Annotated in this window: 54 protein-coding genes (2 of these 54 running past the window's edge); 28 read left to right on the forward strand and 26 right to left on the reverse strand. The window is 68.5% G+C overall.

What is annotated here, in order from left to right; translation table 11 throughout:
• Positions 1-3014: the 5' portion of a cobaltochelatase subunit CobN gene (cobN, locus tag HALKA_RS0117010; RefSeq protein ID WP_018259131.1), read on the reverse strand. Its footprint begins 895 nt before the window's first position; 3014 of the gene's 3909 nt are visible here — the first part of the coding sequence; it begins with the start codon at positions 3012-3014; its stop codon lies off the left edge, out of view.
• Positions 3015-3048: 34 nt separating this feature from the next.
• On the opposite strand from cobN, the gene HALKA_RS0117015 reads away from it, so the two are divergent.
• From HALKA_RS0117015 to HALKA_RS0117030, 4 genes are read left to right on the forward strand one after another with little or no spacing between them, the layout of a single operon-like run.
• Positions 3049-5235: an ATP-binding protein gene (locus HALKA_RS0117015; protein ID WP_018259132.1), complete on the forward strand. Its 2187-nt coding sequence runs from the start codon at positions 3049-3051 to the stop codon at positions 5233-5235.
• Positions 5236-5286: 51 nt separating this feature from the next.
• Positions 5287-5475 (forward strand): CbtB domain-containing protein, encoded by a 189-nt coding sequence (locus HALKA_RS0117020; RefSeq protein WP_015762817.1) that lies wholly within the window; start codon positions 5287-5289, stop codon positions 5473-5475.
• A gap of 2 nt (positions 5476-5477) precedes the next feature.
• Positions 5478-6401, forward strand: coding sequence for a CbtA family protein (locus HALKA_RS0117025; RefSeq protein WP_018259133.1), 924 nt, complete (start codon positions 5478-5480; stop codon positions 6399-6401).
• Entirely contained in the window at positions 6401-6739 is a 339-nt protein-coding gene (locus tag HALKA_RS0117030; RefSeq protein WP_018259134.1) for a (2Fe-2S) ferredoxin domain-containing protein, read from the forward strand. Before HALKA_RS0117025 ends, HALKA_RS0117030 begins: the two co-directional genes overlap by 1 nt.
• Positions 6740-6917: 178 nt before the next feature.
• On the opposite strand, the gene HALKA_RS0117035 is transcribed toward HALKA_RS0117030, so the two are convergent.
• The 12 genes from HALKA_RS0117035 to HALKA_RS0117090 form a co-directional block, all read right to left on the reverse strand.
• Complete coding sequence (locus HALKA_RS0117035; protein WP_018259135.1) at positions 6918-8180, reverse strand: BamB-related PQQ repeat family beta-propellar protein; 1263 nt, start codon at positions 8178-8180, stop codon at positions 6918-6920.
• Complete coding sequence (locus tag HALKA_RS0117040; protein ID WP_018259136.1) at positions 8173-8544, reverse strand: DUF3209 family protein; 372 nt, start codon at positions 8542-8544, stop codon at positions 8173-8175. Before HALKA_RS0117040 ends, HALKA_RS0117035 begins: the two co-directional genes overlap by 8 nt.
• Positions 8541-9773, reverse strand: a complete 1233-nt coding sequence (locus tag HALKA_RS0117045) for a CbiX/SirB N-terminal domain-containing protein (protein ID WP_018259137.1) — start codon at positions 9771-9773, stop codon at positions 8541-8543. Before HALKA_RS0117045 ends, HALKA_RS0117040 begins: the two co-directional genes overlap by 4 nt.
• Positions 9770-10483, reverse strand: a complete 714-nt coding sequence (locus tag HALKA_RS0117050) for a hypothetical protein (RefSeq protein WP_018259138.1) — start codon at positions 10481-10483, stop codon at positions 9770-9772. The genes HALKA_RS0117045 and HALKA_RS0117050 overlap by 4 nt, the downstream gene beginning before the upstream one ends.
• Positions 10476-10718, reverse strand: a complete 243-nt coding sequence (locus tag HALKA_RS0117055; RefSeq protein ID WP_026190396.1) for a ferredoxin — start codon at positions 10716-10718, stop codon at positions 10476-10478. The genes HALKA_RS0117050 and HALKA_RS0117055 overlap by 8 nt, the downstream gene beginning before the upstream one ends.
• Complete coding sequence (gene cobJ / locus HALKA_RS0117060; RefSeq protein WP_018259140.1) at positions 10708-11670, reverse strand: precorrin-3B C(17)-methyltransferase; 963 nt, start codon at positions 11668-11670, stop codon at positions 10708-10710. The genes HALKA_RS0117055 and cobJ overlap by 11 nt, the downstream gene beginning before the upstream one ends.
• A 3-nt stretch (positions 11671-11673) precedes the next feature.
• Complete coding sequence (locus HALKA_RS0117065) at positions 11674-12594, reverse strand: precorrin-3B C(17)-methyltransferase (RefSeq protein ID WP_018259141.1); 921 nt, start codon at positions 12592-12594, stop codon at positions 11674-11676.
• Position 12595: 1 nt separating this feature from the next.
• A complete protein-coding gene (cbiG, locus tag HALKA_RS0117070) occupies positions 12596-13582 on the reverse strand; it encodes a cobalt-precorrin 5A hydrolase (protein ID WP_018259142.1) in 987 nt (328 codons plus the stop codon).
• Positions 13583-13585: 3 nt separating this feature from the next.
• Positions 13586-14449 (reverse strand): cobalt-precorrin-4/precorrin-4 C(11)-methyltransferase, encoded by an 864-nt coding sequence (locus HALKA_RS0117075; RefSeq protein ID WP_018259143.1) that lies wholly within the window; start codon positions 14447-14449, stop codon positions 13586-13588.
• Positions 14446-15216, reverse strand: coding sequence for a cobalt-factor II C(20)-methyltransferase (locus tag HALKA_RS0117080; RefSeq protein ID WP_018259144.1), 771 nt, complete (start codon positions 15214-15216; stop codon positions 14446-14448). The genes HALKA_RS0117075 and HALKA_RS0117080 overlap by 4 nt, the downstream gene beginning before the upstream one ends.
• Positions 15213-15773, reverse strand: coding sequence for a precorrin-6Y C5,15-methyltransferase (decarboxylating) subunit CbiT (gene cbiT, locus HALKA_RS0117085; protein WP_018259145.1), 561 nt, complete (start codon positions 15771-15773; stop codon positions 15213-15215). The genes HALKA_RS0117080 and cbiT overlap by 4 nt, the downstream gene beginning before the upstream one ends.
• Before the next feature lie 88 nt (positions 15774-15861).
• Entirely contained in the window at positions 15862-16419 is a 558-nt protein-coding gene (locus HALKA_RS0117090; RefSeq protein ID WP_018259146.1) for a response regulator, read from the reverse strand.
• A gap of 170 nt (positions 16420-16589) precedes the next feature.
• On the opposite strand from HALKA_RS0117090, the gene HALKA_RS0117095 reads away from it, so the two are divergent.
• On the forward strand, positions 16590-18152 hold the full coding sequence (locus HALKA_RS0117095; RefSeq protein WP_026190397.1) for a TrkH family potassium uptake protein: 1563 nt from the start codon (positions 16590-16592) through the stop codon (positions 18150-18152).
• Positions 18153-18216: 64 nt separating this feature from the next.
• Complete coding sequence (trkA, locus tag HALKA_RS0117100; RefSeq protein ID WP_018259148.1) at positions 18217-19554, forward strand: Trk system potassium transporter TrkA; 1338 nt, start codon at positions 18217-18219, stop codon at positions 19552-19554.
• A gap of 79 nt (positions 19555-19633) precedes the next feature.
• Here trkA and HALKA_RS0117105 read toward each other — a convergent pair whose 3' ends face one another.
• The 4 genes from HALKA_RS0117105 to HALKA_RS0117120 form a co-directional block, all read right to left on the reverse strand.
• Positions 19634-20479: a TatD family hydrolase gene (locus HALKA_RS0117105; protein ID WP_018259149.1), complete on the reverse strand. Its 846-nt coding sequence runs from the start codon at positions 20477-20479 to the stop codon at positions 19634-19636.
• A 34-nt stretch (positions 20480-20513) separates the two neighbouring features.
• Entirely contained in the window at positions 20514-20972 is a 459-nt protein-coding gene (locus HALKA_RS0117110; protein ID WP_018259150.1) for an NYN domain-containing protein, read from the reverse strand.
• A 61-nt stretch (positions 20973-21033) separates the two neighbouring features.
• Positions 21034-21321 (reverse strand): amphi-Trp domain-containing protein, encoded by a 288-nt coding sequence (locus HALKA_RS0117115; protein WP_018259151.1) that lies wholly within the window; start codon positions 21319-21321, stop codon positions 21034-21036.
• A 124-nt stretch (positions 21322-21445) separates the two neighbouring features.
• Positions 21446-22627: an MFS transporter gene (locus tag HALKA_RS0117120; protein WP_018259152.1), complete on the reverse strand. Its 1182-nt coding sequence runs from the start codon at positions 22625-22627 to the stop codon at positions 21446-21448.
• Positions 22628-22747: 120 nt separating this feature from the next.
• Here HALKA_RS0117120 and HALKA_RS0117125 point away from each other — a divergent pair, with 120 nt between their 5' ends.
• Positions 22748-23776: an LLM class flavin-dependent oxidoreductase gene (locus HALKA_RS0117125; RefSeq protein ID WP_018259153.1), complete on the forward strand. Its 1029-nt coding sequence runs from the start codon at positions 22748-22750 to the stop codon at positions 23774-23776.
• Positions 23777-23781: 5 nt separating this feature from the next.
• On the opposite strand, the gene HALKA_RS0117130 is transcribed toward HALKA_RS0117125, so the two are convergent.
• Entirely contained in the window at positions 23782-25167 is a 1386-nt protein-coding gene (locus HALKA_RS0117130; RefSeq protein ID WP_018259154.1) for an MFS transporter, read from the reverse strand.
• Between the two features lie 193 nt (positions 25168-25360).
• Here HALKA_RS0117130 and HALKA_RS0117135 point away from each other — a divergent pair, with 193 nt between their 5' ends.
• Complete coding sequence (locus tag HALKA_RS0117135) at positions 25361-27538, forward strand: beta-glucosidase (RefSeq protein WP_018259155.1); 2178 nt, start codon at positions 25361-25363, stop codon at positions 27536-27538.
• Positions 27539-27547: 9 nt separating this feature from the next.
• Here the strand turns inward: HALKA_RS0117135 and HALKA_RS0117140 are convergent, their stop codons facing one another.
• The gene (locus HALKA_RS0117140) at positions 27548-27955 is read right to left on the reverse strand and encodes a disulfide bond formation protein B (RefSeq protein WP_018259156.1); all 408 of its coding nucleotides are present in this window, start codon (positions 27953-27955) and stop codon (positions 27548-27550) included.
• A 229-nt stretch (positions 27956-28184) separates the two neighbouring features.
• On the opposite strand from HALKA_RS0117140, the gene HALKA_RS0117145 reads away from it, so the two are divergent.
• The 4 genes from HALKA_RS0117145 (at position 28185) to gcvH (ending at position 32212) form a co-directional block, all read left to right on the forward strand.
• Positions 28185-29639, forward strand: a complete 1455-nt coding sequence (locus tag HALKA_RS0117145; protein ID WP_018259157.1) for a cytochrome ubiquinol oxidase subunit I — start codon at positions 28185-28187, stop codon at positions 29637-29639.
• A complete protein-coding gene (locus HALKA_RS0117150) occupies positions 29632-30621 on the forward strand; it encodes a cytochrome d ubiquinol oxidase subunit II (protein WP_018259158.1) in 990 nt (329 codons plus the stop codon). The genes HALKA_RS0117145 and HALKA_RS0117150 overlap by 8 nt, the downstream gene beginning before the upstream one ends.
• Positions 30622-30740: 119 nt before the next feature.
• Entirely contained in the window at positions 30741-31832 is a 1092-nt protein-coding gene (gene gcvT / locus HALKA_RS0117155; RefSeq protein WP_018259159.1) for a glycine cleavage system aminomethyltransferase GcvT, read from the forward strand.
• Positions 31829-32212: a glycine cleavage system protein GcvH gene (gene gcvH, locus HALKA_RS0117160; protein WP_018259160.1), complete on the forward strand. Its 384-nt coding sequence runs from the start codon at positions 31829-31831 to the stop codon at positions 32210-32212. The genes gcvT and gcvH overlap by 4 nt, the downstream gene beginning before the upstream one ends.
• A 24-nt stretch (positions 32213-32236) precedes the next feature.
• On the opposite strand, the gene HALKA_RS0117165 is transcribed toward gcvH, so the two are convergent.
• Complete coding sequence (locus HALKA_RS0117165) at positions 32237-32791, reverse strand: hypothetical protein (protein ID WP_018259161.1); 555 nt, start codon at positions 32789-32791, stop codon at positions 32237-32239.
• A 549-nt stretch (positions 32792-33340) separates the two neighbouring features.
• On the opposite strand from HALKA_RS0117165, the gene gcvPA reads away from it, so the two are divergent.
• The 4 genes from gcvPA to HALKA_RS0117185 all read left to right on the forward strand — a co-directional run bounded on the left by gcvPA (position 33341) and on the right by HALKA_RS0117185 (position 39777).
• The gene (gene gcvPA, locus HALKA_RS0117170) at positions 33341-34678 is read left to right on the forward strand and encodes an aminomethyl-transferring glycine dehydrogenase subunit GcvPA (protein ID WP_018259162.1); all 1338 of its coding nucleotides are present in this window, start codon (positions 33341-33343) and stop codon (positions 34676-34678) included.
• Positions 34675-36090 (forward strand): aminomethyl-transferring glycine dehydrogenase subunit GcvPB, encoded by a 1416-nt coding sequence (gcvPB, locus tag HALKA_RS0117175; RefSeq protein ID WP_018259163.1) that lies wholly within the window; start codon positions 34675-34677, stop codon positions 36088-36090. The genes gcvPA and gcvPB overlap by 4 nt, the downstream gene beginning before the upstream one ends.
• Before the next feature lie 53 nt (positions 36091-36143).
• Positions 36144-36551, forward strand: coding sequence for a CopG family ribbon-helix-helix protein (locus HALKA_RS0117180; protein ID WP_018259164.1), 408 nt, complete (start codon positions 36144-36146; stop codon positions 36549-36551).
• A gap of 97 nt (positions 36552-36648) precedes the next feature.
• Positions 36649-39777, forward strand: a complete 3129-nt coding sequence (locus HALKA_RS0117185) for a PAS domain S-box protein (protein WP_018259165.1) — start codon at positions 36649-36651, stop codon at positions 39775-39777.
• 1 nt (position 39778) lies between these two features.
• Here the strand turns inward: HALKA_RS0117185 and HALKA_RS0117190 are convergent, their stop codons facing one another.
• The 3 genes from HALKA_RS0117190 to HALKA_RS21525 all read right to left on the reverse strand — a co-directional run bounded on the left by HALKA_RS0117190 (position 39779) and on the right by HALKA_RS21525 (position 40742).
• The gene (locus HALKA_RS0117190) at positions 39779-40144 is read right to left on the reverse strand and encodes a response regulator (protein WP_018259166.1); all 366 of its coding nucleotides are present in this window, start codon (positions 40142-40144) and stop codon (positions 39779-39781) included.
• A gap of 118 nt (positions 40145-40262) precedes the next feature.
• Entirely contained in the window at positions 40263-40454 is a 192-nt protein-coding gene (locus tag HALKA_RS0117195; RefSeq protein WP_018259167.1) for a DUF7511 domain-containing protein, read from the reverse strand.
• A 117-nt stretch (positions 40455-40571) separates the two neighbouring features.
• On the reverse strand, positions 40572-40742 hold the full coding sequence (locus HALKA_RS21525) for a DUF7838 family putative zinc beta-ribbon protein (RefSeq protein WP_015762856.1): 171 nt from the start codon (positions 40740-40742) through the stop codon (positions 40572-40574).
• Between the two features lie 132 nt (positions 40743-40874).
• On the opposite strand from HALKA_RS21525, the gene HALKA_RS0117205 reads away from it, so the two are divergent.
• The 3 genes from HALKA_RS0117205 to HALKA_RS0117215 all read left to right on the forward strand — a co-directional run bounded on the left by HALKA_RS0117205 (position 40875) and on the right by HALKA_RS0117215 (position 44400).
• Positions 40875-41408: a cob(I)yrinic acid a,c-diamide adenosyltransferase gene (locus HALKA_RS0117205; protein ID WP_018259168.1), complete on the forward strand. Its 534-nt coding sequence runs from the start codon at positions 40875-40877 to the stop codon at positions 41406-41408.
• 87 nt (positions 41409-41495) lie between these two features.
• Positions 41496-42743, forward strand: coding sequence for a HEAT repeat domain-containing protein (locus tag HALKA_RS0117210; protein WP_018259169.1), 1248 nt, complete (start codon positions 41496-41498; stop codon positions 42741-42743).
• A 46-nt stretch (positions 42744-42789) separates the two neighbouring features.
• Complete coding sequence (locus HALKA_RS0117215; protein ID WP_018259170.1) at positions 42790-44400, forward strand: phospholipase D-like domain-containing protein; 1611 nt, start codon at positions 42790-42792, stop codon at positions 44398-44400.
• Between the two features lies 1 nt (position 44401).
• Here the strand turns inward: HALKA_RS0117215 and HALKA_RS0117220 are convergent, their stop codons facing one another.
• A complete protein-coding gene (locus HALKA_RS0117220) occupies positions 44402-46312 on the reverse strand; it encodes a Hef-associated nuclease (protein ID WP_018259171.1) in 1911 nt (636 codons plus the stop codon).
• Between the two features lie 210 nt (positions 46313-46522).
• Here HALKA_RS0117220 and HALKA_RS0117225 point away from each other — a divergent pair, with 210 nt between their 5' ends.
• A complete protein-coding gene (locus HALKA_RS0117225; protein WP_015762863.1) occupies positions 46523-47014 on the forward strand; it encodes a JAB/MPN domain protein-containing protein in 492 nt (163 codons plus the stop codon).
• Positions 47011-47439 (forward strand): FAD synthase family protein, encoded by a 429-nt coding sequence (locus HALKA_RS0117230; protein ID WP_026190402.1) that lies wholly within the window; start codon positions 47011-47013, stop codon positions 47437-47439. The genes HALKA_RS0117225 and HALKA_RS0117230 overlap by 4 nt, the downstream gene beginning before the upstream one ends.
• A 143-nt stretch (positions 47440-47582) precedes the next feature.
• Here the strand turns inward: HALKA_RS0117230 and HALKA_RS0117235 are convergent, their stop codons facing one another.
• Both HALKA_RS0117235 and ribH read right to left on the reverse strand, forming a co-directional pair.
• Positions 47583-48743 carry a pyridoxal phosphate-dependent aminotransferase gene (locus HALKA_RS0117235; protein WP_018259173.1) on the reverse strand — a complete coding sequence of 387 codons (1161 nt, stop codon included), beginning with the start codon at positions 48741-48743 and terminating at the stop codon, positions 47583-47585.
• 34 nt (positions 48744-48777) lie between these two features.
• Positions 48778-49191: a 6,7-dimethyl-8-ribityllumazine synthase gene (ribH, locus tag HALKA_RS0117240; RefSeq protein WP_015762867.1), complete on the reverse strand. Its 414-nt coding sequence runs from the start codon at positions 49189-49191 to the stop codon at positions 48778-48780.
• A gap of 123 nt (positions 49192-49314) precedes the next feature.
• On the opposite strand from ribH, the gene HALKA_RS0117245 reads away from it, so the two are divergent.
• From HALKA_RS0117245 to HALKA_RS0117275, 7 genes are all read left to right on the forward strand, one after another.
• On the forward strand, positions 49315-51276 hold the full coding sequence (locus HALKA_RS0117245) for a flippase activity-associated protein Agl23 (RefSeq protein ID WP_018259174.1): 1962 nt from the start codon (positions 49315-49317) through the stop codon (positions 51274-51276).
• A 37-nt stretch (positions 51277-51313) separates the two neighbouring features.
• Positions 51314-52477, forward strand: coding sequence for a 5-(carboxyamino)imidazole ribonucleotide synthase (locus tag HALKA_RS0117250; RefSeq protein WP_018259175.1), 1164 nt, complete (start codon positions 51314-51316; stop codon positions 52475-52477).
• 197 nt (positions 52478-52674) lie between these two features.
• The gene (locus HALKA_RS0117255; RefSeq protein WP_018259176.1) at positions 52675-53103 is read left to right on the forward strand and encodes a hypothetical protein; all 429 of its coding nucleotides are present in this window, start codon (positions 52675-52677) and stop codon (positions 53101-53103) included.
• Between the two features lie 50 nt (positions 53104-53153).
• A complete protein-coding gene (gene purE, locus HALKA_RS0117260; RefSeq protein WP_026190403.1) occupies positions 53154-53810 on the forward strand; it encodes a 5-(carboxyamino)imidazole ribonucleotide mutase in 657 nt (218 codons plus the stop codon).
• Positions 53811-53951: 141 nt separating this feature from the next.
• Positions 53952-54368: an NADH-quinone oxidoreductase subunit A gene (locus HALKA_RS0117265; protein WP_015762872.1), complete on the forward strand. Its 417-nt coding sequence runs from the start codon at positions 53952-53954 to the stop codon at positions 54366-54368.
• A complete protein-coding gene (locus HALKA_RS0117270; protein WP_015762873.1) occupies positions 54361-55050 on the forward strand; it encodes an NADH-quinone oxidoreductase subunit B in 690 nt (229 codons plus the stop codon). Before HALKA_RS0117265 ends, HALKA_RS0117270 begins: the two co-directional genes overlap by 8 nt.
• Before the next feature lie 16 nt (positions 55051-55066).
• On the forward strand, positions 55067-56458 hold the 5' portion of the coding sequence (locus tag HALKA_RS0117275) for an NADH-quinone oxidoreductase subunit D (protein ID WP_018259178.1). 291 nt of this gene lie beyond the right edge of the window; the window shows 1392 of its 1683 coding nt (coding positions 1-1392); the start codon lies at positions 55067-55069; the stop codon falls past the right edge of the window.

A 56458-nucleotide genomic window follows, 5' to 3' on the forward strand; every position in this document is an offset into this window, starting at 1 on the left:
CTCGCGGCCTGCGGGAACGCGTCACGGAACAGTCCCGAGACGCGCGTCGTCACGTCGACGCGCGGTCGTCCGAGCTCGTCCAGCGGGATCGGTTCCACGTCGTCGATTCGACCGGCGTCGGTCCAGCGCGGTTCGACGCCCAGCAGCGCGAGCACCTGCGCGATCGTCTCGCCTCGGGTTCTGACGGTCGGCGTCCCCCACGCGACGACGCCGATCTCCTCGGGGTAGTCGTCGTGTTCGTCGTGGTGGCGCGCGAGCGTCTGCTCTGCGACCTCGCTGCCGACCTGCCAGGCGCTCTTTGCGGGCACTTTGCGCGGATCGAGCGTGTAGAAGTTCCGGCCCGTCGGCAGCAGGTCGACGCCGCCCCGAGTCGGCGCGCCACTGCCACCCGGCGGGACGTACTCGCCGGCCAGCGCGTCAGCGGTTCGGGGAATCTCCTCGGCGGCACCTTGCACGCGGGGCTGGACCTCTTCGCAGACGAACGCCAGTGCCGCCCGCAGCTCGTCGTGTGCGCCCGACTTCGCCCGGGCGTCGCCGAGCGGGTCGATGTCGACCACGAGGAGGTTCATGTTCAGTTCCTCGTCGGGACCCGCTTCGACGTTCGACTCCGGGAGGTCGAACTCGTGTTCGGCGAGGGTCTCCACGAGGTCGATGCTCGTCTCGTACACCTCGTCTGCCGCTTCCGACAGCGTCATTCCCAGCCGTTCGTCGTAGACGCCGGGCTCGTCGAGCATCCGCTGGTAGTCGACGCCCAGCACGCCCGCGACGCTCTCACGGAGGCTCGGGCCGCCGGGGTTCTCCAGCCGAGTGAGCGCGACGAGGTACTCGACGAGGCGGTCGTCGGTCGGGGGCTCGCCCATCGTGTGCAGCCCCATCCGGATCTGGGTCGTCTTCACGTCTGTGAGATACTCGTGGACCCGTTCGACCAGCTCGTCGATGTCGACGGCGTCCCCGTCGACCGCTCCTTCGGCGAGCGTGGTCCCTGCTTCGTCGGGACCCCGCACGTCGGCTTTCTCGTCAACTGTCCCCGTGATACCGAGTTCCACCGCCAGATCCAGCTCCGCCACTTTCTCGCGCAACAGCGATTCGAGGTGCTCGCCGTCGTCGGCGCGGGCGTCTTCCATGCCCGCCTCGCGGTACTGGTCGGCCAGTTCCTCCAGTTCCGCCAGTTCGTCGTAGGTGCCGGCGTTGCTCATGACCGGCGTGAGGTAGTCCACGACGGCGGCGTAGGAGCGGCGCTTTGCCTGTGTTCCCTCGCCGGGGTTGTTGACGATGTAGGGGTAGACGTTCGGGATGTCGTCGATCAGCTGGTCTGGGGCGCTCGCGCCGTTCAGGCCGACGGTCTTGCCCGGCAGCCACTCCAGGCTGCCGTGGGTGCCGAGGTGGACGACGGCGTCGGCCTCGAACGCCTCGCGCAGCCAGCTGTAGAAGGCCACGTAGTCGTGGGGCGGCTGGAGATCCGAGTCGTGGTACACCTTCGCGGGATCCATGCCGAAGCCACGCGGCGGCTGGACCGTCACGAGGACGTTTCCGAACTCGACGCCGGGGATGGCGAAGGGTCGGTCCGGTGGGTCGCCCCACTCCTCGCGAACGGCGTCCCGAAACCGCTCGTCGGTCTCGGCGAAGTAGTCGTCGTACTCGTCGGTCGACACCACGTCGACGCTCAGCTCTCGCACGTCTTCGGGCGCGACCCAGCGGTCGTCGAGCGTGAGTTGCCGTGTGAGCCGCTCGACGAGCGCCTGGCCGCTGTCGGGCATCGTCGTCCCCGTGTCGTACCCGCGCTCGTCGAGCTCGTCGAGCAGATTGACCGTGCTCTCGGGGCTGTCGAGGCCGAACGCGGTGCCGATGCCGTCGTCGCTGGGCGGGTAGTTGTGGAGGACGACGGCGACTCGCTTGTCCTCGTTCGGCGCGTGTCGCAGGCGCGCCCAGTTGACCGCCAGCCGCGCGACGTGGTCGACCCGGTCGTCGATCGGGAAGTGCTGCTTGGGCGCGGTGCCGATGCCGGCCTCGTCGTCGGTGCGTTCCTTGCCGCTGATCGGGTGCGTGACGACGTTGCCGTCGAACTCCGGCAGCGCGACCGAGAGGGCGAGTTCGAAGCCCATCACGCCGGTGTCGCTGCTCTCGTACCGGGATCGGGAGCGCATCGTCGTCACGGTCTGGAGCACCGGAACGCCCAGCCTGTCGAGGAACACGGCCTGGGCGTCGTCGCCCTCGTCGTCGGCGTCCCGGCCCCGCTCGTCCATCGACAGCGAGAACATGAACGACGAGCAGACGGCGTCGACGACCGGATCGCCTGCGGGCCGGGCGCTGGGACCGTCCTCGCTGGCGAGGAGCCACTCCTCGGTCACGCGCTCTGCGTCCCACTGTTCGTCGGTGTCGGTCGCCGGGTTGCAGAAGATCGGCAGGGCGTCGGCCCCCTGTGCCTCGATCGCCCTGACCTGTGCGTCGACGTAGCGGGTGTTCTCGTGTGTCCAGTGGGACTCGTAGAACCACACGGCGACGGTCGGGCGGTCGGCGTCGAACGTCGCGACGAGTTCGGCGTACGACGCGCCCGGATGGTCCGGGTGGTAGACGCCCTCCGTCGGGAGGTCCACCGGGTCGTCGTACGGGCGGTCGACGCCGCCGTACTCGTCGACGAGAAAGCGGATGCAGTTGGCGACGTTGCTGGTGCCGCCCCGTTCGAGGTAGTCGTACACTCGGTCGCGGTCCGTCGCGGCGACGGACGTGTCCTCGATCGCGTAGGCGTCGCCGGTCGACTTGACGACCAGGGGCACGCCAGCGTCTTCCAGTTGGGCGACCGCGTGGTCGTAGCCCGGCATGCTGTCTTCGGCACCGTGGAGCCAGAAAACGGCCGCGGTCGCGTCCGATATCTCGTCGAGGAACTCGTCGACATCGCTCTGGTCCTCCAGGTCGCTCTCCGAGCGGACCACCAGCTCCGCGTCGACTCGCGACGCGGCTCGCTGGACTGCCCCGAGCTCGTTCTCCGTCGCCGTGTACAGGGCGATCGTTGGCATAATATTGTTAAACCTCCATTGTCCTAATACAAGCATGATTGATTTCGGTGGCGGCAAAAAAGCTTCGCCCGGGCGGGCGGGCGAACTCGGGTTCGCCGACATCGTGGGTCAGGCGGAACTCAAAGAGGCGCTGTTGACCGTCGCGGCCAACGACGACCTCGACGGACTGCTGATTCAGGGCGAGAAGGGGACCGGCAAGTCGACGGCGGTGCGGGCGCTCGCGGCGTTGCTCCCCGACCAGACCGCCGTCGCCGACTGCCCGTACGGCTGTCCGCCCGACGAGCCCGACCGCCAGTGTGAGGACTGTCGCGAGCGGACCGACCCGCCGACCGAGCAGCGCCCGGTCCCGCTCGTGACCCTCCCGCTCGGCGCGACCCGCGAGCGCGTCGTCGGCACGCTCTCGGTCGCCGACGCGCTCGCTGGCGACTACGAGTTCGACCCCGGACTGCTGGCGCGAGCGAACCGTGGCATCCTCTACGTCGACGAGGTGAATCTGCTGGACGACCACCTCGTCGACGTGTTGCTCGACGCCGCAGCCAGCGGGACCAACCGCGTCGAGCGCGACGGCGTGAGCGTCGCCCACCCCGCCGACTTCACGCTCGTCGGGACGATGAACCCCGAAGAGGGCGAACTACGCCCGCAGCTACGGGACCGCTTCGCGCTCCAGGCGACCGTCACGGGTGCCGACGACCTCGACGACCGGGTCGCGATCATCGAGCAGGCGCTTGCAGACGGCGACGACGGCGACCGGCGGGCCGACGTTCCAGACGACGAGCGACGGACACGGCTCCGCGAGGCCCGAGCGGGGCTGTCGGCAGTGACGCTGCCCCCAGAGTTCACCACCGAGATCGCCGAACTGTGCCGCGACGCGGGCGTCGACGGCCACCGCGCGGACATCGCGACGGCCCGCGCCGCCCGCACCCTCGCGGCACTCGACGACCGCGCGAAGGTCCTCGAATCCGACGTACGGCGGGCGGCCGCTATGGCCCTGCCCCACCGACTCCGCTCGCGTCCCTTCGAAGACGAGCCAGACGCCTCGGAGCTGCTGGACGACCACTTCGACGACGAGAGCGGCGGCGACGGCGAGTCCGAGCGAGACGAGACCGAAGCCGACGCGGAGGGCGACGGCGACCAGAGTGAGGCCGATGGGGAGGGCGGTGACGACGCCGACGGCGACACCGCCGACGAGGAGAGCGGGGACGACACCGCGGACGAAGAGAGTGCAGGAGACACGCCGGACGGCGACGACGAGGGGCAGACACGGCAGCCGGCGGCCGACGACGGCGGAGACGACGCCCCGTCACCGCCGCCCGACTCCGAAGCCGTCGACGCCGGGGAGGACTCTGGCGAGGCCGAGCGCGGCGAGGACGAGTCCGACGGCGGCGAGAGCGACGAACGGACCGAGGGGACGCCGCTGGTGCCCGGCCAGTCCCCCACGCCCGTCGGCGAGAGCGACGCGCCCGACCTCAGTGCGCCCGAGGTCGTCGCCGAGGGTCGGGCCGCCAGCGGACGCGGGTCGGTCGCTCCCGCCGTCGACGGGGAGGGTGCGCGGGTCAGAACCCAGCGCGCGAACTCGGACCGCCAGATCGACGCCGCGGCCTCGGTCCGGGCCGCGACCGCACGAGGCGGCTCCGGCGTCGAGTCTCGCGACCTCCGCCAGTCGGTCCGGGAACGGGACAGCGCCGTGCTCGTGGTCTTCGCCGTCGACGCGAGCGCGTCGATGCGGCCGGCGATGCGGGCCGCGAAGGGGACGGTACTGGAACTCCTGAAAGACGCCTACCAGGAACGCGACGAGGTCGCGTTCGTGACCTTCGCCGGTGAGGGGGCCGACGTGCTCTTGCCGCCGACCGACAGCGTCACGCTCGCGGCCAGACACCTCAAAGACCTCCCGACGGGGGATCGAACGCCGCTGCCGGCGGGACTGCGCGCTGCCGGCGACGTGATCCGGCGAGCCGATCCGGCCGCCAGCGTCGTCGTCCTCGTGACCGACGGGCGCGCCAACGTCGCCGACGGGAGCCCGATCGAGGAGACGCGCGACGCGGCCCGCTGGATCGCCGCGCGCGGAAGTTCCGTCGTGGTCGTCGACGCCGGGGACGACGGCGACACCGGCCTCACGGGGCTGATCGCCGACGAGACCGACGGCCGGCGTGTGCCCCTGGACGCGCTCTCGGCCGAACGGATCGACGCCGCCGCCGGAGCCGCCAGAGCAAACGAGATTTAACAGAGACGAAAGCTTTACAATCTAGTTTGTACTTATCCACTCGTGGTTTCAATGACGACTGCTACCGACACCGTCTCGGGTCGCGTCGCACAGGCACAGACGGAACTGACTCCGACACAGTTACTCGCCGGCATCGCGCTCGTGGCCGCGCTGGGCTTCGCGCTGGTCTTCCTCCAGGCACCGATGGCCCACGACTCGATGCACAACTTCCGACACGCCGCCGGGGTCGTCTGTCACTGATCATGCTCGCCGACTACATTCTTCGCGGCGCGAAAGCGGGACTGGTCGCCGGCCTGCTGTTCGGGCTACTCGTGGCCCTGGTCGCCAATCCGCTCGTCGCCGCGGCCGACACGCACGGCCACGCCGATGCCGGAACGTCCGGTGAACACGCTGAGGAAGGGCATGCCGAGGAGGGCCATGCCGAGGAGGGTCACGCTGAGGAAGGGCATGCCGAGGAGGGTCACGCTGAGGAAGGCCACGCTGAGGAGGGCCACGCTGACGAAGACCACGCCGAGGAAGGCCACGCTGACGAAGACCACGCCGAGGAAGGCCACGCCGAGGCCGGTGGTCACCACGAGAGCGCCGTCTCGGCGACGGTGACGAACGTCGTGAGCGTCGGTGCCAGCGTGCTGTGGGGCCTGCTGCTCGGGACGGTCGTCTTCGGCGTCGCCGGCTACGTCCTCGAACCGATCGTTCCCGGCGAGGGTGCCGTCCAGAGCGCGCTGCTCGCGGTCGGTGGCTTCGTCACCGTCTCCGGCGCGCCGTGGCTCCTCCTCCCGCCGTCGCTTCCGGGCGTCGAACGCGCCATTCCGACGGACACCGGCATGGTGCTCTACGCCGGCATGATGGTCGCTGGCGCGGTCGTCTGCCTGCTGTCTGCGGTGTGCTACGACCGACTTCGCGACCGGTACGGTCGCCTCGCGGCAGGGACCGTAGCGATGGCACCGTTCGCGCTGCTCGTCGCAGTGGGCACGCTCACGCCCTTCGGACCGGCGACCGGCTCGCTCTCTCCGGCGCTGGCCGACGGGCTGCTCGGAACGGTCGTCTTCGGCCAGCTCCTCCTGTGGACGGCTCTCGCAGCGACACACGCGCGACTGGGCGGCGACGATGCGTCTCGATCGGCGACGCCGTCCGCACGGACAGACGCCGCCCTCAGTGCGGACTGATGGAGGAGCGCACGGCCGAGGTCCACGAGCGGGGCTTCTCCGATCACGTGCTCGTCTGTACGAACGGCCGAGAGAGCGAGCACGCCTGCTGTGGCGAGGCCGGCGGCGAGGCGGTCTTCGACGCCGTCGTCGAGTGGCTCCGCGAGCGCGACCTGCTGTGGTCGCGCGTCTACGTCGCCGAGACGGGCTGTCTCGGACTCTGTAGCGCCGACGGCGCGGCGATCGCGGTCCACCCTCGGAGCAGTTGGTACTCGGACGTGCGACCCGACGACGTGGCCGCGCTGCTGGCCGAGGAGTTCGGTCCCGACGGGTCCCGGCTCGGCGTCACTGTCGACTGACAGTCCGTGACCGATTTTGCCATCGCGAATAGCTTCACCCGACCGGTGTGACGAGACTTCTCATACTACCGGCTGTAAATCTGTACATCATTTCGCGACCCCGGGCTGGCGAATATCTGCACGAAGTTACAGCCGGCAGTATCACCGACCGCGTGTCGCGGAGAAACTGCCGAGCGGGCTACCGGCCCTGTGAACTCCTCGCCGACTGGCTTCTCGGCGCACGATCGACGAGAAGACGATACGCACCGTGCTCGGTGCCGTCGTCGTGGTAGACGACGGGCTCCTCGACGGCGACGACGCGGTCTCCGTCGGCCGCGACCGCCGTGACGATGCCGTCGGTCTTGCGGCTCGCTACCGGGCCGTCCCGGGCCGACAGCACCCGCAGGCCGTGACAGTCGGCATCGCGCGTCCGGAAGTGCTGTGCGCCCGGCACGACTACGTGGTGGTCCGCGACGGCGATCTCGCCGGCAAACCCGCCTACGTCGGCCGACCACCGACGTTGGCCCTCCGGTCCGTAGCCGAAGGCGGTGTGTTCCGCGGGGTGGAGGGCGTCGGTCTCGCGGCCGTCGACGGCGTAGGTGTTGCCGGTGACGAAGACGGACGCTCCGTTGCTGGCGGCGACGTGGTTCGGGTACGCGTACAGCGTCTCGTCGCCGACCGTCGTCCGTGTCGCCAGCTCGGCGCGCCACCGGACGGTGCCGCCGTCGTCGAGGCGGTAGCCACAGTAGTCGCCGTGACTCGCGACGAGGGCACCGTCCTCGACGAGCGCGACGTCACCGACCCGGCGCTGTCCGTCGCTGTCGGGGTCCCACTGCCAGTGGCTCGTCCCGCGTTCGGCGTCGAGCACGACGAGGCCCCGCTGGTGGCTGCCGGGACAGCGGTTGTACGCGACCGCGAGGCGGTCGTCTCGCCGATCGAGGCTGATCGGCGACGCGTCGGCCTCGAACTGCCAGCGTCGCGTCCCGTCGTCGGCGAACGCGGAGACGACGCTTCGAAACGAGCGGCGGTCGCCGTCGCGCTCGTAGCGGCGGGCGGCGACGTACGCGCGGTCCTCGTCGGTCACGATGTCTGCGACGAACGGCAAGAAGAACCGCGTCTCTCTCTGTGGCTCGCCGATCTCTGCCGCCGTCGCGTGCTGCCAGCGCCGTCGACCCGTCGCCGCCTCGTAGCACCGCACCCGCCCGTCCGGGCCTCGCTCACCGGCGAGGACCGCGTCGCCGAACGCCGCGAGCGCGACCACGGCGGCGTCCGCTCCCTCGCGGTCCGCGCGCCACTGCTCTGTCAGGGTGGCGTGATCGAACGCGATCACGTCGCCCGTCGCCGTCCCGACGACGACCAGTTCACCCGTCAGCGCGACTGCCGAGCGCCGGCCCGCGTGGCGCGACCGCGCCGGAGACGGTTCGCCGAGGCCGACCGACCGTGGCTTCGGCCGCTCACTCATCGACCGGGAAGGCTTCGTGGAGCACGTCGTGGGCCTCGCCTAGCCCGTCGAGGACGCTCTCACCCTGGCTCGTCAGCCGGTGGACCGCCCGCTCGGCGTCCCGGACCGCGACGAGTCGCCCCCGCATGTAGTCGTACTCCTGACTGTCCGGGTCGGCCTCGGCGATCTCGGCTTCGAGATCGACCAGCGCCGCGTCGAGGTGGCGTTCGATGGCCGAGAGCGACTGGGCCTCTGCCAGGGCCTCGATCGGGCCGTCGAGCTCGCCTTCAAGTTCTTTTTCCGCGTGCTCGCGCGCGTGTTCGTCTTCGCTTCCCAGTACGTTCATCAGTCCGAGTCGGAGCGCTTCGATTTCGTAGCAGCTCATTGTGAGAGTGTTTGATCGACGAGTTCTGAGACGATGCGGTCACGGTCGAGGTGCGAGGAGACGATCCGCTCGGCGTCGTCCTCGCCGACGCCGCCGTACCAGACGCCGTCGGGGTAGACGGCGACCATCGGCCCCTCGCCACAGCGACCGAGACACGAGGAGCGGGTCACGCGGGCGTCACAGGCCTCCGAGTCGCGTTCGGCCTGCCGGAGCCGCTCCAGGACGGCGGCCGAGCCGTCGGCCGCGCAGGTCTGGTTCGTACAGACGGCGACGTGTTTCTCCGGGGCGTCGTGTGCGTGGGGTTCGTCGTCGACGTTCTCGCGGTCGGCGTGGGTCTCCTGGTGGGTCAGCGCCCGGAGCATCGCGCGCGCGCCGCCCACGTCTTCCTCGTAGCCGTCGAGTTCGACCTTGTACTTGCAGGTGTCACAGGACATCTCGACGCTGTCGGTGCGGGCCTCCTGCCAGCGGTCGCCCAGCACGTCCAGCAGCCGCGAGTCCGTCCCGAGGGGGTCGCCGGCCGCGGCGTCGACGTAGGGGTACTCCTCGTCGAACGCGTCGGCGCGGTCTCGAATCCGCTGGGTGAGGACCCCGTCGCCGAGCATGTACGGGAGGACGACGACGCCGTCCGGTCGCCGCTTGGCGACCGTGTGCAGCGTGTCCTCCAGGAGCGGTTCGGTCACGCCGATGAAGCCCGTCTCGACGTGGTCGAACGCGCGCCCCTCGTACAGCAGGCGCGCCAGTTTGTGCGCGTCGCTGTTGGCGTCGGGGTCGCTGGAGCCCCGCGCACAGAGGACGACCGTCAGGTCGTCGGCCGTGCGGTCGAGTCCGAGTTCCGCCTCGACCGCCGCCGCGCGATCGTCCAGCAGGTCCACGATCGCCGGGTGGACGCCGAGGTGTGCCCCGTTGTGGATCGTCAGATCGGGATGGGCAGAGCGGGCCTGCTCGACCGCCAGCGGCACGTCGTTCTTGACGTGGCTCGCGGCGAAGAGCGAGAGCTGGACGACGGTGACCCGCGAGACCGACGCCGCCAGTCCCGCGATGGCCGCCTCGATCGAGGGCTCGGCGAGTTCGAGAAAGCCCGCGTCGGTCGGCACGCCGAGGCGCTCCTCGACGGCCGCGGCCAGCTCCCGGACCTGTTCGTTCGACTTCTCGCGTCGAGAGCCGTGCCCGACCAGCAGGACGGCCTCGTCGTCGAGCGAGACCGGCGTCGCGGCGGCGTCGGCGGTCATTCTAACGCCCCCACGTCGCTCCCGGTCGCGCGTTCGACGCTGCGCCGGAGCTTCTGGCGGCGCTGGGCCGAGTAGAGCCCCGTCTCGTCGCTGCCGGCGTACACCCACTCGGCCAACGCCGCCACGTCGGCGTCGTCGGCGAGCCCGAACCAGTAGCCCCCCGAGGACGTCTCCGAGCGGTCGTCCGTCGGCAGCGTCGGCGCTGCCTCGGCGAGCAGCGACTGGATCGTCGCCAGCAGCCGCTCGTCGTCGTGGACGAACGAGACCCCGACCGACCCGGCGGACTCGCGGAAACAGACCGTCCCGCAGGCCTCCAGCAGGCCACGCACCAGCGCCGCTCGCTCCTCGCTGAAGGCGTCGAAGCGGTAGCCACCGGGCTGGCCGTCCAGCGGGAGACCGAGGGCCGCGCTCGCTCGGTCCGCGGGCGGGCCGAACACCCGTAGCTCGTAGGCGTCCTCGTACCGGACGATCGAGGCGTCGTGGGCCGACTCGCGCTCGGCGACGCGGTGGTCGCGGTCGGTGCGATCGGCACCCGCCACCGCCGCCAGCGCGTTCGCGGCCGTCTCGTCGCCCGCCCTGACGGTCACGCAGTCCGCGGTGAGATCGCCGTCTCCGGCGACCCGGCCCCAGAAGTACGCCGTTCCGGGCGTGACCGTCAGCAGGTCCTCGGCGGCTCTCGGCGTCGCCCTCGCGCTGTCGGCGTCACTCATCGCTCCCCTCCGACACCGAGATCGCGTCGACCGGACAGGCGGCCGCGGCCTGTCGAGCCGCCTCGATCCGGTCGTCGTCGAACGTCGCGACGACGGTCTCCTCGCCGTCCGCGTCGGTCGCGCCGATCGTCGCCAGCCCGTCGCTGGCCTCCACGAACCGATCGTCACGGACGAGACAGGCGAAGATCCCGTCGCAGGCCGCCCGGTCGAGTGCCACGCGGTACTCAGTAGTCATACTTGGACTCGTACCCCCGCGGCGTCACCATCCGGTCGTCCCAGACGTAGGTGTCCTCGTTGCCCACGAGGATGGTCGTCGTCATGTCGATCAGGTCGGTCTCGCCGAGGTCTTCGAGCTCGCCCAGCGTGACGATCTCGACGCTTTCGTCCTCGCGGCCCGCGCCGTGGACGATCCCCACGGGCGTGTCCGGGTCCCGGTGGTCCAGCAGGATCTCACAGCACCGCTGGAAGTTCTCCCGTCGCTTGCGGCTCCAGGGGTTGTAGACGGCGATGGTGAAGCCCTCGTCGGCGACGGCGTGCAGGCGCGACTCGATGGTCTCCATCGGCGTCAGGTGGTCGGACAGCGAGACGCTGACGGTGTCGTTGACCAGCGGTGCGCCCAGCCGCGCGCCACAGGACTGGGCCGCGGGCACGCCGGGGACGACCTCGAAGTCGACGGCGCTTGCCGTCCCGCCCTTCGATTCGAGGATCTCCAGTGCGAGGCCGGCGAGCGCGTAGACGTTGGGGTCGCCGCTGCCGATGATCGCCACGTCGTTGCCCGCCAGCGCGCGGTCGATAGCCTCCTCCGTCCGAGAGACCTCGCCACACATCGGCGTGTCGTACAGTTCCTCGGCCGACTCGGTGATCTCCGCTGGCAGCAGGTCGACGTAGGTCGTGTAGCCGACGATGTGCTCCGCGTCGAGCAGCGCGCCCCGCGCCCGCTGGGTCATCCCCTCGGGCTGGCCGGGACCGAGCCCGACCGCCACGAGGCGGCCGGGGTCGGCGTCGAAGTCGTCGACGGTCGCGCCGACCTTCTCGTCGGTCGTCGAATCCGAGCCGCCACAGCCGGAACCGGACGACGAACTGTCGCCGCTGGCCCCGCACGTGGCGGCGCTGTCGTCGTCGGTACTGCTCGCGCCACAGTTCGATTCGGTGTCGGTACTCGCGTCGGTGGTGTCGTCAGTGCTCATTGTTCAGAAGTCGTCGACGTCACGCCCGCCGCGCGGGGTGACGAGGTGTTTGCCGTAGTCGTTCTCCCAGACCTCCGTCTCGTGGTTGCCCACGAGGATCGAGGTGCCCATGCCGCCGACCTCGTCGTCGTGGTCGGTCGCCGCGCCCAGCGTCGTGATCGTGTGGGTCTCGTCCTCCAGATTGCGACCGGCCTCGCCGCGGCCGGCGTCGTTGAAGATGCCCACCGGTACGTCGTCGGCCCGCTCCTCGCGGAGCACGTCGATGGCGCGCTCGTAGTCGCGCCAGCAGTTGTAGAGGACGACGACGAAGCCGCTGATCGCCGCGGCCCGGAGCTTCTCCTCGATCTCGTCCCAGCCGCGCCACTTGTCGGACAGCGAGATCGTACAGAAGTCGTTCGACAGCGGCGCGCCGAGGTTGGCCGCGCCGCCGAGCGCCGCCGTCACGCCGGGGACGACCTCGATGGGCACGTCGGTCGCGCCCTCGGCCTCGGCCATCGTGTACAGCAGGTCGCTCTTGCCGTAGACGTTCGGGTCGCCGCCCGAGACGTGGGCCACGTCCTCTCCCGCTCGAACCCGCTCGAAGGCCTCTCTGGCGAGTTCGATCTGGCGGCCCATCGAGGAGCGCACCAGCTCCTGGCGGGTCCCGTTCGGCCGTTCGAGGACGGTCCCCGACTCGCTGTCGGCCCCTCCGTCCGCGACCGCCTCGATCGCCGCGCTCTCGGGTGGCAGCGTGCCGTCCTTGCGGAGGAACTCCTGGTAGAGGTTGGAGGCGATGACGCAGTCCGCGGTGCGGATCACGTCTTTGGCCTCCTGTGTCATCGCGTGGGGGAGGCCGGGACCGATCCCGACGACGGAGAGCGTGCCGTATTCCTCGGCGTCGGTTGAGCCGCTCGCGTCCGAATCGCCGGGCGACTCCGCTGCCATTCTACCGCCCCACCGCCACGGTGACGGCGTCGTCGAAGCGCTCCTTCTCGCGGGCGAGGTCGTGCTCGCGGCCGCCAGCGATGGCCGAGGCCTCCGCGATGCCCGGCCAGCCGATCAGCTCCTTCGACCGGGAGGGCGAGGGGCCCTCGAACGCTTCCAGAGTCTCTTTCTCGAAGAGGACGACGCCGGCCCCGATCTCCTGGGCGGCCTCGTAGAGCCCGTCTTCGCCCTCCTTTCGGGTCCCCGTGGCGACGAAGTCCACGTCCGAGCGGTCGAGATCCAGGTCGTCGAGCGCGGCGTCCCAGGCGTCGAGCACCTGCTGGGTGTCGACGCCGGAGACCGTCCCCGTCCCCAGCACCACGCCGTCGTCTCCGTTGCGCTTGAGCACGGTCACGTCGTCGCCCACGAGGACGGCCTTCGGGCCGTCGAGTCGCGCCACGGGACCCAGTTCCTCGTTCAGCACCGCGAGGTTCGTCGCCACCGTCGAGTCGCCGTTGACGACGTGGGTGTCCAGCGCTTTCGCCTTGCTCTCGACGCCCTGCTTGCCCGCGGCCTCGCTCGCGGTCGTCATCGCCGGCACCGCGCCGAGGCGGGCGAGGTCGTTGGCGACCTGATTGGCACCGTGGTGGCCCCCGGTGATCGGGATGGCCCAGGTCAGGGCCTCGTCGATCACGACGATCGCGGGGTCGTCCCACTTGTCGTCGAGCAGCGGCGCGGTCTTTCGCATCGCGATGCCCGAGGCCATCAGGCCGACGAAGCAGTCGTACTCGCCCCAGTGCTCCTCGAACACGTCGCCGTGGTACTCGACGATGTCGACGCTCTCGTAGTCGTCGCCGATCTCGGCCTCGATCTCGCGCGCGGTGTCGAGCTTGCGCTCGAAGCTGATGATCGCGATCTCCTCGGCCACCTCGCCGTCCGAGTCGGGCGTCGAACAGTGGCCGCTCGATTCCTCGTTGCCTGTGTCGTTGTCGTCTGTTTCGGTACTCATGTATCAGTCGTCCGCCTCGCTCTCGCTTCCGTCGCGATTCGCCCAGCCGTCGTACAGATACGAGCGTTCGTAGCCCGCCTTCCGGGCCGCGTCGCCGATCACGACCATCGCCGAGGCGCGGTAGCCGGCGGCCTCGACGCGGTCGCCGATCGTCTCGATCGTTCCCTCGATCACGTCCTCGTCCGGCCAGGAGGCGTGATAGACGACGGCGACCGGGGTGTCCGGGTCGTGACCGTCGTCGAGCAGGCGGTCCATCGTCTCGGCGACGGCGTGGGTCCCCAGATAGAGGCAGGTCGTCACGTCGCCCATCTCGACGAACTCGGAGATGTGGTCGTCCTCGGCGTCGAGGGTCTTGCCCTGCGGGCGGGTGAAGGCGACGTGGTTCGCCACGCCGTTCAGGGTCAGCTGGGTCCGCAGCGTCGCACTCGCCGCGAACGCCGAGGTCACGCCGGGGACGATGTAGGTCGGAACGCCCTCGTGTTCCAGCGCGTCCATCTGTTCCAGCGCCGCGCCGTAGATCGCCGGATCGCCGCTGTGGAGCCGCACCACGTCACGCCCGTCCTCGTAGGCGTCTCGCATCAGCGGCACCAGCTCTTCGAGGTCCTTGCCGATGCTCGAAACCCGTTCGGCGTCCGCACAGTAGGCGTCGAGCAGCTCGCTGTTGACCAGCGAGCCGGCGTGGACGACCAGATCCGCGTCCTCGACCAGTTCCCTGCCGGTGACCGTCAGCAGTCCCGGATCGCCGGGGCCGGCACCGACGAAGGGGATCCCGTCCTGTACGTCGCCAGCGGCGTGGGCCTGTATCCGGTCGTCGCGGTCCTCGCGGTCGTCCGCGGCCGCGTCGATCGCGTCCTGTGGGTCAGTCATCGCTGTCCCCCCGCGGACGCGTCGGCGCTGGCATCGCCGTCGGTCGCCTCGACGGCCGTCCCGGCCTCTCCCCGCTCGTCTGCCGTCTCGAAGGTCGCCGTCGCCGGCTCGGCTTCGAGCCCTCGCTTCTCGGCGTAGGCCAGCGTGTAGTAGTCCCGTTCCGCGAGTTCCTCGGGGTCGTCGGTGACGACCGTCTCTCCCTGTTCCATGTAGAGCCGGCGGCCGTAGACGACCTCGTAGCCGGCGTCGACGAGCCGTTCGTGGGTCGCCGGCACGTCCGTCACCTTGAACAGCACCATCCGGTCTGGCCCGGTCGGGGCCGCGCCGCGGGCCGCCTCGTGGAGCGTGAGGCTCGCGCCGGCCGCCACTTCGACGCCAAGCGCCGTCGTGAACGCGCTGACGGCGCTGACGCCGGGAATCGTCTCGACGGTCACGTCGGGGTGGAACGCGTCCAGCGTCCGGCGCAGGTGGCCGAACGTCGAGTAGACGTTCGGGTCCCCGAGCGTCACGAACGCCGCCGTCCCGTCGCGGGCTCGCGGTGCGATCTCGGCGGCGGCCGCCTTCCAGGCCCGGCGGAGTTCGTCCTCGTCGCGAGTCATCGGGAAGTCGAGGTCTCCGATCCGGTCCTCGTCGACGTACGCCGTCGCGACCGACCGCGAGAGCCTGCCGGGCGTGTACACCACGTCGGCGGTTTCGAGGACCTCGCGCCCGCGCACGGTCACGAGGTCGGCGTCCCCGGGGCCGAGCCCGACGCCGTAGAGGGTCACTGCTCTCTCTCCCGGTTCCCCGCACCGCCGACGAGCATGTACACCGGGTTCTCGGCGTCGAAGCTCGTCGCCCCGGCGAGTTCGTAGCCGTGGCTCACCTGGAACTGGACGACCTCGTCGAGGATCTCTCGCTCGCGGAACGCCTCGGTCGCGCTACCCGCCACTTCGAGCCGCGAGACGTTCATCACGATCCGATCGACCTCGGTCTCGACGGCGTGGTCGAGGATCGCCTCGTAGTTCCGACTCCCGCCCAGAAAGAGCGCGTCGGCGTCGTCGGGGAGTCCGTCGGGGGCCTCGGCCTCGCGGACGGTCACGTCGGCGGCCGCGTCGTTGGCCGCGAGGTTCTTGCGCGTCGTTGCAACCTTACTTGCCTTGCGCTCCAGGGCAGTGATCGATCCGGCCCGGCGACTCGCCTGGATCGTCACGGCACCGGTACAGGAACCGACTTCGACGAAGTGGTCGTCCGGGCCGAGAGCGAGCTTGTCGAGCAGGACGGCCCTGACTTCCGGCTTCGTCGGGCCTGCCTTGGCGTCGTGGGGAAGCGATACGTGCGCCATCGGCGAACACAAAGCTCGTTGTGCGTAAAACAATTTTGGTTGTTTTACCCCAAAGGAGCTTTCGTCTGGCTGGGCCCCGGCGGCGGCCCTAGCTTCCCCGCTCGATCTGTTCGTGGGTCTCGACGACGCTCTCGAAGTCGTCGATCTCGGCTTCGAGTTGCCCGCGGAGCTCGCTCGCCCGCCGCTTTAGCTCCTGGTACTCCTCGCTGTCGGCCAGCTCGTACTGTGGCTGCTCGGATTCGAGCACGTCGAGTTTCGATCGGAGCTCGAAGAACTCGTCGAGCCGCTCGTCGAGCTCTCGGTCGACGTGCTGGGCGACCGTCTCGCCGTCGATCGGTTTCGTCAGGTAGTCGTCGAAGTCCATCTCCAGAATGTTGAGGTCCGGACCGACGGCGGTCGCCATGATCACGGGACAGTCGTACCCTCGCTCGCGCAACTCGGCGAGCACGTCGTCCCCGTGCAGCTCCGGCATTCGCCGGTCGAGCAACACGGCGTCGACGTCGTCGTCGATGGCGTCGAGACCGGCGGCTCCACCGATCGCGACGCGTGTCTCGAACGCCTCGTCGAGGGCGAGCGCGTACGTCTCGGCCACGCTCTCCTCGTCTTCGACGACGAGGACGAGCGGCCGGTGATCCGTTCGTGCCACGTTTGTGGTCGTAGGGTCCCTGACGCAAAGAAGCTGACTGCAGTCGGGACGGCCTCGGTTGCCGTCGATTCGTATCGCCTTTCTCGTCACGAAACCACCACGGGCGTTTCGGTGATTTGATAGTGTCCGACAGTCGGATACCCGATAGTGATGTGCGGGCGTGGTCGGCCGTGAGCTGGGGCGTCGACTGGCGGGCCAGCATGAGCCTCGTCGGTACCGTCGTGAAGTACCTCTCTCTGACGATGCTGGTGCCCCTCGTCGTCGCGGTCGTCTACGGCGAGGATATCGCCGTCTTCGTCGTGTCGATCGCCGCCACCGCCGTGCTCGGGCTGGCACTCGAACAGCTCGATCCGGAGCCAGACGTCGGCCCCCGCGAGGCGCTCGTGTTGGTCTCGTTCGCGTGGCTGGCCGCGGCCGCCGTCGGGGCGATCCCCTATCTGATCGCCGGGAACGGCGTCCCGTTCGTGATGGCCCCGAGCACGCCAGCGTCGACGCTGGCCAACCCGGTCAACGCCCTCTTCGAGTCGACGAGCGGCTTCACGACGACGGGAGCGACGGTGCTGGGCGAGATCAGCACGGATCGTCACTCCCACGCGGTGATGCTGTGGCGACAGCTCACCCAGTGGCTGGGCGGCATGGGGATCATCGTCCTAATGATCGCGATTCTGCCGGAGCTGGCGGTCAACGGCGCACAGCTGATGCAGTCCGAGGCCCCCGGCCCGGAACTCCAGAAGCTCACCCCCAAGATCGTCGAGACGGCCCGCGCGCTGTGGCTGATCTACTTCGGCTTCACCGTGCTGTACGTCGCCGTGATGTACGCTCTCCAGCTCGTCGGGCTGGCCGAGAACATGACGCTGTACAACGCGGTCGCCCACGGCTTCTCGACGATGCCGACTGGCGGCTTCTCGCCCGAGGCCGCCAGTATCGCCGCGTTCAAGCCGATCGTCCAGTGGGTCGCGATCCCGTTCATGGTCGCGGCTGGTGTCAACTTCGCCCTGTTCTGGCACGTCGTCCGCGGCGAGTTCCGATCGCTGCTCGAAGACACGGAGCTCCGGGCCTACGCCGGTGCGACGGCGGTACTGATCGCCGTGCTGTCGGCGCTGCTGTTCCGCGGGGCCGCACCGCCGCTCGAACTCGGCGGGACGACGGCCGGCGCGACCGAGAACGCGCTGCGTCAGGCGGCCTTCCAGATCGCTTCCCTGCTGAACTCGACGGGATTCGCGACCAGCGACTTCGCCCAGTGGGACGACCACACGAAGATCTTCCTGCTCTTTACGATGTTTATCGGCGGCTCGGCCGGATCGACCGGCGGGGGCGTGAAGGTCGTCCGGTGGCTCGTCGTGTTCAAAGCGGTCCGTCGGGAACTGTTCACGACGGCGAATCCAAACACGGTTCGTCCGGTTCGGCTCGCCGGACGGGTCGTCGACGAGGACGCGATCCGCGGAATCATGGGCTTTACGCTGCTGTACCTGGTGCTGTTCGGCATTAGCGCGGTCTTTCTCGGTCTCGATTCTGCGCGAGTGGGCTACGACCTGACCGTCCTTGAGTCGGTCAGTGCCTCACTGGCAGCACTGGGGAACATCGGCCCGGGATTCGGCCGCCTGGGGCCGTTCGGGAGCTACCTCGATCTCCCGGACACCTCGAAGCTGTTGATGGTGTTCCTGATGTGGATCGGTCGCCTCGAGATCGTGCCGGTGCTCGCGCTGTTCGTCGGCCGACTGGACCGATCGTAGCGGGTCCGTAACGTACTTGCCGACACCTCCGGAAAGTCGTGGGAATGACACGGGAGTGGACCGTATGCGCGTGATCGTCGTCGGGGCCGGTGAGGTCGGCCGCTCGATCGCCGCGAACCTCGCCGACGGACACGACGTCGTGGTCGTCGAACGCGACGCCGAACTCGTCGAAGAACTCACCTACTCGCTGGACGTGCTCGCGATCGAGGGCGACGGTACCAAACTCGACGTTCTCCGAGAGGCCGGCGTCGAGGAGGCCGACATGCTGATCGCCAGTACCGACATCGACGAGACCAACATCGTCGCTTGCGGCGCGGCGAAGGCGATCTCTGACGCGTTCACCATCGCGCGGGTAAAGCGCCGGGACCTCCTGGAGACGTGGCAGAACACGAACCGGGCGTTCGATGTCGACTTCATGGTCAGTTCCGACCTGTTGACCGCAGAAGCCATTTTCCGCATCTCCGGCGTGCCCGGTGCCCAGGACGTCGATACGTTCGCGGGCGGAATCGTCCGGATGGCGGAGTTCGAGATCGACGAGGACAGTCCGGTCACCGGCCAGTCAGTCAGAGACGCGGACCGCTACGCGTCGCTGACGTTCGCCGCCCTGTTCCGAGACGAGGCAGTCATCATTCCGACCGGCGACACCGTCATCGAGATCGGCGACCGGGTGGTCGTCATCGGGAGCCCGGATTCGATCGGCGACTTCGCGACCGATACGGTGTGTGCGGACGAGGAGAGCGGGGCCGACTCGGTCGTCATCGTCGGCGGCAGCAAGATCGGGTTCCAGGTCGCTCGCCTGTTCGAAGAACACGGGTACTATCCACAACTGATCGAGCGCGACGAGGATCGGGCCCGCGAACTGGCCGAACAGCTCCCGAACACGACCGTCCTCCAGAGCGACGCGACCGATTCGGAGTTTCTCCTCGAAGAGCGCGTCGACGAGGCGGACGTCGTCGCCGCCGCTCTGGAAAGCGACGAGAAGAACCTGCTCGTCTCGCTGCTGGCCGCGCGCATCGGCGTCGACCGGACGATCGCCGTCGTCAACCAGGTCGAGTACGCCGACCTGTTCGAGACTGTCGGCGTCGACATCGCGGTCAACCCCCGCGAGGAGACGGCCGAGGAGATCGTTCGCTTCACGCGGGACAACCGAACCGAGAAGATCGCCATGCTCGAACACGATCTGGCGGAAGTCATCGAGATCGAGATCGAATCCGACAGCGTGTTGGCGGGTCGCCCGATCGCCGACGCCGTTCAGGACCTCCCGCCGGGCGTCGTCGTCGGGGCGGTCTCCCGTAGCGGCACACTCGTGACGCCACGCGGCGATACGACGATCGAGGTCGGTGACCACGCAATCGTGTTCGTCGAATCGGCAATCGTCGACGAGGTCAGCGCGATTATCTGAGCCCCCGCCCGGTGGGTCACGGTCGGCGTCTCCCAGTCTCGCCGTCCTCACCAGCCCTGCGGGACCTCGACGGCGTCGCTCACCCGTCCAGCGTCGCCTCGGTGTCGACGCCGTACACGCGGGCGGGCGTCTCGACGTGGGCCCGGTGGACGGCCTCGTCGTGCCCCTCCTCCAGGAGCCACCGGACCCGCCGCGGGACTGTCTTCGGTCCGAGCACCGCGCCGGGTCGGTCGGGGTCGTCGATGTAGTCGGTCTCCATCAGGAACGGCTCGTCGGTCTCGATAGCGTCCTCGATGTCGTCTTTGTTGGCGATGACGCTCTTGACCGGGCCGCGGACGCGGCCGTTCGAGTAGTGTTTGACGACCTGCTCGCGGGGCAGCCCCTCGCTCTCGGCCCACTCGGCGATCTCGGTGAACTCCTCGCCGCCCTCCGTGTGGAGCTGGACGACACAGCCCACCTCGCCGGCCAGATCGAAGGCGTGGCGCATCACCGCGTTCGACGCCTCCCAGACGGCGTCGTCGACCTCGTAGTGCGGCCGCCCGGACTTGATCGCCAGCGCCGGGCCGTCGGCGACGTACTCGGCGGCCACGTCCAGCCCGGCCTGCATGATGTCCCGGGCCTCCGCGGGCGCGTAGCCGTCGTCGACGAGCCGGCTGATCAGCGCCGGATGGACGCCAAGCACCGGCCAGGCCTTGCCGGGCAGGACCTCGTCGGCCGCCGCCGTGATCTCGACCGTCAGATCGAAACACTCCCGGAAGATCGACTCGTCGGTCGCCGCCTCGACGAGGTTCCAGGAGGGCTTGTTCAGCACGTTCAGGTGGGTCCCGCCGTGGTCGGCGAACTCCGCGACGGCTTCGACCCCGCGACCGTTGACCGGATCGAGGTGGAGGTGGTTGTCCAGTACCGGCGTGTCGAGTTCGTCCATACGCGGTCGTGGGGCGGCCGAGACAAAAGGAGTGCTACTCTTCGAGCGTCGTCGCGTTCTGGGCGGCGTTCCTGAGTGCGTCCGAGCGGCCGTGTTCGCCCGGCGCGATCGCCAGCGTCTCGATGGCCCGCTCGCCGACGCTCTCCAGGACGGGCTTGAAGTCGGTGTCTCGCGAGACGATCGCCAGCAGATCGATCGCGTCGTCGGCTCCGGCGGCGGTGGCGTCGACGGCCAACTTCACGTCCACGTCGCCGCTGGTGACGACGACCTCGAAGCCACGCGCCTCCGCGGCCTGAATCAGGCCCGGCGTGGCGTGTTCGTCCACGTAGAGTCGCGTTATCGCCAGCCGCCCCCAGTTTTCGGCCTCCTCGCGCACGTCGTCGAGGTCCACGTCGAACTCGCTGCGCAGCACGTTCGGTCCGTCGACGAACACTCCCACCCGCGGCTCGCTCGCATCGTCGCCGCCCCCGAGGAGCCGGCTCACCAGTTTCATACCTGCCGGTCCGACCGGACGAGTAAAGGGGTTACCTCTCTGGGATCGGCGTGGCGTCCCCTCACTCGATTTCGAGCGTCCCGCTCCCCGACGCGTCGCCGTCGGCGTTCTCCGGCCACTCCAGTTCGAACTCGACGCTGAGTTCGCCGTCGCCGTCGGTCGGTCCTTCGCGTTCGGCTTTCACCTCGAACTCGACGGTCTCCGGGGGCTCCATCGTCACGGACTGGTCGCCCGCACGCAGCGTGAGCGGTCCGTCCGCGTCGAGGCTGTCGGCGACCTGCCGGAGGTACGCGGCGACATCGGTACGGCGCTGGTCGGATTCGGACTCGAAGAGGACTTCTTCTGGCACACTTCCCCGTTGGAGCCCCGTACTGATATACTGTCCCGACAGTCGAATCAGTTGACACGGTGATCGAACTGCCCTCGGTGTGAATCGAGCGCGTCGATCCTCCGTGGCGACGAGAGCGGCCCGGCTACGCGCTCGGGGCCGCGCCGCGGCGACGCCAGTGAAGAAACACGGGCAGGGTCAGGGCCGCGATCCCGATCTCGATCCCGCCGGTGACGAGGAAGGCGGTGACGTAGCCGGCCCGCTCCGCGACGGTGCCGCCGATCAACACCCCCGCGAGGAAGCCGACGCTCCCGAAGACGTTGAACCCCGCCATGGCCGCCCCGCGTTCTTCGGGGGCCGCCAGGTCCGTCACGAGTGCCATCGTCGCCGGAGCCATCAGCGCGCCGATGATCCCCACCGCGACCATGCTGAGGCCGACCAGCTCGATCCGGGGCGCGAGCCCCACGCCGACGACCGCGACGCCGTAGCACGCAGAGCCAGCGACGATCGGACCCGTTCGTCCGATCCGGTCCGAGAGGACGCCGAAGGGGTATTGCAGGAGCGCGAAGGGCGCGAAAAAGAGCGCGAGCACGATCCCGGTCGCGCCCGGCGAGAGCTCGAAGGCCGTCCGGAAGTACAGCGTCCCGACCAGCGCGAAGAAGCCGGCGGTAAAGCGATCGATGAAGCCGTAGGCGTAGGGGACGACCAGCCGCGGACGTGCGGTGACGCTCTCGACGGCCGCAGCGAGGCCGCGCCGGTCCGTCGGTGCCCGGTCGGTCACCGTCACGGCCAGTACCGCGCTACAGGTCAGGAGGACGCTCGCGCCCGCGACCGGGACCAGCGGCCCGATCTCGTACAGCTGCCCGCCGAGTGGCGCACCCAGTGCCGTCCCCGAGCCGATGGCGATCCCCGCTGCCCCCATGTTGCGGCCGTGGCCCCCGTCCAGGTCCATCAGCATCGTCATCGCCAGCGAGAAGGCACCGATCGTCATCGCTCCCTGAGCGATCCGCAGTCCGAGGACCGTCGGGAAGGCGGGGCCGAGCCGGGGCGCGACCAGCAACGCGGCGTAGCCCGCCGCGCCCCCGAGCGCACCGGCGACGATGTAGGGCGTGCGGCGTCCGGTCGCGTCGCTGACGACTCCCCAGACGCCGGCACAGAGCACGAACGCTCCGAACTCGGCAGCGAGAAACCACATGCTGGCCTGGAGGTCGGTCGTCGCCCCCAGCGCAGCCACGAGTGTGTCGATGCCCGGGTAGAGCAACACCTGTGCCAGCAGGACCAGGAACACGACGCCGGCCAGCGCTCCCCGCGCTCGTCGCTCGCTCACGGTCGCCGCTTGGGTCGCGAGGATAATACGAATGTCGGGTTCGGACCGCCCGCGGGCGAACTACCGGCCGGGACGGGCGCGGGCCAAACCGTTATCCGTGGCACTCTCCGGGCTGTGGCTATGGACCTCTCGATCGTCGACCTCTCCCCGGTACCGGCGGGCGGCACCGCGACCGACGCCTACGCTAACACCGTCGCGGCCGCACAGCAGGCAGAACGACTCGGCTACGAGCGGTTCTGGGTGGCCGAACACCACGGGATGGCCGACAAGCTCGCGGGAACGACGCCGGAAGTGCTGCTCGGCCACCTGGCCGCCGAGACGACGGCGATCCGCCTCGGGTCGGGCGCGGTGTTGCTCAACCACTACAGCCCGTTCAAGGTCGCCGAGCAGTTCGGCGCGCTGGACGGGCTCGCGCCCGGCCGGATCGACGCCGGGCTGGGCCGGGCCAACGGCTCGCCGGCCGTCGACCGCGCGCTGGGGACCGACCGCCGCGTCCAGAACCCGGACGAGGACCACGCCGAGAAGATCGAGGCGGTCGTCAACCATCTCTACGACGACTATCCGCCGGAACACGCCTACAGCGACGTAGAGATCCCACGCTCGGACGCGGCCCCGCCCGCCCCGTGGGTGCTCGGATCGAGCCCGTCGAGTGCGACGATCGCCGGCGAGCTCGGTCTGCCGTTTTGCTTCGCGGCGTTCATCCGGCCGCAGTTCGCTACCCACGCCTTCGAGGCGTACCGCGAGGCCTTCCAGCCCAGCCAGCTCGCCGGTGGTCTCGACGAACCCGACTGCATGGTCGCGGTCAACGCGGTCGCCGCCGAGAGCGACGCCGAAGCGGCGCGGCTCCGCGCGGTGGCCGAGGCGTCGTACAAACGGATGGAGCGTGGCGTCGTCGGCACGACGCCGTCCGTCGAGGAGGCCATCGACGAACTCGGAGCCGTTCCGGAACCGACGCCGGCCACGCTCGACGGCGACGAGTGGCCCCGCGCCATCTCGGGCAGTCCGGAGACGCTGGCCGGCCTGCTCGAACAGCTCTCCGACCGCGTCGGCGTCGACGAGGTGATGATCCAGCACGTCGTCGCGGACCACGACGACGCGATGCGCTCCCACGAGCTGCTGGCCGAGGGCGTCGGGCTCACACCCCGGTAGCGGCCCTACGCGTACGCCTCGAACTCGCGGCCGAACGCGAGAAAGGCGGCGACGCCGACGATCCCGATCGCCGAGGCGACGGCGAACGCCAGCTCCGGGCCGGCCGTGATCGCTCCGAGGCCGGTCGACAGCGTCCAGTCGCTGCCGTAGAGCCACCCGCCCAGCGCGGCGCTCGGGATCACGAGCGTGTTTCGCAGGAGGTAGTAGGTCCCGGTGACGCGTCCGCCGGTGTCCTGTTCGGCCGGACCGACGATCAGCGCTTTGTGTGCCGGCAGGCCCGCGAACCGCAGCCCGGAGAAGGCAAACAACAGGACCAGCACCCACTGATCGGCCGGCGCGAAGATCAACAGGAGCGGGAAGACGGCGTAGACGGCGAAGCCGATGGCGACGACCGGCTTCAGCCCGACCCGCTCGGCGAGCTTCGAGACGGGGATCATCGACAGCAACGCGACGACCATCTCGACACCGAGCAGGACGCCGAAGAACGCGTCGGGACGCAGCGAGACGCCGGCGACGTCGAAGCCGACGGCGAGGAAGTCGGTGACGACGATGACGAAGAAGACGTACACCATCCCGTTGGCGAAGCGCACGAGCGTGTCGGCGACGAGCAGCGGTCGCAACGTCGCGGGCATCGCTCTGAGGTCGTCGACGACGCCGGAAACGCCCTCGAAGGACTTGCCGACCGTATCGTCGCTGGCGTCGTAGAGGACGTGCTGTGCGACGGTCGCGACCGCGCCGAAGGCGACGGCGACGAGCAGGATCCACTGGAAGCCGGTGACGAAGCCGGCCGCGACGGCGAGCAGACCGGCCGCGAGCAACGGTCCCAGCAGGAAGCCGATCCGGCGGAACACCTCGGTGCTGGCGAATCCCACCGCCAGATGTTCCCGGGCGACGCTCTGCTTGACGACCGCAAACGTCGCGCCCAGCCCGAACGACTTCCAGGCCTGCGTGAGAAAGAGGCCGACGAACAGCCAGAGCCACGGTTCGAGACGGCCGCCGACCGTCACCGTGCCCGCGACCGGCAGGGCGAACTCGACGACCGGCACCGAGACCGTCGGGACGGACGGCGCGACGTACCACAGCAGGAAGCCGACGGTCGCGATCGTTCCGAACAGCGTCAGCGCGAGCCGCGAGCCGATCCGGTCCGAGACGGCTCCGCCGGGATAGGGGTAGACCGCGCTGATGAGGTTGCCGACGCTCCCGTAGAGGCCGATCACGCCGGCACTCGCCCCCAGGACGTTCAGGTACTCGGGGACGTACCGACTCGTCATCTGGAAGGCGAGGCTGAAGGCGAGCATCGCGAGCGAGAGCACGAGCACGTCCCGTTCGAGCGCGAAGAACCGCCGGAACGGTGCCAGAACGCTCGTGTCGTCGCCGGTTTCAGCCGTCATGACTCAGCGTTCGCACTCTCATACGGATTATTGTAGCGACTTACCGGTGAGCGTTTACCCCGTGGCGACGATCGCCGGTCAGCAACTGCGATAATCCCGTATCTGGTCTAAACGTGGGGGAACCGGCAACGGCCGTCCGCGACCTGTCGGAACCAAAGCGTTAAGCCGGCGCTGACTGAATGGTCAGTCAGGAATGAGTGACCGCGAGCATCCGCCTACCCACACTATCGAACTGTCCGATCGAGTCGCAACACTCGTCGACGACCTCACCGCCGAAGAGAAACTCTCGCTCGTCCGGGGAGCCGTCGACCCCGAGGGCAACGCGACGGGCTATCTGCCCGGTGTCGAGCGACTCGACGTGCCGGAACTGCGCCTGGCCGACGGCCCTCTGGGGGTCCGGACGGAGGAGCCGGCGACGGCGTTCCCGGCCTCGACCGCGCTGGCGTCGACGTTCGATCCCGGCCTCGCGCGCCGACAGGGCGAGTCGATGGGTGTGGAAGCGGCGGCGCGCGACCAGGACGTGTTGCTGGCTCCGGGACTGAATCTGATTCGGGTTCCCCAGTGTGGCCGCACCTTCGAGTACTACAGCGAGGACCCCATCCTGACGGGCGCGTTCGCGGGTGCCGCCGTCGCGGGGATCCAGTCGGCCGGCGTCGTGGCGACGCCGAAACACTACGTCGCCAACAGCCAGGAGACCCGCCGAGCGTCCGTCAGCGCCGCGGTCGACGAGCGCGTGCTCCGCGAACTGTACCTCCCTGGCTTCAGAGACGCCGTCGACGCCGGTGCCCGCTCAGTGATGACCGCGTACAACCGGGTCAACGGCACGTACATGAGCGAACACCGCCACCTCCTCGCTGAGGTCCTCAAGGGTGAGTGGGGCTTCGAGGGGTTCGTCGTCTCCGACTGGTTCGGGACCGAGTCGGCCCGACGCGCCGCCAACGCCGGGCTCGACGTGGAGATGCCCGGCGTCTCTCTCGAAGAGCAGTTCGCCTCGATGGGGATGGAGCCGGAAGCCGTGGCCGACGAGATGGATCCCGACATCGCCGAGGGGATGCCCGACACCGGCGCTGGCGGGCACTTTGCCGACGATCTCCTCGACGCCGTCGACGCGGGTGACGTACCCGAGGCGCGCCTCGACGACATGGTCGCTCGCGTCCTGAGCGCGATCGAGTGGGCGGGACTGCTCGACAGCGCCGACGCCCCGAGCGACGCGACCGGCGACGCACGCGGCGGCGATGCTACCGACGAGCCCGACCACCGCGAACTGGCCCGTACCATCGCCACCCGGGGGACGGTCCTGCTGAAAAACGAGAGCGTGCTCCCGCTGGCCGACGACGCGAGCGTCGCGGTCGTCGGTCCGAACGTCGACGAGGCGATCCTCGGCGGCGGGGGCTCTTCGGAGACGACCCCCTTCGACGAGACGAGCCCCGTCGAGGGCATCACGGACCGCGCCGACGGCGAAGTGACTGTCGCCCGCGGCCTGCCTCCCGTCGAATCGGTGTCGATGTTCGACGGCATGCTCGGCGGCGACGACGCCGATACCGAGGCCGCCGACGAACCGGAGCCAGACATCGACGCGGCGGTCGCCGCCGCGAGCGAGGCCGACGCCGCCGTCGTGTTCGTCCGTGACGCGGCGACGGAGGCCGCGGACCGCGACACCATCGCACTGCCCGGTCAACAGGATGCACTCGTCGAGCGCGTGGCCGCAGTCAACGACGACACGATCGTCGTTCTCAACACCAGCGGTCCCGTCGAACTCCCCTGGCGCGAGGACGTTGCCGCTGTCGTCTCCCAGTGGTACCCCGGCCAGTCTCACGGCGAGTCGATCGCTGCCGTCCTCTACGGCGACGCCGACCCCGGCGGTCGCCTCCCCGTCACGCTCGCCCCGGAAGACGCCTACCCGGCCGATACGGCGACACAGTTCCCCGGTGTCGACGACGTGGCCGAGTACTCCGAGGGGCTGCTCGTGGGCTACCGGCACTTCGACGCGACCGACGCCGAGCCGACCTACCCGTTCGGACACGGCCACTCCTATGCCACTTTCGCGTACGAGGAGTTCGCCGTCGAAGGGGAGACGGCCACCGTCACGGTAACGAACGAGAGCGAGCGGGCCGGCCGCGAGGTCGTCCAGGCCTACGTCGACGCGCCCGATGCCCCCGACGATCTCGAACGCCCGCCCCGCGAGCTGGCCGCGTTCGAGGCCGTCGAGATCTCGGGCGGCGAGACGGTGACGATCGAACTGACGCTCGACGACCGCGCACTCGGTCGCTACGACGCCGCGGACGGCTGGACGATCGACGACGGACGCTTCACCGTCGCGGTCGGGCGTTCCTCGCGTGACCTGCGACTGTCGGCCGACATCGAGCGATAGGGTCCCCGTTCACCGCGTGGCGGCGACGACGGCCAGGGTCACGAGCACGAACCCCACCAGCGCGAGGTTCGGAATCGTCAGTCCGAGCAGCGGCGACTGCCACTGGACCGCCGCACACGGGCCGTTCAGCGTGCAACTGTCCACTGTCGCCTGCAGGTACGAGTGGTACGCCGCGACGCCGCCGCCGAGCACCGACAGCGGCAGTGCGGTCCGCCACACCCCCGGTCGGTCCTCGATCGCGGCGACGCCGAGGACGACCACCAGCGGATACATGAGAATGCGCTGGTACCAGCACAGCCCGCAGGGCACCAGCCCGAGCCCGAGGCTGAACCAGAGGCTCCCGGCCGTCGCGACGGCTGCGACGATCGCTCCGCCTGCCAGCCAGTGACGTGACCGTCCGTCGGTCAGTGCATCCATTGCCCGTTCGTTTCACCAGTCAGTGCTTAGTTTACACGGTTCGAGTTGCTGTGCTCTCTTCTCCAGTGTCGGCCGAGAGGCGGCGGCGTCGCGCGATCGGTGGATACACCGCTCCGGAATTCGACGATTGTACCACAACTATCTGCGGAGGCGATTCCCAGTTCCTGAAAACCGATGAAACCGCTATGTATGGGAGGGAAGTAGTACACAGCGGATAGAGGAGATCATAGTGTCCGCCACAGGAGCCCTGATCGACGGCACGGTATTGCTCGCCGAAAACAATATTCTGTTGTCTCCGGAGTTCGCCAGCCGGGTCCAGTTCGGGTGGACGATCACCGTCCACATCCTCTTTGCGGCGCTCTCGATCGGGCTCGCCCCGTACATCGTCTATTTCACCTGGAAGGACGTTCGAAGCGACGATCCGGCGTACGCGCGGCTTCGAGAGTTCTGGATCAACGTGTTCGCCGTCGGCTTCGTGATGGGCACCGTGACGGGGATTCCGATGAGCTTCCAGTTCGGGACGAACTTCCCGCGCTTCGCAGAGGTCAGTGGCGAACTGATCGGCGGCCCGCTGGCGTTCGAAGCGAAGATGGCGTTCTTCCTCGAAGCCGTCTTCCTCGGGATTCTCCTGTTCGGCCGCGAACGGGTCTCCGACCGGACGTACGTCCTCTCGTCGATACTGACTGGTGTGGGCGCGTGGCTCTCTGGATTCTGGATTCTCGTCGTCAACGCCTGGATGCAGACACCACGGGGGTTCGAACTCGTCCGGCGAAACGGTATGGAGATCGCCAGGCTCACCGACCCCGTTGCCGCGTTTTTCACGCCGCGGATGCCGTGGATGTACGTTCACATGATGAACGCGTCGGTGATCGCCGTGACACTGGTCGTCGCCGGGATCGCCGCGTACTTTGTGTGGCGCAAGCGTGACTCCGAGGCCTGGAACACGGCCCTCCGTATGGCCGTCGTCGTCCTGTTGATCACTGCTCCGCTGCAGGCGCTTCACGGGGACGCGTACGGGCGACACGTGGCCGACACCCAACCCCAGAAGTTCGCGGCGATGGAGGCCCACTACGAGACCGGGCAGGCGGATCTCCACCTGATCGCGATCCCGCGGAGTCTCGACGCGCTGACCGACCCCCGAACGGACACCCTCTTTACGATCAGTCTCCCCGGGCTCGGCTCGTTCCTCGCCAGCGGGGGTGACTTCTCGGCCGAGGTCGTCGGGTTACACGAGTACGACGAGAACCCCCCGGTCGCGCTCGTGTTCTGGTCGTTCCGGCTGATGGTCGGACTCGGCTTCCTGTTCGTCGGGCTGGCGCTGTGGGGCGGCAACCGACTCCGCAAGGGCCGCCTCTCCGACTCCGGGCGGTACTTACGCGCGATGATGCTGTCGAGCCCACTGGGCTACGTGGCGCTGCTGACTGGGTGGTACGTCACCGAGATCGGTCGTCAGCCCTGGGTCGTTCAGGACGTCCTCAAGACGAGCGACGCGGTCTCACGGAGCCTCACTGCCACGGCGGCCACCGGGACGCTGGTGGCCTTCGTCCTGCTGTATCTCGCCTTGCTCGCCGCCTTCGGAGCCGTCCTCAAGTGGCTGATCGAGGGCGAACTCGAACGCATGGGCGTCAGGACGGTCGACGACACCAGCCGGCCACGCCTCCCGTGGGTGAGCGGCGATGACTGAGCTGCTCCCGGTCGACCGGTATCTCGTCGACTCCTTGCCGACGATCTGGTTCGGCGTCGTCGTGTTCTCGCTGGCGATGTACGTCGCGCTCGACGGCCTGGACTTCGGCATCGGGATGCTGTACGCCACTCGCGACGAGCACGAGCGAGAGACGCTCCTCTCCGCGTTCGGTCCGATCTGGGACGCCAACGAGGTGTGGCTGGTCGCCTTCGGGACGACGCTGCTCGCGGCCTTCCCGCCGATCTACGCGCGGCTGCTGAGCGGGCACTACTTGCTCTCGATCGCGATCGTGATGGGCCTGCTCGTCCGCGGCGTCGCGCCGGAACTCCGCGAGCAGCGTGACGATCCCGACTGGCGACGGCGCTGTGACCGGCTGTTCGTGTTCGGCAGCACGGTGACGCCGCTGCTGCTCGGCGTCCTCGTCGGGAGCTGGGCGTTCGGGACGCCGACGCTGAGCGCTCCGAGCCTGCTGACGGGCGTCGGGCTGGTCGCGCTCTGTGTCACCAGCGGCGCGGCCTTCGTCGCCGCGAAGACGAGCGGCTCGCTGGCCGACGCGATGGTTCGCTACGGAACCACGGCGACGGTCGTCTATCTCGTCGGCGTCGTCGCCCTGCTGGCGGTCGCCGCTCTCGCGAACCCGTCGAACGTCCGGGCGCTGTTGCTCTCGGCCCCGGCGCTCGGCGCTGTCCTCGCCACCGTCTCGTTCGCCGGGGCCGGTCTCGCCGCCGCCCGACTCGGCAGGCACCGCCTCTGGTTCGGGACGGCGTTCGGACTCTCGTTCGCACTCGTCGGGCTCGTCGCGGCGTTGCTCTATCCGAGGGTGCATCCCGCGAGCGGGCTGACAGTCGACGCCGCCGTCGTCTCGCCGCTCGCGCTCAACCTCACGACCGTTCTCGGGCTACCGGTGTTGGCGCTCGTGCTGTGGTACTTCAAGTTCCTCTACGGGACGTTCGCCGGACCGGTCGACGGCGCGAACGCGTAGTGTGGAACGGCGTCGCTCGGAGTCGGCGCCCATTCTATATCGCGGATTGTGGTTTATGTACGCGTGATCGAACGCACGAAAGACCAAACGATATGCCTGCGCCGGGCGAGAGCAGCGACATGGGTCTACGAGCACCCCCTCTCGACGACGTTCACGCCGCGGCCGAGGCGAGCTTCACCGACTTCGGTGGCTGGGAGATGCCCGTCGAGTTCGACTCGATCCGGACCGAACACGCCGCCGTCCGCGAGGCGGCCGGCAAGTTCGACGTGTCTCACATGGGCGAGATCGTCGTCTCGGGGACCGAAGCGACGGGTCTGATGCAGCGGCTCACGACGAACGACGCGACCGACCTCCGGCCCGGCCAGGCACACTACGCGGCGATCACCCGCGAGGACGGGGTGATGCTCGACGACACCGTCGTCTACCGGCTGCCAGAGCCCGTCGAGGGCGAGTACCTGTTCATCCCCAACGCCGGTCACGACGAGCAGATGGCGACGCGGTGGCGCGAGTACGCGGACGAACGCGACCTCGACGCCAGCGTCGACAATCGGACGACCGAGTACGGCCTGATCGCGCTCCAGGGGCCCGATGCACCGTCGCTGCTCGCAGAGGAGACGACGCTGTCGCTGGACGAGCTTGGCCGCTTCGAGATCGCCACGGCCACCGTCGCGGGCGTCGAGACGCTCGTCGCGACGACCGGATACACCGGCGAGGCGGGCTACGAACTCGTCGTGCCGTGGGACGAGACCGAGACCGTCTGGGGTGCGCTCGACTGCCAGCCCTGCGGACTGGGCGCGCGAGACACGCTCAGACTGGAGATGGGCTTTCTCCTCTCCGGGCAGGACTTCGATCCCGAGGACGATCCCCGCAACCCCTACGAGGCAGGGATCGGCTTCGTCGTCGACCTCGACACCGAGTTCGTGGGTCGTGACGCGCTGGAAGGCGTCGACGTGGAGGGTCCCGCGGAGAAGCTGACCGGCCTGTCGCTGATCGACCGCGGCGTTCCGCGTGCGGGCTACGACGTGACGACGCCGAACGGCGACCGCGTCGGCACGGTCACCAGCGGGACGATGAGCCCGACGCTGGGCGAACCGATCGCGCTGGCGTATATCGACACTGACTATATCGAACCCGGACGGACGGTCCGGGTCGTCGTTCGGGGCGAACCGAAGAAGGCACGTATCAGGACCACGCCATTCCTCGATAGATGAGCTTCGACGTTCCCGACGACTGTCGGTACCTCGACTCCCACGAGTGGGTGCGACAGGCAGACGACGCGGCGACGATCGGCATCTCAGACTTCGCGCAGGACGAACTCGGCGACGTGGTCTTCGTCGAACTGCCCGACGAGGGCGCGGAACTGACTGCCGGCGAGGAGTTCGGCGTCGTCGAATCGATCAAGGCGGTCTCGGACATCTACGCCCCCGTTTCGGGAACCGTCACCGCGGTCAACGACGCCCTGTTCGACGAGCCGGAACTGGTCAACGACGACCCTTACGGCGACGGCTGGCTGCTGGAGATCGAACTGGCCGACGACTCGGAGCTGGACGACCTGCTCTCGCCCGACGAGTACCGCGAGCAGATCGCCTGACCGGCTCGAACCGCTGGCCGTCTCTCACTTCCCGGTCGTCGTCTCGGCGGGCGCTCCCGGTGGCTCGGCGATGCCCAGCTCGAACTCGACTTCGATCGGGTCGTCGGTCGCCGGTGTCTGCTGGTCGGTGTTGTCCAGCGCCAGGAGCAACTCTCGGTCGTCCAGTCGTTCGACCAGCGCCGTCTCACTGACGTTCTGACGGGTGTACTCGTCGACGACCGACACGTTTCGGGCCCCGCTCTGGTAGGCGTCGTAGGCCGCGCGCTCGAACACCAGCACGTCGACCGTCGCGTCGTCGACGACCGACACCTCGTAGCTGAGATAGGAGCCACCGGTCGCGTCGTCGGTCTGTAACTGGTGGGCGCTGAACTCGCCCGGTGGGAGTTCGACGGTCCCCTCACTGGTGCTCGACCTGAACGCTCGACGAGGGTCTTCGGGGTAGTCGTCCGCGCGGTCGGGAACGCCGTCGCCGTCACTGTCGGGCGGTGTGGGCGTCGGCGTCTGATCGCCGCCCAGCGCCGAGCAGCCGGCGAGCAATGCTGCGCCGCTCAGGAGGAGTTCGCGACGGGGGACACGCATGCTGATTCGTTCGGGCAGAACGGTGGTAGACGTTTCGGTGACGGTGTCGCGAGCGCGACCTGCCTGCGGGATCGTGTTCAGATAAGCCGCTGCATTTTCTGAGTTGGAGACACCGAAAGCCCTCGTACAGTTGCGGTCCCGCGACTCGCTGCGCGCGCTTCGCGTGCTTGCATCCTCGGGGTTCCCGCAACTGTACTCGCCCTTTCATCCGCCAGGGTTCAGACTGTGATACGGAAAGTTGTAGGTCTTTACCAGATCGACCGCACGCCGTCGTGCGGTCGACTGGGTAAACGCCTACAACCGTCCGTATGAGGCAGCCGAATCCTGGCGGATGAAAGGGCGAGGCGCGGTCCGGGGTTCTGCGGCGGCACTATCCGAACGGAGTGAGGATATCCGCCACAGAACCCCGGAGCGGGCCGAGGGCTTTCGGTGCTTCAGACTGCCTGCACTGATCTCTTATCTGAACACCACCGCCTGCGGAACGCGCACACTAATGTAGGCCCAGCCGCAAGCCTCGCCTATCACGTCCCTACGGGGACGACCTACATCATGAGCGAAGACGATTCTCGCGGGACACCCTATGCACCGCACACGGCGGCGACGACGGCGGCGATGCTCGACGCCGTCGGCGTCGACAGCGAGGCCGCACTGTTCGACATCCCCGAGTCCGTCGCTTTCGACGCGGACTTCGACATCCCGGAACGCTCCGAGCGGGAGACGCGCTCGCACGTCGAGGAGATCCTCGGGCGCAACGACGACCTGACGGCGTTCCTGGGCCGGGGTCACTACGACCACTACGTCCCCAGCGTCGTCGACGACCTGGCGGGACGCTCGGAGTTTCTGACCTCCTACACCCAGTACCAGCCCGAGATCGCACAGGGGTTCCTGCAGGCGCTGTTCGAGTACCAGTCGATGCTGGTCGAGCTGACGGGCCTGGGCGTCGCGAACTGCTCGATGTACGACGCCGCGACCGCGCTGGGCGAGGCCGCGACGCTCTCACAGCGGCTCCGGAGCGTCTCCGGCGACCGGGTACTCGTGCCGGACCTGCTGCGAGCGGGCAAGCGCGCCGTGCTGGACAACTACGCCGGGGGGCCGGGACTGACCGTCGAGACGTACCCGACGGCGGACGGCAACGTCGATCTCGACGCCCTGCGCGGGGCACTCGACGACGACGTGGCGATGGTCTACGCCGAGAACCCGACGGTCCGGGGCACCATCGAGGAAGGGCTGGCCGCCGTCGGCGACGCCGCCGACGCCCACGACGCGCTGTTCTGTCTCGGGACGGACCCGGTAGCGATGGCGCTGCTCGAACCGCCGGCCAGCGTCGGCGCGGACGTGGTCGTCGGCGACGCGAGCTCGCTGGGGACCGGCACGGCCTACGGGTTCGGACTCGGGCTGTTCGTCACCCGCGAGGCGTACCTCCGGCAGGTCCCGGGACGCCTCGTCGGCGCGGCCGAGGACGACAGCGGCCGGCGGGCCTACACGCTCACGCTCCAGACGCGCGAACAGCACATTCGCCGCGAGCGGGCCACCTCGAACATCTGTACGAACCAGGCCTGGGTCGCGCTGCGAGCGGCGATGCACGCCGCCTGGCTCGGCCCCGACGGGCTGGTCGATCTCGCCGAGTCCTGTGTCACCCGCGCTCGCGACCTCGCGGCGCGGATCGACGAGATCAGCGGCGTGCGAGCGCCGGTCCACGACCGCCACCACTTCCGCGAGTTCGTGGCCCACACCGACCAGCCCGCCGAGGCGATCCGCGCGGACCTCGCCGAGGAGGGGTACGCGGTCCACGCGGTCGGCGACCACGAGATACAGATCTGCGCGACCGAGACGACCGAACGCGCCGTCGACGGCTTCGTCGACGCCCTCGCGGAGGTGGCCCGATGAACTACGCACAGGCCCGCTGGACGGACGACGACGACCGGTACGAACCGCTGCTCTCCGAGAAGTCCAGCGAAACGGTCTCGACCGAGGACGGCCCCCTGCCAGACGATCTGACCCGCGACTCGCTGACGCTGCCCGACGTGAGCGAACCCGAGCTGGCCCGCCACTACACACGGCTCTCACAGACGAACTACGGCGTCGAGAGCGGCCCCTTCCCGCTCGGCTCGTGTACGATGAAGTACAACCCCTCGTTCACCGAGGATCTGGCCGCCAGCCCCGACGCGGCGGTCCACCCCGATCAGCCGACGGAGACGACACAGGGGACGCTGGAGTTGCTGTACCGGCTCCAGGACTATCTCGGGCGGATCGGGGGGATGGACGCCGTCTCGCTCCAGCCCCCCGCCGGTGCGGCCGGCGAGTTCGCGGGGATCCTCGTCGCGAAGGCCTACCACGAGCACAACGGCGAGGACCGCAGTGAGGTCCTGATCCCCGAGTCGGCTCACGGCACCAACTTCGCCAGCGCGGCGATGGCGGGCTACGACGTGGTCTCGCTGGCCGGCGACGACGACGGCCGCGTCGACCTCGACGCGCTGGAAGCGGCCGTCGGCGAGGAGACCGCGGCGCTGATGCTGACGAACCCGAACACGCTGGGCCTGTTCGAGCGCGACATCGAGGCGATCGCCGCGATCGTCCACGACGCTGGCGGCCTGCTGTACTACGACGGCGCGAACCTCAACGCGCTCCTCGGCCGCGCCCGGCCCGGCGACATGGGCTTCGACGTGATGCACTACAACGTCCACAAGACCTTTGCGACGCCCCACGGCGGCGGCGGTCCGGGCGCGGGTCCGATCGGCGTCACCGACGACCTCGCGCCGTTCCTCCCCGCCCCGCGGGTCGCAGAGTCCCGCGGCGGCTACGAGTACGTCGATCCCGACCGCTCGATCGGCAAGGTCCACGGCTTCTACGGCAACTGGCCGGTGCTGTTGAAGGCCTACGCGTACATCGCTCGCTTGGGCGACGCGGGGCTCGCCGACGCCAGCGCCAAGGCCGTCCTCAACGCGAACTACCTCGCCGAGCAGATCGACTACGAGATCCCGTTCGGTCCCTTCCACCACGAGTTCGTCGCCAGCGCGGGCGAGCAGGACGCCGCGGACGTGGCAAAGCGGATGCTCGACTACGGCGTCCATCCGCCGACGACGAAGTGGCCCGAGATCGTGCCCGAGGCGCTGATGACCGAACCGACCGAGGCCGAGTCTCGACGGACGCTCGACCAACTGGCCGCGGCGTTCGACGCCGTCGCCGGGGAGAGCGACGAGACGCTCGCGAGCGCTCCGGAGTCGACCGCGGCCCGCCGGATCGATCAGGTCCGTGCCGCTCGCGAGCCGCGCCTCAGTTGGCAATCGCTGGACGAATAGCCGCTGGAGGTAGGCAATCCTTATTATTTTACTGGCGCTGGGTTAGCGTCTCGATGCCCGACGAACTGCTCGAACGGATCGACGAGTTCTCCGAAGATCACGGGTACACCGGCCGGAGCGAGGTGTTTCGCGAGGCCGCCCGGACCCTCCTCGGCGAGTTCGAGGACCGCAAGCTCGAAGATCGCGAACTGCTCGGCGTCGTCACTGCCCTGTTCAACTACGAGACCGCGAGCGTCGAAGAGCGGACGATGCACCTGCGCCACGAACACGAGGGGCTGGTCGCCTCGAACTTCCACAGCCACGTCGGCGACGCCTTCTGCACGGAACTGTTCGTTCCGGAGGGGCAACTCGACGAGGTCTCTGCGTTCGTGGGCAAGATCCGCGCGACCAAGGACACGCTGACCGTCGACTACTCGGTGACGCCGGTCGACGGCTTCGAACCGACCTTCGAGGGCGCGTGAACGCCCCGATCCCCGCTTCCTACAACCGTCCGTATCATTCCCGTCTGCCGTTGACCGGTTGATATATCTCCCTCCGCGCGTTATCTGACGCCGTTCGATGTCCGCTCTTCGCGTCCTCCACGTCAGACCCGCCGACTGGTCCGGCCCCGAATTCGGTGACGACTTCGCGGTCACCGTCGTCCACGAGATCGACGGCGCTGACTTCGAGACGGCGAGTCTTGACTGTGCCGTCGTCGAGGCGGCCCTCGGCGACGACGACGGGACCGACGCGCTGAGGGCGCTGCGCGAGCGGGCTCCCTCGCTGCCGGTCGTCCTCTGTACTGCGGTCGCCGACGGGACCGTCGCGGCCGCCGCCACGCGCCACGGCGTGACCGAGTACGTCCCCCGAGACGGCGCGGTTCGCGTCGCCGATCGGGTGCGAGCCGTTGTCGCTGACCACACGTCCGACGATGCGTCCGCGCCCGAGTCGACGGGGAGGTCGGCGGCCGCCAGCGCCGGCATCTCGGAACGCGAGCAGCGCCGGCACGCGCTGACGGCGACCAACGAGGCACTGGAGTCACTCGCCACGCTTGCGTCGCGAAACGACCTCACGCAGACGGAACGGATCCGCCGGGCCCTGGAGATCGGCCGCCAGCGTCTCGGGCTCTCGCTCGGATACTTCACCCGGATCGACGGCTCGACCCAGCGGATCGAGGTGACGGCCGGTCGCTCTGATCTGGTCAGTCCGGGACTGTCGGCTCCCCTATCGAAGACGTACTGTCGGCGGACGATCCAGCAGGACGGTCTGCTGACGATCGCCGACGCCGAGCGGGAAGGGTGGAGCGACGACCCGGCCTTCGAGAGCTTCGGCGTCTCCTGTTATCTCGGCGGGACCGTCGTCGTCGACGGCGAGACCTACGGTACGCTGTGTTTCGCCGCGATGGATCCCAGAGACCGGTCGTTTACCGACGCCGAGAAGCGCCTCGTCAACCTGCTCGTCGAGTGGGTCGGCAACGAGATCGAGCGCAACCAGCGAGCGACGGATCTCCGGCGATACGCCGACATCATCGAAGCCGTCGACGACGGCGTTTACGCGCTCGACGACGAGGGCCGCTTTACCCTGGTCAACGAGGCGATGACGGATCTCAAGGGCTACGACCGCGAAACGCTGCTGGGCTCGCACACGGCCCGCATCAAGGACGACGGGACCGTCGACCGCGCCCAGTCGATCCTCGTGGAGATGCTCCGCGGGGTCCGATCCGACGAGGAGACGTTCGAGCTGTCGATCCAGCGCGCCGACGGGACCGCCTTTCCCGCACAGGATCACATGACGATTCTGCGCGACGACGGCGCGTTCGCCGGGACTGCCGGCGTGATCCGCGACGTGACCGCACAGCGAGCCCGCGACGAGGCACTGGAGGGGCTGTTAGAGACGACCCGATCGCTGATGGCCGCCCAGACACCGACGGAGGTCGCAGAGATCGTCGCCGGTGCCGCCAGCGAGACGCTGGGGTTCGAACTCAATCTGGTTCGACTGTACGATTCCGACGACGACACGCTCGTCCCGATCGCCAGAGCCGGCGACAGCGCCGACGAGATCGAGCGCCCGACGTGGGACAGCGACGAGGGGTATCCCGGTGAGGCCTTCACCACTGGCGAGACGCTCGTCGTCGACGACCTGAACGACCGCGCCGGCTACGACAGCGGGCCAGCGGCGTCGGCGATCTACCTCCCACTCGGCGAGTACGGGGTCTGTACGGTCGCCAGCACCGAGCCGCGCGCCTTCGACGACAGCGACCGATCGATCGCCGAGATCCTCGCCTCGAACGCCGCGGCGGCGTTCGAGCGCGTCGATCGCGAACAGGAGCTGTCGCGCTACGAGACGGCCGTCGAGAACGTCAACGACATGCTCTACGTCCTCGACGAGGAAGGGCGATTCCAGCTGGTCACACAGCCGCTGGCGACGTACCTCGGCTTCGACCGGTCCGAACTTCTCGGGGCGCGCCCGGAGATCGTCCTCGACGACGCGACCGTCGGCCGGTTCGAAGCCGAGATCGGCTCGCTCCGCCGTGGAGACGCCGACCACGCCGACGTACAGACCGAGCTGTCGACGGCAGACGGCAACGATCGACCGGTCGAGATCGAGATCTCGCTCATCTCCGGCGAGGGGGCGTTCCAGGGGACCGTCGGCGTCGTCCGCGACCGGACGGAACTCCAGCAGACCCGCGAACAGCTCCATCAGGAACAGACTCGCTTTTCCTACCTCTTCGACGCGCTGCCGGACCCGGTCGTGGAGGCGGAGCTGGTCGACGGCGAGCCGGTCGTTCGATCGGCCAACCCCGCGTTCGCCGAGACGTTCGATCTCGGCGACTCGTCGCTGTCGGGTCGGACGATCGATTCCCTGCTGCGGGGGCCGGACGACTCGGAGTCGACCGGTCCCTCGCTGTCTGCGGTCGCCGACGGCGAGTCGGCTCAGGGCGAACTCAGGCGCTGGACAGCCGACGGGTTCCGAGACTTTCTCTTCCGGGCGGTCCCCTATCAGCGGGGCGACGGCCGGCAGTTCGCCTTCGGTATCTACACCGACATCACCGAGCAGCGCGAGCGCCAGCGGCGGCTCGAAGTGCTCAATCGCGTCTTGCGCCACAACCTCCGCAACGACATGACCGTCATTCTGGGGACGGCCGAGGAACTGGTCGACCGCGCCGACGACGAGGAGCACCGCACCCTCCTCAGGCGACTCCTCCGAAAGGCCGAGGGCGTCGTCTCGCTGTCGGATCGGGCCCGCGAGATCGAGGCGGCCGTCCGCCGGGACTCCGCGACGACGGACTCCGTCTCGGTGCCGGAGATCGTCGAGAGCGTCGTCGACGAACTCGCGACCGAGCACCCCGAGGCGACGCTCCGGACCGACTGCGATCCCGTTCCGCCCATCGCGGACCCGCGGCTCCGAACGGCGCTGTACGAGACCGTCGAGAACGCCCTGGAACACAACGAGGCACCGACCGTCTCCGTCGACGTGACGGCCGACCCCGAGAGCGTCCGTATCCGGATCGAGGACGACGGCAGCGGCATTCCGGCGGACGAACTCGCCGTCGTCACCGGGGACGGAGAGATCACGCAACTGACACACGGCACCGGCCTGGGCCTGTGGCTCATCACGTGGCTGATCGAGTCCTACGGCGGCACCGTGACCTTCGAGAACACCGCCGGGACGACCGTGACGCTCCGCGTACCCCACACGGACCGCTGAACTACAGGGCTTCTCGGATCTCTCGGGCCAGGGTCGCGTACTGTTCGGTCCCCGTGCTCTTCTTGACGAACGCCGTCGGGCAAGCGGCCGCTCCATCGTCGACGTCGTCCTCGTCGCGGCCGGTAAACACCAGAAACGGGATCTCCGGTCGGCTCGCGCGGATCTCCCGACAGAGTTCGAGTCCGTCGAGTTTGGGCATCGTCAGGTCGCTCACGACGGCATCGAAGGAACCGGCACGCACCCGCTCCAGGGCCGCTTCCGGATCGCTCTCGGTCGCGACCGTCAGTCCCTCCTGTCTCCCCAGAAATGCCTCGGTGATCTCGAGTACGTCTTCGTCTTCGTCTACGATCAGGACCTCGATTGCCATCGTCACATGTGAATGGCACACACTGAGTTAAACCCCCGGGTCACGGGGCCTCCCGCCGCCGTCTGTCGCTTCCCGGGGCGACTCGCCACCTCGCGGTGACGAGAGCGGTTACCCCCCCTCACCGCATCGCGGCCAGGTCCTCGAACACGTCCCGGTCGGCACTCAGCCAGGTGGTCGTTCGCTCACCCTCCTCGACTGTCCGGGGCGACACCGTACAGCGATCCGGGCCGTCGTCGTACTCTACGACCGTCGCTTGCAACGCCAGTGATCGACCAGCGCACGCCGTCGCGCGGGTGCCGTGCGGGCTCATTCGGTTCGATGCTCACAGACGAGGGCAAAAACGGCTACTAAGAGTGCTATCGAGAGCTATAGTCGCTATTGACCGCGCCGACGCGTCGTCGGTGTCTCCGCTCGGCCCCGCCGCCGATCAGGCCGTCGCGCCGGTGTCGACTTCGCCGTCGATGCGGACGAATCCGTAGTCGCACTCCTCGCAGTGCCACTTCGTCTTCGTGCCCAGGTGCATCGTCGTGCTCGCGACTTTCCAGAACGTCCGGTACTCCTCACAGTCGGGACAGTAGTGCTCAAGGTCCATCGCCATAACGAGCGCTTTTTTCCGGTCGTAATTGAAGCTCCCGGTTTCACCGCCGTAAATCAGAGAGCGCTATATCGAATCTCGGCCGTCTCCCGCCTCGACTAACGTTATAAGTCACTGGCCGCCCCAGCGTCGACCATGACGATCTACACGGGCCGTGGCGACCAGGGCCAGACCGACCTCCGAAACATGGAACGGGTTTCGAAGGACAGCAAACGGATCGAAGCCTACGGCACCGTCGACGAGGTCAACGCGCTCGTCGGCGTCGTGCGGCCGACCGGCCACGACGACATCGACGAGAAGCTCCGGGAGATCCAGAACCACCTCCACGTCGTCCAGGCCGACTTTGCGAACCCCGCGCCGGAGGACGACGATCCACAGATCGGCGACCGTCACGTCGAGACCCTGGAGTCGTTCATCGACGAGGCCGACGCCGAACTGGAGCAGCTCACGCAGTTCATCCTCCCGTCGGGCTCCGAACCGGGCGCGAAACTCCACCACGCTCGGGCGGTCTGTCGGCGCGCCGAACGGCGAGCGGTCTCGTTCTCGGCCGAAGAGCCGGTCAACGAGACTGCGATCGTCTATCTGAACCGACTGTCGGACGCGCTCTTTACGCTCGCGCGGCTGGTCAACAAACGCGAGGGCGTCCGCGAGGAGAATCCCGAGTACTGATCGGCCAGCCGGCGTGGCCCGCTCGTCGGCGGGCGCTCACGACTGCGGATGGAAACGCCTTTGATCCGGACAGACACACATCAGAGCATGAGCAACGGGGACGACGACGGCGAGGACGCTGCACTCGACGTGACTCTCGACAGTCGCCTCGACGACGCAGCCGAGGCCCTGGAGGCCGCAACGACCGAGTCGGCACTGGACGACGTCGAGGCGACCCTCGACGAGATCGAATCGGACCTCGAAGACGCCGAGCTACCGGAGCCCGACGAGGACGACGAGGACGCGGACGACCCCCGCGAGCAACTGGAGTCGCGCCTCTCGGAGCTGCGTGACGACCTCGAAGACCAGCGCGGCCCCTACGTCGAGGACGTCGCCGAGACCGTCGATTCGGCGTCCGCGACCGTCGCGGACAGCGAGTGGACCGACGACGGGGAACGGGAGGCCGTCACCGCCGTCGAGTCGTTCCTCGACGCCGCTGGCGAGCACTACGACCTCGACGCCGACGCGGGCGACACGCCCCAGAGGGCGTCCGACGCGCTGGCCGACGCCGCGACGGCACTCGATGCGTCCGGCCTCGATCCCGACGAAGACGCCGACGCCGTCGCCGGACTGGTCGAAGCCGCGGACGCGCTCGCAGACGACCTCGACGCCGCGGAGACGTGGGACGATCTCACCGTTCAGGAGCAACTCGACGCTCGGGGCTTCTACGACGTGCTGGACAACGAGAACCGCAAGGACTTCCCGCCGGAGTGGTCGGCCCTGAAGATCTACGCCAAGCAGGGCGAGGTCGAGCCGATGCTGTTCGCGCTGGGGAAGCTGGACGACTCGGAGTTCATGGAGGAGTACGTCCTCGACCAGTTCCTCCACATGGGCAGCGAGGCGGCCGACGCCTTCGACGAGCTCCACCAGCGCGCACAGAAGCGCGACAAGCTCCCGATCCGGATCCTCGGAAAGATGGGCGACGAGCGTGCCGCCGACACTCTCCACGACTTCATCGAGGGCGACGGCGATCCGGCGCTCCAGAAGGTGACGCTGCGCGCGCTGGGTGAGATCGGCAGCGCGGACTCCGTCCAGCCGGTCGCCAACCGACTCGTGGCCGAGGACGACGAGGTCCGGTCGGTCGCGGCCCGCGCGCTTGGCCTGCTCGGCGACACCCGTGCGATCGAGCCGCTCGCCGACGTACTCGGCGAGGACGACGCGGACTCCGTTCGAGCCTCTGCCGCGTGGGCGCTGCGCCAGATCGGCACCGAGCGCGCGCTGGACGTGGCCGGCGAGTACACCGACGACGAGGCCTACCTCGTCCAGGCCGAGGCCGAGAAAGCCGCGAGCGTCTGAGCGTCTCGCCCACAGTTTATCAGGGAAGACGGCCCATCCCGTCTCGATGGTCCGTTTCGCCCCGCTCCTCTGTGTCTGCTGTCTGTTCCTCGCAGCGAGTGCGCTCCCGGCCGTCGCACAGGACGAGACGACACCGTCTGCTCCGCACCCGGAGATCGTCGCCGCGTACCCGGACCCGATCGCCGACGGCGACGCGGGCGAGTTCGTCGTCCTCCGGCTTCCCGCCGAGGCGGCGCTCGCCGGCTACGTCTTCACCGACGGCGACACGACCGTCTCGCTGTCGAACGTCTCCCGGCGGGGGCGGGTCGCTCTCTCTGCTGGACCCGACCGCGCTCGCAATCACACGGCCGCACCGGTCGTCGCGGTCGACCGACTCGGACTCGCAAACGGCGGCGAACACCTCCAGGTGCGTCGGAACGGGACAGTCGTCGACCGAGCCGTCTATCGCGACACGGAGGAGGGCGAACGCGTCACCTGGAACGGGACCGAGCCCGTCTGGCGACCGATCGGTGCGACGGATCGGCCGGTGGTGTCGGCAGAGGGCGGGCACGTCCGTGCGTTCGTGCTCCCGGACGGCCCCGCCGTGCCGATCCAGACGGTGCGTGACGCCGACGACCGCGTCCTTCTGGCGGGATACACGCTCACCTCCGACCGGGTCACCGACGCGCTCGTCGCGGCACACGAACGGGGCGTCACGGTGCGCGTCCTGCTGGAGGGCGCGCCGGTCGGCGGGCGCACGCGCCAGGGCGCACGACGACTCGACCGTCTGACCGAGGCCGGGATCGAGGTTCGCCTGATCGGCGGCGAGTACGCACGCTACGACTACCACCACGCGAAGTACGCGGTCGCCGACGACCGCGCGCTCGTCCTCACCGAGAACTGGAAGCCGAGTGGGACCGGCGGCCACAGCAGCCGCGGCTGGGGCGTCCGAACCAACCAGTCCCGCGTCGTCGACGGTCTCGCGGCGACGTACCGGGCCGACGCCAGCGGTCGCGATGCGCGCCCCTGGTCGCAGTTTCGCCGCGGCCGCTCCTTCGAACGGGGCGCGGTCTCGAACGCGAGCTACGAGACGACCGTCGCTCCCGAGACCGTCCCCGTCGAGGAGACGACGCTGCTGGTGACTCCGGACAACGGCGAGCCGCGACTGGTCGATCGGCTGGACGGGGCACAGACCTCGATCGACGTGATACAGGTGTCGCTGGGATGGGACGGCACGCTCGCCGCCGCGCTCCGCCGCGCCGCCGACCGCGGGGTTCGCGTTCGCCTCCTGCTGTCCAGCGCGTGGTACGTCCGCGAGGACAACGAGCGTCTCGCCGAGCGCTTCGAGGAATGGGCCAGCGCCAACGACGCACCCCTGTCGGTTCGCCTCGCCGACCCTGCGGGACGCTACGAGAAGATCCACGCGAAGGGCGCGATCGTCGACGACCGCCGCGTCGTCCTCGGGAGCCTCAACTGGAACGACCGAGCGGCCGCGAACAACCGCGAGACGGTCCTCTTACTGCGTGGCTCTGCGGTGGCCGACTACTACGGAACGGTGTTCGACGCCGACTGGCGGGGCGGTCGCTCGCCGCTGCCCTACGGACTGCTCGCGGCGGTCGCTGGCTGTCTCGGACTGGCCGCGATCGTCGGCGGGAAAATCAGGTTCGAACGGCGGTAGGTCAGTCCTGGCTCAGCACGCCCGTGCTCTGTAGTTCCTCGTCGATCTCGGCGTCGGCCATCTTCTCGACCAGCGCGTCGATCACCTGTTCGCGCATCCCCTTGACGAACTTGATGGAGCCGACGACAAGGTGGCCCCCACCGCTGACGCCGCCGCCGTCGATCTCGTCACTCAGCTCGGTGACGTACTCCGGAATGTCGAGGCGGACGCCGTCAGAGCGGAGGACGGCGAAGTCCGGACCGTAGCCGATCGTGATGACGGGATCGCCGGTCTCCTGGACCTTGCGGTCGTGGATCTTGCCCGTGGTCTTGCCCGGCGCAGGGTAGGTAAAGCGATGGGCGTGGTGTTCCACGTCGATCTGGTAGAGGTGTGCGCCGTTGTCCAGGCGCTCGTGTTCGAGGTGGTCCATCGCGGCGTCGAGCTGGGTGTCGACGTCTCGCTCGGCCCGAGTCGAGAGGAACTCGACGATCTCCTCGTGGCGGTCCCGGTCGTCGCAGTTGACGTTCAGCGCGTCGTCGATCAGTTCGCGACCGTCGTCGTACTTGAGCCAGAAGGTTGCGTAGTCGAGTGCTTCGCCGACGTCTCGGAGGTCTGCCTCGTCGTAGCCCTCCTGTCGGGCCAGCTCGACGTACTCGGGCATGGCCTCGCCCTCGGAGCGGTCCGAGACTCCGGCGACCGCCGGGACGTGGCGTAGCTCGTCGGTCAGCGACGGGTCGATCATGCGGGCGAGTTCGACGCACATCATCCCGGTCGTGATCCGGTAGTCCTCGTCGTGGAGGTAGGGGTTGACGTGGGCGTCGATCAGCGGCTCGACGGCCTCGGGATCGGGGTGGTGGTGGTCGACGACGACCACGGGGATGTCGTAGTGTCGGAGGTTCCGGTAGGCCGGCGTGTCCTCCTCGGTCGAGCCGTTGTCGAGCATCAGGACCAGCGGGAGCTTCTGGCCGTGACGCTCGCGGTTCTCCAGCGCGAAGTTGAGGTCGCGGGTCACGTCCTCCAGCTCGTAGTAGGGTGCCTTGCTCGGCAGCCGCTTGAGCATGTGTCGGCCCGCCTCGTCGTCCTGGTAGTGCCGTGCGACGAACCGCTCTAGCGCGAGCTGTAGCGGGACGCTGGCACAGAGGCCGTCGCCGTCGGCGTGGTGTCGCATCCGGATCGGCCGTCCTTCGAGGACGGTCCGACGGAGCTGCCGGGCCACGTCTCTGAGGTCGTCCCACAGCTTCTCGAAGGCCGGCCACTCGACCAGCGGGTCGATGTCGGCCGGCTCGGCGGCTTCGTCCAGCGCCTCGTCGATGTCGTCACGGACAGCCCGCTCGCGGTCGCTCCCGAGGACGGTCAGCTCCTCGACCTCGACCTGGACGCCGCCGTTGCGGCTCTCGACGCGGCCGGTCACCTCGGCCACGTCGCCGAGGTCGACGGCCGGGAACGCCCGGACGCCGGCCTCGTCGAAGGCCGCGCAGGGAACGACGCCGCTCTCGTCTCGGAGCTGGAAGATCGTCGGGCCGCCGGTCTGTTTGATCTGGAGAATCTCGCCCCGGACCGTGACTGTCTCGCCGGTCACGTCCGCGAGGTCGTCGACGACGGCGTCGGTCCCGCGGCCGACCGCTTCGGTCGTGTAGTCGGCGAACTGGACCTCTTCGAAGCTCACGTCGCCGTTCTCTCGCACCTCGGCGAGCTCGACGACGAGCTCGTCGCCCACGTCGTAGTCGCCGACGAGGTTCGAGTCGTGGACGAGCCCGGACAGTTCTTCCGAGAGATCGACGAAGACGCCGTACTCGACGACGCCGTTGACTGTACCAACGTAGCAGCTGCCCTCCTCGACGTCGTCGAGGGTGCAGCCGTCAGCGAGTTCGTAAACGACGGTTCCCCCGTCGGGAACCGGGGCACCCGTGTCGGTGCCGGCTGGCGGAGACATTTGACCTGTCTTGGTCGCTACCGCGTTTTTATGCTTCGGTATCGTCGCGCCGGCAACTGCCCGTCACGCCGACCGGACAACGGCGACGCACGCCGTCGTCTCGACCTCCGCCAGGGCGGGCGTTCGTACGGAACGTCGCCTCTTTTCCGTGGTCGCTCCCACCGCACGCTCCTCGGAAAGTTTAGAAGGCGCGATACCACACGTTCAGACATGGGCCTGTTTCGCTCGGGCGGGATCCTCGGCATCGCCGACTCCGCGCTCGAGTTCGCCCTCGCGGCGTCGGAGGAGAGCCACCCCAACGAGTACATGGGGATCCTGCGCGGCGAGGACGCACGCACACTCGGACTGGACGAGGACGGCACGGTACTGTCCGACGTGCTCGTGATCCCCGGAACGGAATCGAACCCGGTGAGCGCGACGCTCAAGACGAGCATGGTACCCAACGACCTGCGGGCCGCGGGATCGATCCACTCCCACCCCAACGGCGTGCTCAAGCCGAGCGACGCCGACCTGCAGACGTTCGGCCGCGGCGACGTACACATCATCGTCGGCGCGCCCTACGGGAAAGACGACTGGCAGGCGTTCGACAACGAGGGCCAGCCGATCGAACTCGACGTGCTGGACGTGGACCCGCCAGAGGAGGAGTTCTTCGACTTCACCCAGGCGGACATCGACGCCGAGTTGCGGGAGGACGAGTGGTGACCCGCGACGTCGTCGCCCAGGGGACCTTCGACATCCTCCACCCCGGACACGTCCACTATCTTCGGGAAGCGAAGGCGATGGGCGACCGACTCCACGTCATCGTCGCCCGTAGCCAGAACGTCACGCACAAAGCGCCACCGGTCGTCCCCGACCGCCAGCGCGTCGAGATGGTCGAAGCCCTCGATCCCGTCGACGACGCCCGGCTGGGCCACGCCGAGGACATCTTCGTCCCCATCGAGCAGATCGAACCCGACGTGATCGCGCTGGGCTACGACCAGCACCACGAGGTCGAGGGGATCGAGACGGCACTCGACGAGCGTGGCCTCGACTGCGAAGTGCGTCGGGCCGGACCGCGAAAAGCCAGCGAGGACGAGATCCTCTCGACGGGATCGATCATCGAGAAGATTCTGGACGAACGGAGGTGACTGGGTTGCGGTCTTCGGTCTGGAGATTGCTTCTCGCTCGATTCACTGCCCCGATCGGAGTGGGGGGCGGCCGTTTTCACCCACGTTTTTGCGCAAGTGGTTCGCTCGCTGCGCTCGCGAATCCGAAGTAGAAAACGGTGGTACTACAGCAGACCGGCGTCGTCGAGTCGCTCGACGGCTTCTTCGAGCCGCTCCTTGCTGTTGGCGTAGGAGATGCGCGCGTAGCCCGGCGTCCCGAAGGCGTGGCCCGGCACGGTGGCGACGTGGGCCTCCTCGATCGCTTCCTCGCACCAGGCGTCGTCGTCGCCGTCGGGCGCGACCTCGGGCATCATGTAGAAGGCTCCCTGGGGCTCGGGGACGTGGACGCCCCGCTCCTCGAAGAGGTCCTTGAGGAAGGTGCGCCGTTCGTCGAAGGCTTCGACCATCTCCTCGACCTCGCTCTCGGTGTTGCGGATCGCCTCGACGCCCGCGTGCTGGACGAAGTTGACGGCACAGGAGACGGAGTGGCCGTGGACCTTCCCGGCCTCGTCGATCAGCTCCTCGGGGCCGGCGAAGTAGCCGAGCCGCCAGCCGGTCATCGAGTAGGCCTTCGAGAAGCCGTTGAGCGTGATGGTCCGGTCTTCTATGCCGTCCAGCGTCCCCAGCGAGGTCGCCTCGCGGCCGTCGTAGGTGATCTCCTTGTAGATCTCGTCGGAGATGACCTGGAAGTCGTGCTCGACGGCCAGGTCGCGAACGCCTTCGAGGGCCTCGTCGGTGTAGACCGCGCCGTGGGGGTTGCCCGGCGAGTTCACCACGAGCAGTTCCGTGTCGTCGCTGACCGTCTCGGCGAGATCGTCGAGCGCGCCCGCGAGCTGGAAGTCGTGGGCAGCGGTGTCGACGCGTTTCAGCGAGCCGTCGGCGAGTTTCACCATCGCCTCGTAGGAGACCCACGCCGGGTCCAGCAGGACGACCTCGTCCCCGTCGTCGATGAGCGTCTGGAAGATCTCGTAGAGGGCCTGCTTGCCGCCGGGCGTGACCATGAGGTTGTCTTCGCCGTACTGGGTCAGCCCGTCGTCGTGGAGCTTCTCGGCGATGGCGGTCTTCAGTTCCGGAATCCCGCTCGTCGGGGTATACCCCGTGTGGCCGGCGTCGAGGGCCGCCTTGGCGGCGTCCTTGATGTTCTCGGGCGTGTCGAAGTCCGGTTCGCCGACGCTCAGGTCGACCACGTCGACTCCCTGGGCCTCCAGTTCGGCGGCCTTGTTGCTGATCGCGAGCGTCGCGCTCGGTTCGACTCGTCCTACACGTGCGGCGAAGTCCTGTGTCATTGTGGTACTCTCTGTCGTTGTCGTCGGTCCGCGCTCACTGTCGCAGTTCCGTCGCGAGCGAGACGGCACTGTCGACGGCGTCGCCGCCTTTGTCGGTCCGTGCCGTCGCCTCGTCCTGGCTCATGCCCGGGCCGATGACGCCCATCGTCACTGGGGTGTCGCGGTCGAGGCTGACCCGCGTCAGTCCCTGGGCGGCGGCGTCGGCGATCACCTGATCGTGGTCGGTGTCGCCGGTGACGATCGCGCCCAGCACCGCGACGGCGTCGACGTCCTCGCGCCGCGCCAGCCGGTCTGCGGCCAGCGGCGTGTCGTAGGACCCCGGCACCTCGCGGGTCGCGACGATCGTCGCGTCGTGATCGCTGGCGGCCTCGCGCGCCGACGCTTCCATCGCTTCGATAACCTGCCCGTGTTTGTCGTACTGGGCGACGACGAGCCCGAGCTGCACCATACCCGAGTGGCGGGTGGGAGAGCTAAAAGAAGTACCGCTTACGGCCGAGTCCGCGCCGATCGGACGGCGTCGGTCTACCGCGAACCAGAAGTGTTCTAAGCGGGCCTCGTTTCAGTGGCCGGTATGCATTCGTCCGGCCCCGACACCGACTCCGAGCGCCCTCCACAGGAGACGGACGGTGAGGCTGGCGACCCGGGCGACGACGGCAGATCGCTTCGGACGCTGGCGACGACGACCGTCGGTCTGGTCCTCGCGGTGGCGGCCGTCGGTCTCGTCCTCCGACTGGCCTTCCTGGGTGACCGCATCGCCCACTGGGACGAAGCGCGCGTCGGCTACTGGATCACCTACTACGTCGAGACGGGGTCGTTCGCCTACCGCCGGATCATCCACGGCCCCTTCGTCCAGCACGTCAACGGCTGGCTGTTCCCGCTGGTGGGTGCCAACGACTTCACGATGCGGCTCCCGGTCGCGCTGATCAGCGCGACGCTCCCGCTGTCGGCGCTGCTGTTTCGCGAGCACCTCCGCAGGGTCGAACTGCTCGCGATGGCGCTCTTCCTGGCCGTCAACCCCGTCGTCCTCTACTACTCGCGGTTCATGCGCAGCGACCTGCTGGTCGCGACGTTCATGTTCCTCGCGCTGGGTGCTCTCGTGCGGTTCTACGACACCCGGCGCTGGCGCTACGTCTACGCCGCCGGGGCGCTGATGGCGTGTGGCTTCGCCTCGAAGGAGAACGCGATTCTCTACGTGCTGACGTGGCTCGGCGCGGTCGGTCTGCTCGCCGACCAGGCGCTGTACCGTCCCCGGAACGACGCGAGCGGCTCGGCGCTCCTCCTGGCGAAACTGCGGGCGCTGGCCGGTCGCGTCCGCGGGGACGCGCCGACGGCCGCCAACGGCGGGTCCTCGCCCGAGCGGTCTCCGGGCTGGCGCTCCCGAGGCGGGCGGATACTGCTGCATCTCGTCGGCGTCGCCGCGGTCTTTCTCGCGCTCAGCCTGTTCTTCTACGCACCGCGAGGTGCGGGCGAGGCGGGGCTGTACCACCCGCCGGGGACGACAGAGCAGGTGATGCTCTGGCAGGCGGTCGGGGACCCGGCGCAGTTGCCGACGCTGCTCGAAGAGACCTGGGCCCACGTTCGGTTCGAGTACGGCGAGTGGTTCGGGCAGGCCGGCGAGAGCGGCGAGGAGAGCATCGCCAGCACGTACGTCGAGTATCTCGGCCGGTTCGTTCGTGTCATGGGGCTGAAGGCAGCGCCCCTGACGGTACTCTCGGTCGTCGGGTTCGCCGCCGAGCGATACGGGCGCGCGGAGAGCCGGAACCTCGTGATGCTCGCCGGCTACTGCGGGTTCGTCTCGGTGCTTGGCTATCCGCTGGGGACGGACATCTTCGGGGCCTGGCTCGTCGTCCACGCGCTCGTCCCGCTCTCGATTCCGGCCGCCGTGGGGCTCGCTCGGATCGTCGACTGGGCGCGGGGCGCGTTCGTCGCGGACGACGCGGTCGGGCTCACGACCGCCGCGGCGGTCCTGTTGCTCGTCGGCGGCGCGACTGCCGGCGTCGTCACGAACTCGGTGTACCTGAACGACCGGTCCGAGGACAACTATCTGGTCCAGTACGCCCAGCCCGGCGACAGCCCGCGGGCCGAACTCGAAGCGATCGATCGAGCGGCCGGCGACGACCGACCCGGGCCGGACGTGTTGCTGTTCTACGGCGAGGAGGGGGATCGCTGGGCCGACGACGAGGCCCTCGTCGAGCGGGACCGTGCCGGCTGGAACCGCTCGAAGTTCAACTATCGGCCCCTCTGTAGCAAGTGGTTCAACGCGCTGCCGTTGCCCTGGTACTTCGCCACCAGCGACGCCGACGTGGACTGTGCGAGGACGCCCGGTAACGTCACGGATCGCCTCGACGACGGGCCGCCGGCCGTCGTCGTCACGGTCGCCTCGGACCGGACGACCCCCGAGGCGGCGCTGCGCGACGCGTACAGCCGGGAGACCTACGAGATGCGAGCGAACGGCACGCGGATGACCTTCTGGGTCCACGACCGCGTCGAGCGCGACCGGGAGGTGAGATCCGTCCGTCGCGTCGGTCCGTGAGGCAACGCTTAAGCGGGTCGGTCGGAACCCCTCGCACATGACCATCTCGACACCAGGCGTGACGCTGGGCGTCGTCGGCGGCGGTCAGCTCGGACGGATGCTGGCGGAGGCCGCCGCGCCGCTGGGCGTCGATCTCGTCGTGACCGATCCGACCGAGGACCCGCCGGCCGGCCCGGTCGCGAGCGACGCGCTCGTGGGCGATTTCGACGAGCTCTCGACGATTCGAGCCGTCGCCGAGCGCGCCGACTACCTCACCTTCGAGATCGAGCTGACCGACCCGGACGCACTGGAGCAGGTCGCCGAGGAGACCGGCGTTCCGGTACACCCGAAGCCGGACACGCTCCGACTCATCCAGGACAAGCTCGTCCAGAAACGCCGCCTCGGCGACGCTGGCGTCCCGGTCCCGGCCTTCCGGCAGGTCGACGACGAGGACGATCTCCGGGCGGCGGGCGAGGAACTGGGCTATCCCCTGATGCTCAAGGCCCGCGAAGGCGGCTACGACGGGCGGGGCAACTACCCGGTCGAGTCGCCCGACGACGTGACCGACGCCCTCGACGCGATCCAGGGGCCGGCGATGGCCGAGGAGATGATCGACTTCGAGCGGGAACTGGCCGTGATGGGCTGTCTGGGAGCCGACGAGCGCGACACGTTCCCGGTCACCGAGACGATCCACCGCGAGGAGATCCTCCGAGAGACGGTCTCTCCTCCGCGAGCCGACGAGGACGTTCGAGAACGAGCCAGAGCGGTCGCGCTCGACGTACTCGACGCGATGGAGGGGCGGGGCGTCTACGGGATCGAGCTGTTCGAGACGAGCGACGGCGAGATCCTGCTCAACGAGATCGCGCCCCGCCCCCACAACTCGGGCCACTGGACTATCGAGGGGTGTCACACCTCGCAGTTCGAACAGCACGTTCGGGCCGTCACCGGGCGACCGCTCGGGACGACCGAGCGCCGTGGACCGACGGTTTCGGCAAACGTGCTGGGCGACGTACCGGACCGCCAGCGTGCGACACTCTCGGGCGAAGACGCGGTCTTCGAGACGCCTCGGGCGCACCTCCACTGGTACGGAAAGCGAGCGGTGTACCGGCTCCGGAAGATGGGACACGTGACCCTCGTCGGCGACGGCGAGACGACGGGCAAACTACTCGCGGACGTTCGGGCACTGCGAGAGCGACTGACCTTCCAGTCCCGCTCGCAGTGACCACTGTCCGTCTCGATTCGTGTCGGGCGTGGCGAGGCCATGTCCAGTCCCCGCCACGGGAAGAGAGTCGCGCCGCGTGCCTCTGATAGGAACCGCACCCTCAATTTCGTCCCGGCCGAAATAAACCTCAGTTACAGTTCCGCGAGGCGTTTTGCTAATTGTTAGTACTTTTCTGAACGGCTGTCGTACTGTCTGACATGTCCGAGCTGCCAGACGACTTTCCCGAGTGGCTCACGGCGGAGCGCCACGCCCACTACACCCGGCCGCCGACGCTCGCCTACCAGCTCTCTCGCGCGTACCCGAACATCGACACCGAGTCCGAGCTCTACCGCGCGGCCCACCGGGACATCGTCCGCCAGCACGAGGCCGGCACGACTCCGGAACAGATCTTCTCGAACTTCCTGTCGACGGTCCGCGACGCCGGCGGCGTGGTGCCGGTCGCGCTGGTCGACCGCCCCGGCGGCGATCGGCTCGTCGCCGACCCTGGCGGCGACACGCTGCTGGAGTTCGGTCTCGACGACGACGATTTCATGGAGTTTCGGGAGCTCTCTCGGAACGATTTCGACGACATGACCCGCGAGGAGCTGATCGATCTCCTCGTCTCGCTTCAAGACGCCGTCGAGTGACCGGCGACGGATCGCCCACACTTACGGCCCAGCGGGACGGAGAGGCGTTCATGACAGACTCGGAGAGCGTGCAGTCGCTGATCGACCAGCTCCGCGAGGAAGCCGAGATGGACCGTCCGAACGAGGCGACCCCCGACGTGGGAATCGTCATGGGCTCGGACTCGGACCTGGCGACGATGGCCGGCGGCAAGGGAAAGCGTCCGGGTGCCTACGCTGCCCTCGCCGAGGAACTGGGCTTTGCCGAACAGACCGACTTCACCGACGCGCCCGAGGCTCGCTTTACGTTCGAGAGCTTCGTCGTCTCGGCCCACCGGACGCCGGAACTGATGTACGCCTACGCCGAGACGGCCGAGGCCCGCGGTCTCGATGTCGTCATCGCGGGCGCGGGCGGGAAGAGCGCGGACCTCCCGAACATGACCGCCTCGATCGCCTACCCGCTGCCGGTGATCGGCGTTCCGGTCCAGGAGAAGTCCGTCGACAGCGTGATCGGGATGCCACAGGGCGCGCCGATCACGGCCGTCGACGCCGGCAAGTCGTTCAACGCCGCTCTCACCGCGGCGCAGATCCTCTCGCGGAAACACCCCGAACTTCGCGAGCGCCTGCAGGGGTACCACGACGAGCTACAGGACGAGGTCGGCACGGTGTCTCGCGATCTGCACGAACTCGGGACGCCGGAGTTCAAATCGACGTACTGGGACGGGGAGTAGCCCGGCTGAGCCGGCTCTCGACGCGCTCCGAGCACCGACGCCCGGGCGTGGCTGTCGTAGGCCACTGGAATCCCCGGAAATCACAAGAATCAACCCTTATATGCCAGCGGTCGATAGTCACGAACGATAGGAGATTCCGGAATGAGTAATCCATGGATTGCGATCGGCGCGCTCGCGCTCGTCGGCGTCCTGATTCCGTTGAGCATGATATCGGTATCGGCGCTGTTACGACCGAGCGTGCCCGAACAAGGCAAACGCGCCACCTACGAGAGCGGTGAAATTCCGACCGGCAGCAGCCAGCAGATCAGATTCAACATCCAGTACTACATGGTCGCGCTGCTGTTCGTCGTCTTCGACATCGAGACCGTCCTCATCTTCCCCTGGACGGTCATCTATCGGGACGCGGTCGGTGCCCTCGGCTACGAGCAGGTGCTGTTCCCCATGCTTCTGTTCCTCGGGGTCCTGGTCGCGGGGCTCGCCTGGGCGTGGCGCAACGGCGCTGTACAGTGGGTCAAAAGCCCGCGGGCAACTCGGCAACTGAGTACGAACAATGAGTAGTGACCAACCAACACCCGGCGACGCACAGTCTACACAGGAAGCCCGGATCGGGAGCGGTGCTGACGACCGCTTCAACTCCAAGCTTCGGGAGGCGTTCGGCTCGACGCCGTTCATCCTCACGAAGTTCGACAAGTTCATGAACTGGGTGCGGGGCTCCTCGATGTTCATGCTACAGTTCGGGATCGCCTGTTGCAGCATCGAGATGATGCACACCTACGCGGTCAAGCACGACCTCGACCGCTTCGGTGCCGGCGTCCCGCGCGCCTCGCCGCGACAGGCGGACGTGATCATCGTCCCCGGGACGATCGTCTCCAAGTTCGCCCCGCGGATGAAGCGGGTCTACGACCAGATGCCCGAGCCGAAGTTCGTCGTCTCGATGGGATCGTGTACCATCTCTGGGGGCCCGTTCCAGGAAGGGTACAACGTCATCAAGGGTGCCGAGGAGGTCATCCCGGTGGACATCCACGTCCCCGGCTGCCCGCCCCGCCCCGAGGCGCTGATCTACGGCGTCGCGAAACTCCAGGAGCGGATCGCCAACGGCGAGTCCGCGCCGGTCACGGTCAAACCCTACGAGCTCGAACAGTTCGGCGACCTCGAACAGGACGAACTCGTCGACAAACTGGCCGCCGAGATCGACGAGGAGGACCTCGTGATGCGGTACAACTGGGCTGATTCGCCATGACTCGGAGGTGTCTCGCATGAGTCTCGAAGAACCTGAACCGTCGACGCAGCTCGACGTCGGCGTCACGGACGACGGACTGGACTACGACCAGATCGAGGCGCTGATCGACGACTACGTCATCGGTCGCGAGAGCCACGTCAACGCTGAGGGGTTCGTCGTCCGACCCGACGACGTGCAGGCCGTGCTCTCGACCCTGAAGACCGAGGCCGGGTTCGACTTCTGTTCCTGTGTCACCGCACAGGAGTACCAGGACCGCTACGAATCGATCTACCACCTCAAAAAGTACGACGACCCGACACAGGAAGTCAGCGTCGTCGTGCCCTCGCCGCGTGACGACCCGCACAACCAGTCCGGTGCCGACGTGTACGAGACCGCCGACTGGCACGAACGCGAGGCCTACGACCTCGTGGGGATCGAGTACGACGACCATCCGGATCTCCGCCGTATTCTCCTCCCCGAGACGTGGCAGGGTCACCCCCTCTCGCTGGACTACAACCAGGACAAGCCCCAGATCGTCCCGCTGCGGGAACACGCGAACCCGCTGCAAGACGACAAGCGGAGCCCGAGCGACCCGGACACGATGTTCGTCAACATCGGGCCACACCACCCGGCGACTCACGGTGTGCTCCACATCAAGACCGCACTCGACGGCGAGCAGATCGCCGACCTCGAACCCGACATCGGCTACCTCCACCGCTGCGAGGAGCAGATGTGCCAGCAGGGGACCTATCGCCACCAGATCATGCCGTACCCGGACCGCTGGGACTACATCTCGGCCGGCCTGCTCAACGAGTGGGCCTACGCCCGCGCCGCCGAGGACCTGGCGGACATCGACGTGCCCGACTACGCCCAAGTCATCCGAACGATGGGCGCAGAGATGTCCCGGATCGCCGCACACATGCTCGCGGTGTCGACGTTCGCGCTGGACATCAACGGGGACTTCACCGCGACGTTCATGTACGGTATCCGCGACCGCGAGGTCGTCCAGAACCTCCTCGAAGACCTGACCGGCCAGCGGCTGATGTTCAACTACTTCCGGCTGGGCGGCGTTGCCTGGGACCTGCCAGAGCCCCGCGAGGAGTACTTCGAGAAGGTCCGTGACTTCGTCGACGGCCTCCCGGAGAAACTCACCGAGTATCACGACCTGCTGACGAACAACGAGATTCTCCAGATGCGGACCGTCGACACGGGGGTCCTGCCGCCGGAAGACGCCAAGAGCTACGGCGCGACGGGCCCGGTCGCACGCGGTTCCGGCATCGACTACGACCTCCGTCGCGACGACCCCTACGGCTACTACGACGAACTCGACTGGGACGTCGTCACGGAGGACGGCTGTGACAACTTCTCGCGCCTGCTCGTCCGCATGCGCGAGGTCGAGGAGTCGGCCAAGATCATCGAGCAGTGCGTC

Origin of the sequence: Halomicrobium katesii DSM 19301, from assembly GCF_000379085.1 — an archaeon.
In the GTDB taxonomy this organism is placed as follows: Archaea; Halobacteriota; Halobacteria; order Halobacteriales; family Haloarculaceae; genus Halomicrobium; species Halomicrobium katesii.

Coding starts and splice junctions, on each gene's coding strand:
- HALKA_RS0117210 (WP_018259169.1), top strand. CDS start 41,496: ATGAGCAACGGGGACGACGACGGCGAGGACGCTGCACTCGACGTGACT.
- HALKA_RS0117045 (WP_018259137.1), bottom strand. CDS start 9,773: ATGACCGCCGACGCCGCCGCGACGCCGGTCTCGCTCGACGACGAGGCC.
- HALKA_RS0117195 (WP_018259167.1), bottom strand. CDS start 40,454: ATGAGCCCGCACGGCACCCGCGCGACGGCGTGCGCTGGTCGATCACTG.
- HALKA_RS0117185 (WP_018259165.1), top strand. CDS start 36,649: ATGTCCGCTCTTCGCGTCCTCCACGTCAGACCCGCCGACTGGTCCGGC.
- HALKA_RS0117250 (WP_018259175.1), top strand. CDS start 51,314: ATGACCATCTCGACACCAGGCGTGACGCTGGGCGTCGTCGGCGGCGGT.
- HALKA_RS0117205 (WP_018259168.1), top strand. CDS start 40,875: ATGACGATCTACACGGGCCGTGGCGACCAGGGCCAGACCGACCTCCGA.
- purE (WP_026190403.1), top strand. CDS start 53,154: ATGACAGACTCGGAGAGCGTGCAGTCGCTGATCGACCAGCTCCGCGAG.
- HALKA_RS0117030 (WP_018259134.1), top strand. CDS start 6,401: ATGGAGGAGCGCACGGCCGAGGTCCACGAGCGGGGCTTCTCCGATCAC.
- HALKA_RS0117015 (WP_018259132.1), top strand. CDS start 3,049: ATGATTGATTTCGGTGGCGGCAAAAAAGCTTCGCCCGGGCGGGCGGGC.
- trkA (WP_018259148.1), top strand. CDS start 18,217: ATGCGCGTGATCGTCGTCGGGGCCGGTGAGGTCGGCCGCTCGATCGCC.
- HALKA_RS0117190 (WP_018259166.1), bottom strand. CDS start 40,144: ATGGCAATCGAGGTCCTGATCGTAGACGAAGACGAAGACGTACTCGAG.
- gcvPB (WP_018259163.1), top strand. CDS start 34,675: ATGAACTACGCACAGGCCCGCTGGACGGACGACGACGACCGGTACGAA.
- HALKA_RS0117035 (WP_018259135.1), bottom strand. CDS start 8,180: ATGAGTGAGCGGCCGAAGCCACGGTCGGTCGGCCTCGGCGAACCGTCT.
- HALKA_RS0117130 (WP_018259154.1), bottom strand. CDS start 25,167: ATGACGGCTGAAACCGGCGACGACACGAGCGTTCTGGCACCGTTCCGG.
- HALKA_RS0117055 (WP_026190396.1), bottom strand. CDS start 10,718: ATGACTACTGAGTACCGCGTGGCACTCGACCGGGCGGCCTGCGACGGG.
- cbiT (WP_018259145.1), bottom strand. CDS start 15,773: ATGGCGCACGTATCGCTTCCCCACGACGCCAAGGCAGGCCCGACGAAG.
- HALKA_RS0117140 (WP_018259156.1), bottom strand. CDS start 27,955: ATGGATGCACTGACCGACGGACGGTCACGTCACTGGCTGGCAGGCGGA.
- gcvPA (WP_018259162.1), top strand. CDS start 33,341: ATGAGCGAAGACGATTCTCGCGGGACACCCTATGCACCGCACACGGCG.
- HALKA_RS0117225 (WP_015762863.1), top strand. CDS start 46,523: ATGGGCCTGTTTCGCTCGGGCGGGATCCTCGGCATCGCCGACTCCGCG.
- HALKA_RS0117150 (WP_018259158.1), top strand. CDS start 29,632: ATGACTGAGCTGCTCCCGGTCGACCGGTATCTCGTCGACTCCTTGCCG.
- HALKA_RS0117020 (WP_015762817.1), top strand. CDS start 5,287: ATGACGACTGCTACCGACACCGTCTCGGGTCGCGTCGCACAGGCACAG.
- HALKA_RS0117050 (WP_018259138.1), bottom strand. CDS start 10,483: ATGAGTGACGCCGACAGCGCGAGGGCGACGCCGAGAGCCGCCGAGGAC.
- HALKA_RS0117110 (WP_018259150.1), bottom strand. CDS start 20,972: ATGAAACTGGTGAGCCGGCTCCTCGGGGGCGGCGACGATGCGAGCGAG.
- HALKA_RS0117025 (WP_018259133.1), top strand. CDS start 5,478: ATGCTCGCCGACTACATTCTTCGCGGCGCGAAAGCGGGACTGGTCGCC.
- HALKA_RS0117265 (WP_015762872.1), top strand. CDS start 53,952: ATGAGTAATCCATGGATTGCGATCGGCGCGCTCGCGCTCGTCGGCGTC.
- HALKA_RS0117245 (WP_018259174.1), top strand. CDS start 49,315: ATGCATTCGTCCGGCCCCGACACCGACTCCGAGCGCCCTCCACAGGAG.
- HALKA_RS0117180 (WP_018259164.1), top strand. CDS start 36,144: ATGCCCGACGAACTGCTCGAACGGATCGACGAGTTCTCCGAAGATCAC.
- HALKA_RS0117125 (WP_018259153.1), top strand. CDS start 22,748: ATGGACCTCTCGATCGTCGACCTCTCCCCGGTACCGGCGGGCGGCACC.
- HALKA_RS0117235 (WP_018259173.1), bottom strand. CDS start 48,743: ATGACACAGGACTTCGCCGCACGTGTAGGACGAGTCGAACCGAGCGCG.
- HALKA_RS0117135 (WP_018259155.1), top strand. CDS start 25,361: ATGAGTGACCGCGAGCATCCGCCTACCCACACTATCGAACTGTCCGAT.
- HALKA_RS0117040 (WP_018259136.1), bottom strand. CDS start 8,544: ATGAGCTGCTACGAAATCGAAGCGCTCCGACTCGGACTGATGAACGTA.
- gcvT (WP_018259159.1), top strand. CDS start 30,741: ATGGGTCTACGAGCACCCCCTCTCGACGACGTTCACGCCGCGGCCGAG.
- gcvH (WP_018259160.1), top strand. CDS start 31,829: ATGAGCTTCGACGTTCCCGACGACTGTCGGTACCTCGACTCCCACGAG.
- HALKA_RS0117215 (WP_018259170.1), top strand. CDS start 42,790: ATGGTCCGTTTCGCCCCGCTCCTCTGTGTCTGCTGTCTGTTCCTCGCA.
- HALKA_RS0117270 (WP_015762873.1), top strand. CDS start 54,361: ATGAGTAGTGACCAACCAACACCCGGCGACGCACAGTCTACACAGGAA.
- HALKA_RS0117065 (WP_018259141.1), bottom strand. CDS start 12,594: ATGGCAGCGGAGTCGCCCGGCGATTCGGACGCGAGCGGCTCAACCGAC.
- HALKA_RS0117165 (WP_018259161.1), bottom strand. CDS start 32,791: ATGCGTGTCCCCCGTCGCGAACTCCTCCTGAGCGGCGCAGCATTGCTC.
- cobJ (WP_018259140.1), bottom strand. CDS start 11,670: ATGAGCACTGACGACACCACCGACGCGAGTACCGACACCGAATCGAAC.
- HALKA_RS0117105 (WP_018259149.1), bottom strand. CDS start 20,479: ATGGACGAACTCGACACGCCGGTACTGGACAACCACCTCCACCTCGAT.
- HALKA_RS0117075 (WP_018259143.1), bottom strand. CDS start 14,449: ATGACTGACCCACAGGACGCGATCGACGCGGCCGCGGACGACCGCGAG.
- HALKA_RS21525 (WP_015762856.1), bottom strand. CDS start 40,742: ATGGCGATGGACCTTGAGCACTACTGTCCCGACTGTGAGGAGTACCGG.
- HALKA_RS0117255 (WP_018259176.1), top strand. CDS start 52,675: ATGTCCGAGCTGCCAGACGACTTTCCCGAGTGGCTCACGGCGGAGCGC.
- HALKA_RS0117220 (WP_018259171.1), bottom strand. CDS start 46,312: ATGTCTCCGCCAGCCGGCACCGACACGGGTGCCCCGGTTCCCGACGGG.
- cbiG (WP_018259142.1), bottom strand. CDS start 13,582: ATGAGTACCGAAACAGACGACAACGACACAGGCAACGAGGAATCGAGC.
- ribH (WP_015762867.1), bottom strand. CDS start 49,191: ATGGTGCAGCTCGGGCTCGTCGTCGCCCAGTACGACAAACACGGGCAG.